This is a genomic window from Lysobacter sp. TAB13 (assembly GCF_052113885.1).
Taxonomy (GTDB): domain Bacteria; phylum Pseudomonadota; class Gammaproteobacteria; order Xanthomonadales; family Xanthomonadaceae; genus Lysobacter; species Lysobacter gummosus.
Genome location: NZ_JBFRDR010000018.1, coordinates 57,309 through 111,573 on the forward strand (window position 1 = coordinate 57,309; position 54,265 = coordinate 111,573).

The 54,265-nt window shown below is 67.3% G+C and carries 49 protein-coding genes and 1 pseudogene (1 of these 50 running past the window's edge); 24 read left to right on the forward strand and 26 right to left on the reverse strand.

Annotation, left to right across the window (positions count from 1 at the left end):
* Positions 1 to 2, reverse strand: partial view of an LPS assembly protein LptD gene (lptD, locus tag AB4Y92_RS19105; RefSeq protein WP_441821094.1) — a 2-nt sliver only. 2,563 nt of this gene lie to the left of the window's left edge; just 2 of its 2,565 coding nucleotides fall inside the window; the start codon is cut by the window's left edge — 2 of its three bases fall inside, at positions 1 to 2; its stop codon lies beyond the left edge, outside the window.
* 162 nt (positions 3 to 164) lie between these two features.
* Here lptD and msrB point away from each other — a divergent pair, with 162 nt between their 5' ends.
* Entirely contained in the window at positions 165 to 623 is a 459-nt protein-coding gene (gene msrB, locus AB4Y92_RS19110) for a peptide-methionine (R)-S-oxide reductase MsrB (RefSeq protein ID WP_441821095.1), read from the forward strand.
* A 56-nt stretch (positions 624 to 679) separates the two neighbouring features.
* Here msrB and AB4Y92_RS19115 read toward each other — a convergent pair whose 3' ends face one another.
* Genes AB4Y92_RS19115 through AB4Y92_RS19125 form a run of 3 tightly spaced genes read right to left on the reverse strand, consistent with a single transcriptional unit; the run spans position 680 to position 2,750 of the window.
* Complete coding sequence (locus AB4Y92_RS19115) at positions 680 to 1,591, reverse strand: histone deacetylase family protein (RefSeq protein WP_441821096.1); 912 nt, start codon at positions 1,589 to 1,591, stop codon at positions 680 to 682.
* A 2-nt stretch (positions 1,592 to 1,593) separates the two neighbouring features.
* Positions 1,594 to 2,148, reverse strand: a complete 555-nt coding sequence (locus AB4Y92_RS19120) for a cob(I)yrinic acid a,c-diamide adenosyltransferase (protein ID WP_441821097.1) — start codon at positions 2,146 to 2,148, stop codon at positions 1,594 to 1,596.
* A gap of 8 nt (positions 2,149 to 2,156) precedes the next feature.
* Positions 2,157 to 2,750, reverse strand: coding sequence for a hypothetical protein (locus tag AB4Y92_RS19125; RefSeq protein WP_441821098.1), 594 nt, complete (start codon positions 2,748 to 2,750; stop codon positions 2,157 to 2,159).
* A gap of 300 nt (positions 2,751 to 3,050) precedes the next feature.
* Between AB4Y92_RS19125 and AB4Y92_RS19130 the strand changes: the two genes are divergently transcribed.
* From AB4Y92_RS19130 to AB4Y92_RS19140, 3 genes are read left to right on the forward strand one after another with little or no spacing between them, the layout of a single operon-like run.
* Positions 3,051 to 4,442 carry an FAD-dependent monooxygenase gene (locus AB4Y92_RS19130; RefSeq protein WP_441821099.1) on the forward strand — a complete coding sequence of 464 codons (1,392 nt, stop codon included), beginning with the start codon at positions 3,051 to 3,053 and terminating at the stop codon, positions 4,440 to 4,442.
* A complete protein-coding gene (locus tag AB4Y92_RS19135) occupies positions 4,439 to 5,638 on the forward strand; it encodes an FAD-dependent oxidoreductase (protein ID WP_441821100.1) in 1,200 nt (399 codons plus the stop codon). The genes AB4Y92_RS19130 and AB4Y92_RS19135 overlap by 4 nt, the downstream gene beginning before the upstream one ends.
* Entirely contained in the window at positions 5,631 to 5,948 is a 318-nt protein-coding gene (locus tag AB4Y92_RS19140; protein ID WP_441821101.1) for a hypothetical protein, read from the forward strand. The genes AB4Y92_RS19135 and AB4Y92_RS19140 overlap by 8 nt, the downstream gene beginning before the upstream one ends.
* Positions 5,949 to 5,958: 10 nt before the next feature.
* On the opposite strand, the gene AB4Y92_RS19145 is transcribed toward AB4Y92_RS19140, so the two are convergent.
* A complete protein-coding gene (locus AB4Y92_RS19145; RefSeq protein ID WP_441821102.1) occupies positions 5,959 to 7,263 on the reverse strand; it encodes an MFS transporter in 1,305 nt (434 codons plus the stop codon).
* A 209-nt stretch (positions 7,264 to 7,472) separates the two neighbouring features.
* Here AB4Y92_RS19145 and AB4Y92_RS19150 point away from each other — a divergent pair, with 209 nt between their 5' ends.
* The gene (locus AB4Y92_RS19150; RefSeq protein WP_441821103.1) at positions 7,473 to 9,338 is read left to right on the forward strand and encodes a DUF1302 domain-containing protein; all 1,866 of its coding nucleotides are present in this window, start codon (positions 7,473 to 7,475) and stop codon (positions 9,336 to 9,338) included.
* A gap of 400 nt (positions 9,339 to 9,738) precedes the next feature.
* Here AB4Y92_RS19150 and AB4Y92_RS19155 read toward each other — a convergent pair whose 3' ends face one another.
* The 4 genes from AB4Y92_RS19155 to AB4Y92_RS19170 form a co-directional block, all read right to left on the reverse strand.
* Complete coding sequence (locus AB4Y92_RS19155; RefSeq protein WP_441821104.1) at positions 9,739 to 10,431, reverse strand: hypothetical protein; 693 nt, start codon at positions 10,429 to 10,431, stop codon at positions 9,739 to 9,741.
* A 236-nt stretch (positions 10,432 to 10,667) separates the two neighbouring features.
* Positions 10,668 to 11,738, reverse strand: a complete 1,071-nt coding sequence (gene rlmM / locus AB4Y92_RS19160) for a 23S rRNA (cytidine(2498)-2'-O)-methyltransferase RlmM (protein WP_441821105.1) — start codon at positions 11,736 to 11,738, stop codon at positions 10,668 to 10,670.
* 129 nt (positions 11,739 to 11,867) lie between these two features.
* Positions 11,868 to 12,422, reverse strand: a complete 555-nt coding sequence (locus AB4Y92_RS19165) for a nucleoside deaminase (protein WP_441821139.1) — start codon at positions 12,420 to 12,422, stop codon at positions 11,868 to 11,870.
* Between the two features lie 17 nt (positions 12,423 to 12,439).
* Positions 12,440 to 14,209 (reverse strand): glutamine--tRNA ligase/YqeY domain fusion protein, encoded by a 1,770-nt coding sequence (locus tag AB4Y92_RS19170; protein WP_441821106.1) that lies wholly within the window; start codon positions 14,207 to 14,209, stop codon positions 12,440 to 12,442.
* 216 nt (positions 14,210 to 14,425) lie between these two features.
* On the opposite strand from AB4Y92_RS19170, the gene AB4Y92_RS19175 reads away from it, so the two are divergent.
* The gene (locus AB4Y92_RS19175; RefSeq protein WP_057943955.1) at positions 14,426 to 14,698 is read left to right on the forward strand and encodes a putative signal transducing protein; all 273 of its coding nucleotides are present in this window, start codon (positions 14,426 to 14,428) and stop codon (positions 14,696 to 14,698) included.
* Between the two features lie 265 nt (positions 14,699 to 14,963).
* Complete coding sequence (locus AB4Y92_RS19180) at positions 14,964 to 15,920, forward strand: DMT family transporter (protein WP_441821107.1); 957 nt, start codon at positions 14,964 to 14,966, stop codon at positions 15,918 to 15,920.
* A 117-nt stretch (positions 15,921 to 16,037) separates the two neighbouring features.
* On the opposite strand, the gene AB4Y92_RS19185 is transcribed toward AB4Y92_RS19180, so the two are convergent.
* Positions 16,038 to 17,678, reverse strand: coding sequence for a peptide-N4-asparagine amidase (locus AB4Y92_RS19185; protein WP_441821108.1), 1,641 nt, complete (start codon positions 17,676 to 17,678; stop codon positions 16,038 to 16,040).
* A 309-nt stretch (positions 17,679 to 17,987) separates the two neighbouring features.
* Positions 17,988 to 18,938, reverse strand: a complete 951-nt coding sequence (locus AB4Y92_RS19190) for a LysR substrate-binding domain-containing protein (protein WP_441821109.1) — start codon at positions 18,936 to 18,938, stop codon at positions 17,988 to 17,990.
* A gap of 154 nt (positions 18,939 to 19,092) precedes the next feature.
* Here AB4Y92_RS19190 and AB4Y92_RS19195 point away from each other — a divergent pair, with 154 nt between their 5' ends.
* Positions 19,093 to 19,632 carry a peroxiredoxin gene (locus AB4Y92_RS19195; RefSeq protein ID WP_057943950.1) on the forward strand — a complete coding sequence of 180 codons (540 nt, stop codon included), beginning with the start codon at positions 19,093 to 19,095 and terminating at the stop codon, positions 19,630 to 19,632.
* 363 nt (positions 19,633 to 19,995) lie between these two features.
* Positions 19,996 to 20,523, forward strand: coding sequence for a carboxymuconolactone decarboxylase family protein (locus tag AB4Y92_RS19200; RefSeq protein ID WP_057943949.1), 528 nt, complete (start codon positions 19,996 to 19,998; stop codon positions 20,521 to 20,523).
* A gap of 866 nt (positions 20,524 to 21,389) precedes the next feature.
* On the opposite strand, the gene AB4Y92_RS19205 is transcribed toward AB4Y92_RS19200, so the two are convergent.
* The 4 genes from AB4Y92_RS19205 to AB4Y92_RS19220 form a co-directional block, all read right to left on the reverse strand.
* Complete coding sequence (locus AB4Y92_RS19205; protein WP_441821110.1) at positions 21,390 to 21,623, reverse strand: hypothetical protein; 234 nt, start codon at positions 21,621 to 21,623, stop codon at positions 21,390 to 21,392.
* Positions 21,624 to 21,701: 78 nt separating this feature from the next.
* Positions 21,702 to 23,309: a PKD domain-containing protein gene (locus tag AB4Y92_RS19210; protein WP_441821111.1), complete on the reverse strand. Its 1,608-nt coding sequence runs from the start codon at positions 23,307 to 23,309 to the stop codon at positions 21,702 to 21,704.
* Between the two features lie 524 nt (positions 23,310 to 23,833).
* Positions 23,834 to 25,708 carry a tetratricopeptide repeat protein gene (locus AB4Y92_RS19215; RefSeq protein ID WP_441821112.1) on the reverse strand — a complete coding sequence of 625 codons (1,875 nt, stop codon included), beginning with the start codon at positions 25,706 to 25,708 and terminating at the stop codon, positions 23,834 to 23,836.
* A 32-nt stretch (positions 25,709 to 25,740) separates the two neighbouring features.
* Positions 25,741 to 26,940, reverse strand: a complete 1,200-nt coding sequence (locus AB4Y92_RS19220; protein WP_441821113.1) for a PqqD family protein — start codon at positions 26,938 to 26,940, stop codon at positions 25,741 to 25,743.
* A 360-nt stretch (positions 26,941 to 27,300) separates the two neighbouring features.
* Here AB4Y92_RS19220 and AB4Y92_RS19225 point away from each other — a divergent pair, with 360 nt between their 5' ends.
* The 4 genes from AB4Y92_RS19225 to AB4Y92_RS19240 all read left to right on the forward strand — a co-directional run bounded on the left by AB4Y92_RS19225 (position 27,301) and on the right by AB4Y92_RS19240 (position 30,501).
* Positions 27,301 to 27,585 (forward strand): hypothetical protein, encoded by a 285-nt coding sequence (locus AB4Y92_RS19225; protein WP_441821114.1) that lies wholly within the window; start codon positions 27,301 to 27,303, stop codon positions 27,583 to 27,585.
* A 211-nt stretch (positions 27,586 to 27,796) separates the two neighbouring features.
* Positions 27,797 to 28,672, forward strand: a complete 876-nt coding sequence (gene prmC / locus AB4Y92_RS19230; RefSeq protein WP_441821115.1) for a peptide chain release factor N(5)-glutamine methyltransferase — start codon at positions 27,797 to 27,799, stop codon at positions 28,670 to 28,672.
* Between the two features lie 160 nt (positions 28,673 to 28,832).
* Positions 28,833 to 29,774: a prolyl aminopeptidase gene (pip, locus tag AB4Y92_RS19235; protein WP_441821116.1), complete on the forward strand. Its 942-nt coding sequence runs from the start codon at positions 28,833 to 28,835 to the stop codon at positions 29,772 to 29,774.
* Between the two features lie 112 nt (positions 29,775 to 29,886).
* Complete coding sequence (locus AB4Y92_RS19240) at positions 29,887 to 30,501, forward strand: hypothetical protein (RefSeq protein ID WP_441821117.1); 615 nt, start codon at positions 29,887 to 29,889, stop codon at positions 30,499 to 30,501.
* A 36-nt stretch (positions 30,502 to 30,537) separates the two neighbouring features.
* Here the strand turns inward: AB4Y92_RS19240 and AB4Y92_RS19245 are convergent, their stop codons facing one another.
* From AB4Y92_RS19245 to AB4Y92_RS19255, 3 genes are all read right to left on the reverse strand, one after another.
* A complete protein-coding gene (locus AB4Y92_RS19245) occupies positions 30,538 to 31,104 on the reverse strand; it encodes an NUDIX hydrolase (protein ID WP_441821118.1) in 567 nt (188 codons plus the stop codon).
* 190 nt (positions 31,105 to 31,294) lie between these two features.
* Positions 31,295 to 32,224 carry a 5'-3' exonuclease gene (locus AB4Y92_RS19250; RefSeq protein WP_057943935.1) on the reverse strand — a complete coding sequence of 310 codons (930 nt, stop codon included), beginning with the start codon at positions 32,222 to 32,224 and terminating at the stop codon, positions 31,295 to 31,297.
* Positions 32,225 to 32,248: 24 nt separating this feature from the next.
* Complete coding sequence (locus AB4Y92_RS19255; RefSeq protein ID WP_441821140.1) at positions 32,249 to 32,827, reverse strand: nitroreductase family protein; 579 nt, start codon at positions 32,825 to 32,827, stop codon at positions 32,249 to 32,251.
* Between the two features lie 129 nt (positions 32,828 to 32,956).
* Between AB4Y92_RS19255 and AB4Y92_RS19260 the strand changes: the two genes are divergently transcribed.
* The 4 genes from AB4Y92_RS19260 to AB4Y92_RS19275 all read left to right on the forward strand — a co-directional run bounded on the left by AB4Y92_RS19260 (position 32,957) and on the right by AB4Y92_RS19275 (position 37,757).
* Positions 32,957 to 35,263 carry a DUF1631 family protein gene (locus AB4Y92_RS19260; RefSeq protein ID WP_441821119.1) on the forward strand — a complete coding sequence of 769 codons (2,307 nt, stop codon included), beginning with the start codon at positions 32,957 to 32,959 and terminating at the stop codon, positions 35,261 to 35,263.
* A gap of 339 nt (positions 35,264 to 35,602) precedes the next feature.
* On the forward strand, positions 35,603 to 36,706 hold the full coding sequence (locus AB4Y92_RS19265; RefSeq protein WP_441821120.1) for an NAD(P) transhydrogenase subunit alpha: 1,104 nt from the start codon (positions 35,603 to 35,605) through the stop codon (positions 36,704 to 36,706).
* A gap of 6 nt (positions 36,707 to 36,712) precedes the next feature.
* The gene (locus AB4Y92_RS19270; RefSeq protein ID WP_441821121.1) at positions 36,713 to 37,384 is read left to right on the forward strand and encodes a hypothetical protein; all 672 of its coding nucleotides are present in this window, start codon (positions 36,713 to 36,715) and stop codon (positions 37,382 to 37,384) included.
* Between the two features lie 106 nt (positions 37,385 to 37,490).
* Positions 37,491 to 37,757 (forward strand): hypothetical protein, encoded by a 267-nt coding sequence (locus AB4Y92_RS19275; protein ID WP_441821122.1) that lies wholly within the window; start codon positions 37,491 to 37,493, stop codon positions 37,755 to 37,757.
* Between the two features lie 569 nt (positions 37,758 to 38,326).
* Here the strand turns inward: AB4Y92_RS19275 and AB4Y92_RS19280 are convergent.
* From AB4Y92_RS19280 to AB4Y92_RS19290, 3 genes are read right to left on the reverse strand one after another with little or no spacing between them, the layout of a single operon-like run.
* Positions 38,327 to 38,851, reverse strand: coding sequence for a DUF3106 domain-containing protein (locus AB4Y92_RS19280; protein ID WP_441821123.1), 525 nt, complete (start codon positions 38,849 to 38,851; stop codon positions 38,327 to 38,329).
* A 6-nt stretch (positions 38,852 to 38,857) separates the two neighbouring features.
* Entirely contained in the window at positions 38,858 to 39,298 is a 441-nt protein-coding gene (locus AB4Y92_RS19285) for a hypothetical protein (protein WP_441821124.1), read from the reverse strand.
* Entirely contained in the window at positions 39,295 to 39,858 is a 564-nt protein-coding gene (locus AB4Y92_RS19290; RefSeq protein ID WP_441821141.1) for an RNA polymerase sigma factor, read from the reverse strand. Before AB4Y92_RS19290 ends, AB4Y92_RS19285 begins: the two co-directional genes overlap by 4 nt.
* A 449-nt stretch (positions 39,859 to 40,307) precedes the next feature.
* On the opposite strand from AB4Y92_RS19290, the gene AB4Y92_RS19295 reads away from it, so the two are divergent.
* Together AB4Y92_RS19295 and AB4Y92_RS19300 are read left to right on the forward strand one after the other, a co-directional pair.
* Positions 40,308 to 40,613 (forward strand): NAD(P) transhydrogenase subunit alpha, encoded by a 306-nt coding sequence (locus tag AB4Y92_RS19295; RefSeq protein ID WP_441821125.1) that lies wholly within the window; start codon positions 40,308 to 40,310, stop codon positions 40,611 to 40,613.
* A 131-nt stretch (positions 40,614 to 40,744) separates the two neighbouring features.
* Positions 40,745 to 42,178, forward strand: a complete 1,434-nt coding sequence (locus tag AB4Y92_RS19300) for an NAD(P)(+) transhydrogenase (Re/Si-specific) subunit beta (RefSeq protein WP_441821142.1) — start codon at positions 40,745 to 40,747, stop codon at positions 42,176 to 42,178.
* A 48-nt stretch (positions 42,179 to 42,226) separates the two neighbouring features.
* Here AB4Y92_RS19300 and AB4Y92_RS19305 read toward each other — a convergent pair whose 3' ends face one another.
* From AB4Y92_RS19305 to AB4Y92_RS19320, 4 genes are all read right to left on the reverse strand, one after another.
* Entirely contained in the window at positions 42,227 to 42,700 is a 474-nt protein-coding gene (locus tag AB4Y92_RS19305; RefSeq protein WP_441821126.1) for a DUF1456 family protein, read from the reverse strand.
* A gap of 271 nt (positions 42,701 to 42,971) precedes the next feature.
* Positions 42,972 to 43,589, reverse strand: a complete 618-nt coding sequence (locus AB4Y92_RS19310) for a cytochrome P460 family protein (RefSeq protein WP_441821127.1) — start codon at positions 43,587 to 43,589, stop codon at positions 42,972 to 42,974.
* Entirely contained in the window at positions 43,579 to 44,079 is a 501-nt protein-coding gene (locus tag AB4Y92_RS19315) for a hypothetical protein (protein ID WP_441821128.1), read from the reverse strand. The genes AB4Y92_RS19310 and AB4Y92_RS19315 overlap by 11 nt, the downstream gene beginning before the upstream one ends.
* 253 nt (positions 44,080 to 44,332) lie before the next feature.
* The gene (locus AB4Y92_RS19320; RefSeq protein ID WP_441821129.1) at positions 44,333 to 45,205 is read right to left on the reverse strand and encodes a helix-turn-helix domain-containing protein; all 873 of its coding nucleotides are present in this window, start codon (positions 45,203 to 45,205) and stop codon (positions 44,333 to 44,335) included.
* Between the two features lie 276 nt (positions 45,206 to 45,481).
* Between AB4Y92_RS19320 and pdxR the strand changes: the two genes are divergently transcribed.
* Positions 45,482 to 46,936, forward strand: coding sequence for a MocR-like pyridoxine biosynthesis transcription factor PdxR (gene pdxR / locus AB4Y92_RS19325; protein WP_441821130.1), 1,455 nt, complete (start codon positions 45,482 to 45,484; stop codon positions 46,934 to 46,936).
* A gap of 14 nt (positions 46,937 to 46,950) precedes the next feature.
* Here the strand turns inward: pdxR and AB4Y92_RS19330 are convergent, their stop codons facing one another.
* Positions 46,951 to 47,391 (reverse strand): hypothetical protein, encoded by a 441-nt coding sequence (locus AB4Y92_RS19330; RefSeq protein ID WP_441821131.1) that lies wholly within the window; start codon positions 47,389 to 47,391, stop codon positions 46,951 to 46,953.
* 101 nt (positions 47,392 to 47,492) lie between these two features.
* Here AB4Y92_RS19330 and sufT point away from each other — a divergent pair, with 101 nt between their 5' ends.
* From sufT to AB4Y92_RS19350, 4 genes and pseudogenes are all read left to right on the forward strand, one after another.
* Entirely contained in the window at positions 47,493 to 48,044 is a 552-nt protein-coding gene (gene sufT, locus AB4Y92_RS19335) for a putative Fe-S cluster assembly protein SufT (protein ID WP_441821132.1), read from the forward strand.
* A gap of 1,015 nt (positions 48,045 to 49,059) precedes the next feature.
* On the forward strand, positions 49,060 to 50,838 hold the full coding sequence (locus tag AB4Y92_RS19340; protein WP_441821133.1) for a S8 family serine peptidase: 1,779 nt from the start codon (positions 49,060 to 49,062) through the stop codon (positions 50,836 to 50,838).
* Between the two features lie 1,033 nt (positions 50,839 to 51,871).
* Entirely contained in the window at positions 51,872 to 53,680 is a 1,809-nt protein-coding gene (locus tag AB4Y92_RS19345; protein ID WP_441821134.1) for a S8 family serine peptidase, read from the forward strand.
* Between the two features lie 390 nt (positions 53,681 to 54,070).
* Positions 54,071 to 54,265 (forward strand): annotated as a pseudogene (locus tag AB4Y92_RS19350) (hypothetical protein); the annotation flags it as partial.

The window sequence follows — 54,265 nt, forward strand, 5'->3', positions numbered from 1 at the left end:
ACGCGAGCATCCGGCAGACGGAAAACGGCCGTTAGATTGCCGTATCCCTTGCAAGCGGGCAACGCGAACGCCATCTATCGGGCTCCGGCGTTCAGTTCCGCGAACGCCCGCCGGCCCGGACCTGAGCGTTCCCGGCGCCGGCCCGCCCGCCTTTTGGAGGAGACATGAGCCAGCATCCCCGCCCCAACTCCGGCACCGATTCCAACCCGGCCGCGCCGGCGGTCGAGAAGAGCGAAGCTGAATGGCGCGAGCAACTGTCGCCAGAGCAATACGCCGTGTGCCGTTGCTCGGCCACCGAGCGCGCCTTCACCGGCCGTTTCTGGAATCACAAGGAAGCCGGCACCTATACCTGCGTGGCCTGCGGCGAGCCGCTGTTCTCCTCGCAGGCCAAGTACGACTCAGGCAGCGGCTGGCCCAGCTACTACCAGCCATTGAGTGCCGACGCGGTGGCCGAACATGCCGACGAAAGTCACGGTATGCGCAGGATCGAGGTCAAATGTGCGCGCTGCGACTCGCACCTGGGGCACGTGTTCCCGGACGGCCCCAAGCCCACCGGGTTGCGTTACTGCATCAATTCGGCGTCGCTGGGATTCCGCGGCGACGACGGCAAAACCCCGGGCTGAGATCGCCCGCGGCCCGATCCGGACCTGGTCCGGGTCGGGCCCGTCCCGCGCGGGACTCAGGCCATCAACGCGCCGACATGCGCCACCGAGCTCTCGCGCAGCGCGGCCAGGTCGTAGCCGCCTTCCAGCATCGACACCACCCGGCCCAGCGCATGGCGCTCGGCGATCGCCACCAGTTCGGCGGTGATCCAGTGGAAATCCTCGCCGTCCAGTTCCACCTGCGCCAGCGGGTCGCGCTTGTGCGCGTCGAAGCCGGCCGAGATCAGCACCAGTTGCGGACGGAAGCCGTCGATGGTCGGCAGCAGCCGTTCGCGCCAGACCCGGCGGAAGCCTTCGCTGCCCGTGCCCGGCGGCAGCGGCGCGTTGACGATGTTGCCGACGCCGCGCTCGTGCACGTAGCCGGTGTCCGGATACAGTGGCATCTGGTGCGAACTGACGTACATCACCCTAGGATCGGTATCGAAGATCGCCTGGGTGCCGTTGCCGTGATGGACGTCGAAATCGATCACCGCCACCCGCGTCAGCCCGTGCTTCTCGCAGGCGTGGGCGGCGGCGACGGCGATGTTGTTGAACAGGCAAAAGCCCATCGCCGCATCGATGGTGGCGTGATGGCCGGGCGGCCGCACCGCGCAGAACACGCGCTTGTCCTCGCCCTTGATCACCGCATCGACCGCGGCCACGCCGGCGCCGGCCGCGCGCAACGCGGCTTCGGCCGAGCCCGGCGCGAGTACGGTGTCCGGATCGAGTTGCATCGGCCCATCGACCACGCTGTCGAGCACCAGCGACAACAGCCCGTCGCCGTGCGCGCGCAGCAACTGGCCGCGGCTGGCCAGCGGCGCTTCGCACCATTGCAGATCCGGATAGGCCTCGCGCAGCGCCTCGGTCACCGCGACCAGACGCAACGGCCGCTCGGCATGACCCGGACCCGGGTCGTGGCGCGTGCAGGCCGGATGCGTGTAGATGCGCACGATCAGCCCTTGCGGCGCTCGTGGTTCCAGGTGACCTCGCCATGGCCGCCGGCGCGGGCCAGCACGCGGGCGATCACGAACAACAGGTCGGACAGGCGGTTGAGGTAACGCACCGCTTCGGGGCGCACGCTTTCCAGGCGCGACAGCGCCACGGTTTCGCGTTCGGCGCGGCGCACCACGGTGCGCGCGATGTGGCAGCGCGCAGCAGCTTCGCCGCCGGCGGGCAGGATGAATTCCTTCAGCGCCGGCAGGTCGTCGTTATGGCCGTCCAGCCACTGCTCCAGGCGATCGATGTCGGCATCGAAGATCGCCGCGTGGCCGGGGATGCACAGCTCCGCGCCGAGGTCGAACATCTGATGCTGGATCGCGACCAGCTGATCGCGAACCAATGCCGGCAGATCGCTCGCCAACACCAGTCCGATGGTCGAGTTGGCCTCGTCCACCGTGCCGTAGGCATCCACGCGCGCCGAGTCCTTGCCGGTGCGACTGCCGTCGCCCAGGCCGGTGCTGCCGTCGTCGCCGGTACGGGTATAGATTTTCGAAAGACGGTTGCCCATCGGGCCGATCAGCGCTGGTTGTGATCGTTCGGCGCCGGCAGCGGCTTGTCGGCCTTGCTGGCGCTCGCGGCGATGGCCTGGACCACGGTGGCGATGCCGACATAGGTCGCGGTGGTGCGCAGGTACGGCAGCAGCCATTCGAAGTAGTTCGCGGCCCAGCCGGCGAAGGACTTGTCCTGCACCGAGTCGGAGATCCAGTAGAAGCTGCCCTGGCTCAGCAACTGGCACAGCGCGACCGAGCCGATCAGCGCGACCGCGGTCAGGCCCAGCGTGCGCCAGCTGCGGCTGTAGTTGCGCGACACCCACAGGCCGCCGGCCCACATCGCGAAGTACGCCGGCACCAGGAACCAGTACGCCGCCGACACGCAGTAGTGCTCCCAGAAATTGATGCCCTGACGGGTGATCACGGCGTAGTCGATCGCCACCGCCAGCGCCATCAGCAGCGGGAACGCCCAGCGGGTCCAGGTGCGCAGGTAGAAGCCGCCGATGAAGAACACCGCCCAGGATGCGTCGGGGATCGGCGTCCAGTGATTGACGCGGGTAGCGACCATCAACACGGCCAGCAGGGCGAGGATCAGACTGTTGCGGGTGTTCGGCTTCATGGGTTCGGTCTCCTGACGCCGGACCGGCGCGTCGATCCGCACATTCTAAGGAACCTGCGACCAAAGTGCCGGTTTGCTTGCGGGGGCGGTCGCGGGCTGGGAGGCGCTGTCTCTCTAAGTGATTGATTCGCTAGGTCTGAGCGGAAAGCATCGGGCCTGAAGGCGCTCCCACAAAAGATTGCGTGGCCGCGAAGTGTGTTGTGGGAGGGCCTTCAGGCCCGACGCTCTTCTGTCAGCCACCCACATCCATCCAACCCGATCCGAACAGACGCTGCACGGACGCCGCCGTATCATGAACGCATGACTTCCGACGCCACGCAGCAGTCTCCGCACGCCGCCGTCCACGCCAGCCACGATGTCCTGATCGTCGGCGGCGGACTGGTCGGCGCCAGTCTCGCCATCGCCCTGGACCGGATCGGCCTGGACGTGGGCCTGATCGAAGCCGCGCCGCCCGGCGCGCTGCCGGCGGTGTTCGACGAGCGCAACCTCAGCTTCGCCGAAGCCACCGTCAACGCGTTGAGCGCGCTGGGCGTGCTGCAGAAACTGCGCGCGCCGACCGGCTCGATCCGCCGCATCCACATCAGCCGCCGCGGCGATTTCGGCCGCGCCGTGCTCGACGCGCAGCGCTACGGCCGCGAAGAGTTCGGCCGCATCGTGGTCGCGCGCGATTTCGGCGAAGCGCTGGAGGCGCGCCTGGCCGAGCTGCCGCGGCTGCAGCGCTATCGGCCGGTAAGGTTCGTGGGGCTGGCCGACGAAACGTGTGAACGCGATGTGGGTTCGGCCGGCGAAACTCAGGCGGGTGATGCGGATGCATCGTCCCGGCGCGGCGTAGACGTCGCGACTGGCGCGGGCTTCGGGTGGCGCGCGATCCGCGTCGCCGACGGCGCCGGCGAACGCGTGCTGCGCGCGCGCCTGTTGATCGCCGCCGACGGCACCCGCAGCGGCGTGCGCGAAGCGCTGGACATCGGCGCGGACGAATACGACTACGGCCAGACCTTGTTCATCGCCCGTCTGCGCTGCGAACGCGCGCCCGACGGCACCGCCTACGAGCGCCTGGGCGATGAAGGCCCGACCGCGCTGCTGCCGCGCGGCGATCGCCATTACGGCCTGATCCACGGCGTCGCCAACGCCGAAGCCGACGCGGTCGCCGCGCTCGACGAGGCCGGCTTCCTGGCGCGCGTGCAAGAAGCCTTCGGCTGGCGCGCCGGCCGCTTCGTCGCCTGCGGCGCGCGCGGCATGCATCCGGCGATCCGGGTGCTGGCGCGCCGCACCACCGCGCGCCGCGCGGTGCTGGTCGGCAATGCCGCGCAGACCATCCACCCGATCGGCGCGCAGGGTTTCAACCTGGGGTTGCGCGACGCGATGACCCTGGCCGAACTGATCGAACACGACTTGAGCGCGAACGCGGCGCAAGCCGATTGCGGCAGCGCCGATCTGCTCGAACGTTACGCGCGCCGCCGCGCCGAAGACCGCGAGCGCACGGTGAATTTCTCCGACTCGCTGGCGCGCATCGCCTCCAACGCCACGCCCTTGCTGCGTCCGCTGCGCAGCCTGGGATTGCTGGCGCTGGACCGGCTGCCGACCGCGCAATCGATGCTGGTCGGCGGCGCGATGGGTTATCGCGGCGACGTCCCGGCGCTGTGCCGCGGCGAAACCGGTGCCGATGCCTGGGGCGCGGGAGGCCGCGCATGAGCCGGCGCGAGATGTTGGACATCGTCGTGGTCGGCGCCGGCGTGGTCGGCGCGGCGGCGGCGCTGGGGTTCGCCCGGGACGGTTTCGAGGTGGCCCTGGTCGAAGCGCGCGAACCCGCGCCGTGGTCGTCGCAACAGCCCGACCTGCGCGTGTACGCATTCGCTCCGGACAACGCCGCGCTGCTGGACAATCTGGGCGTGTGGCCGTCGGTGCGCGATGCGCGCGTGCAGCCCTACCGCACGATGCGGGTGTGGGACGCGGCCGGCGGCGGCGAGCTGCATTTCGATGCCGACGCCTTCGGCCGGCGCGAGCTGGGCTGGATCGTCGAACACGGCCTGCTGGTCGATCGCCTGTGGTCGGCGCTGCCGGCGGCGGGCGTGCAGATGTATTGCCCCGATCAGGTCGAAGCGCTGGAACTCGATGCGCCCGACAGCGTCGGCGTGGTGCTGGCCGGCGGCCGTCGCCTGCGCTCGCGCTTGCTGATCGCCGCCGACGGCGCCGAATCCAGACTGCGCGAACTGGCCGGCATACAGGCGCCGGCGCACGACTACGGCCAACGCGGTCTGGTCGCTTACATCGACAGCGAACTGAGCCACGAGGCGACCTGCTGGCAGCGATTCCTGCCGAGCGGGCCGTTGGCGTTCCTGCCGGCGCAGGGCGAAGAAGGCGCGCGCGACCGCCGCAGTTCGATCGTGTGGACCTTGCCGGCGAACGAGGCCGACCGCCTGCTGGGCCTGGACGAGAACGCATTCGCGAACGCGCTCGAACGCGCCTTCGCCGGGCGCCTGGGCGCGCTGGCCCTGGCGTCCAAGCGCGCCGCGTTTCCGCTGCGCCGTCAGCTGGCCGAGCGCTACGTCTCCGGCCGCGTCGTCGTCGCCGGCGACGCCGCGCACGTGGTGCATCCGCTGGCCGGGCAGGGAGTCAACCTGGGCCTGCGCGATATCGCCGGTTTGCGCGAAACGCTGGCGCAGGCGCGCAAGCGCGGGCTCGATCCGGGTTCGCCCACGCGTCTGGCGCGCTGGGCGCGCGAACGCCGCAGCGAAAACGCTCTGGCCGCGTACGGCTTCGACAGCTTGAACAAACTGTTCTCGAACGACGATTTCGCCGCGACGATGCTGCGCGGGCCGATGCTCGGCCTGGCCGGCAAGTTGCCGCCGTTGACGCATTATTTCTGGCGCCGCGCGGCGGGTGTCTGAGTCGAGCGGACGATGGGCCGCGCGCTGCGGCGCCGCGCTGTGCATGGTGGTGTCGGGCGCGGCCGTCGCCACCCGCCAATGCCCGCCGGAAAGCGGGGAGAAATCTACGCTGTTCTGGGCCGCGGGCTGGAGCGTGTTCGGCCTGTTCCTGCTGCTGGGGCTGGCCATCGCGATCGGCGCGGTGCGCGCCACGCGCACTCAGCGTTGGACCCGGCGCGTGCCGCTGCTGATCCTGGCGGCCGCGGTGATGTTGGGATCGTGGGTGCTCGGCCTGCTCGTGTTCGTCAACGGATTCGTGATGGTGTGTTGATCCGGCCGGATCAGTCTTCGTGGAACCGCTGCCGCGTATTGAGCAGATACACCGACACCAGCACCCCGACCACCGCCACGCCCATCACGTAATACGCCGGCGCCATGCCGCCCAGATGCGAGGCCATGTAGCCGATCAGCGGCGGCGTCAGCGCGCCGAACACGGCGTAGGCGACGTTGTATGAGAACGACAAGCCCGAGAACCGCACCGGCGCCGGGAACGACGCCACCATCACCGCCGGGATCACCCCGACCACGCCGACGAACACGCCCGCCAACGCATACAGCGGCAGGAAGTTGTGCGCGCCGTGGTTGAGGTCGTAATACAGCGCGAAGCTGCTGGCCAACACGCCCAGCGAGCCGATCAGCAGCGCCTTGCCGCGGCCGAGCTTGTCCACCAGCAAGCCGCCGCCGACCGCGCTCAAAGTCAGGAAGAACGCCGCCAGGGAATTGCCCAGGAACGCGCGCGCCGGTTCAATGCCGAACTTCTGCTGCACGATGGTCGGCGTCATCAGGATGATCACCACGATCGCCGCGGTCAGCAGCCACGTCACCAGCATCGACAGCACCACGCCGTCCAGGTGATTGCGCAGCACCTGCTTGAGCGGCAATTCCTGCACCAGTTGGCGGCTGGCGCGCATCGCCGCGAACACCGGCGTCTCGCTGAGCCAGCGGCGCAGATACACCGCCAGGAAACCGAACACGCCGCCGATCACGAACGGCACGCGCCAGACCCCGCCCAGCACTTGTTCGGGCGTGAACCAGGTGTTGATCGCGGTGGAAATCAGCGAACCGATCAGGATGCCGGCGGTGAGTCCCGCCGACAGCGTCGCGCAAGCGAAACCGACGCGGCCGCGTGGCGCATGTTCGGCGACGAAAGTCCATGCGCCCGGCACTTCGCCGCCGATCGCGATGCCCTGCACGATGCGCAGCGCCAGCAGCAACAGCGGCGCGGCGATGCCGATCTGCGCGTACACCGGCAACAGGCCGATGAACAGCGTCGGCAGCGCCATCAGGAACACGCTGAGCGTGAACATGCGCTTGCGTCCGGAGCGGTCGCCGAAGTGGGCCATGATGATGCCGCCGATCGGCCGCACCAGATAACCGGCGGCGAAGATGCCGTAGATCTGCAAGGTGCCGAGCCAGGTCGGCATGTCCGGCGGGAAGAACAGATGGCGCAAAGTCTCGGTCAGGAACACGAAGATGACGAAATCGTAGAACTCCAACGCGCCGCCGAGCGCGGACAGCAGCAAGGTGCGGAAGTCGCTGCGATTCAGCGGGCGAGCGGCGTCGGGAACGATCGTTGTGGCGGTCATGGCGTGCGGCGTGTCGGGCGGACGGGGGAGGCAAGGCACTATGCCGCAACGCCGGGCCGACGCAAGTCACAGGATGTGTGATCCGGCCTAAAGTAGTAGTGCGGGGGCCGCGCGGCCGATGCTAGAAACACAGGGTCTCCGTTCCCCCGCAGAGCTGTATTTTGTTCTCTTCTCCCTTTTCAGGCGCGCTTGCCGCCTTGCGCGCGCACGTGCCGGCCATCGCAGTTCTACCGGCCGCGCTCGCTGTGATCCTGTCGTCGCCGGCCGTGCGCGCGGCCGAATTCGAACTCGCCGACGGCCGTATTCAGGGCCAATGGAACACCCGCGTCGTCGCCGGTACTTCGGTGCGCACCGACAAGCCAAAGCCGCACCTGCTCGGCAAGGGTTTCGCCTCCGACGGCCGCGCCAAGGGCGGCAACGGCGCCGATACCGCCGACGACGGCAATCTGAACTTCGATCGCGGCGATGCGTTTTCGACCTTGTTCAAGATCGTGCAATCGGTCGATCTGAAATACCGCGACGTCGGTGTGAACCTGAGCGCGCGCACCTGGTACGACGCCACGCTCGACAATCGCGAAGTCGCGCAAGGCAACGTGCCGAACGGGTTCGATGCGCACGCGCCGCTCAGCGATGCCGGCTTGTCGCGCTCGAACAAGTTCTCCGGATTCCTGTGGCTCAACGCCTATGTTTACGGGCATCTGAAACTGGACGAAGACAGCGCGCTGGATCTGCGCGTGGGCAAGCAAAGCGTGAAGTGGGGCAACGGCCTGTTCCTGCAGGGTGTCAACCAGGTCAATCCGATCGACTACACGACCTTGCGCCGGCCCGGCACCGATGCCGCCAGCGAAGCGCAGATTCCGGTCGAGATGCTGTGGGCGAAATGGACGCTGGATTCCAAGCTGAGCCTGGAAGGGTTCTGGCAATGGAACTGGCGCGCGTCGGAATACGATCCGTGCGGTACGTTCTTCTCCGGCAGCGATCTGGGCTTCGATCGCGGCTGTGCCGGCATCCAGACCAATGCCTATTACCCGATCAACAGCGCATCGCCCGACGCCGGGCCGTGGCTCAGCGACGGCTTCATGCAATCGATGGGCGCGGTCCTGCCGCGCGATCGCGACCGTTACGGCAGCGATTCGGGGCAATGGGGCCTGGCGCTGCGTTATCGCGACGAACCGCGTGGCCTGGGTTGGGGCGCGTACTACCTGCGGATCAATTCGCGTGCGCCGTATCTGGACGCGATCACGATGGACTCCGCGCTCACCGATCCGACCCTGGCGCCGCGGCTGATCGCCGCCGGCGTGCCGACGATTTACGCGCAACTGTCCGCGCGGCTGTCGACCATCCGCGTGTCGTGGGAATACCCCGACGACATCCGCATCTTCGGCCTGAGTTTCGATGCCCGCGTCAAAGGTTGGAAGCTCGGCGCCGAGCTGTCGCACACGCAGGACCAGCCGGTGCAGCTCAATACCGCGGACATGTTCCGCGCGCTGACCAGCAACGGCGGGCCGATCGGCCAACGCAACGCGGTGTTGCCGCCGAGCGGGCTGTTGCGCGGCTATGACCGCGTCGGCAAGAGCCAATTGCTGCTGAATTTCCATCGCAGTTTCACCGGCGTGCTGGGCGCGCAGCAGGCGTCGGTGTCGGGCGAAGTCGCCTACAGTCATGCCGATTTGCCTGCCTTGGGCCAGGCGCGCTATGGGCGCGGCTTCCATTGGGGGTTCTCGCCGGAAGGCTACGGCGGCGTGTGTCCGCCGGTGCAGAATCCGCGCGGCTGTGTCGACGAAGGGTTCTATACGCGCAATGCCTGGGGTTATCGGCTGCGCGCGCAACTGGACTACGCGCCGGGCGGTGCCTGGACGTTGTCGCCGAGTTTGAGTTTTGGCCACGATGTGCGTGGTTATGCGATCGACAATCAGCTGGTTGAGGATCGTCGGCAGCTGACTTTGGGGTTGCTGGCGAAGTATGGAAAGAACTACTTCGCCAGTGTCAGCTATACCGACTATGCCAGTAGTGCGCGTTACGACGCGCTGGCGGATCATGATTTCGCCAGTGTTGCGGTGGGGGCTACGTTCTGAGTGATGTGGTTTGGTTCGCGACTTGGGATGTGGACGCGACTTGGGATGTGGAATCGACAAGGGATGGCAAACCCATGCACGCATTTGGTCGTCATGCCTCGCGAAACTTTACGCTCGTCATTCCCGCGAAGGCGGGCTCCGCCTCACTTCGGCGAAGCCGAACATCCAGAGACTTCAGCGCCATCTCTCCAGGCCGTCATTCCCGCGAAGGCGGGAATCCAGTGACTTCAAGCGTTCTCGCACGAAAGGCCCTGGATTCCCGCGTTCGCGGGAATGACGGTCCTGGAGGGTGTTGCTAAAGGATCGACGTATCCGGCTTCTGCGATGCGACGTATTTGGTTTCTACGAATTGAAGGAGAGGCCGCCCTCCCGCAGGAACGGCGGCCTCTCGTTCCGACGCTTACCGCCTCCACCCCGCAATCTCGCTAGCACTCAACACCCCATCGGCATTGACATCCACCGCGATGAAATTAGCGCTCAGCGGCGTAAACGCGCGTGCCTCGCTGCGCGTCAAGGTCCCATCGCCATCGATATCGAGCGCGACGAAATCGACATTGCGCCCATCCGACGGCGGAGCCACCACCGTCGCCGGCAGCTGATTGGCTTCCGCGGTCGCCGCGGCCGCGGCCTGCGCCACGCTGGTGGCATCGGTCGCGATCGCGGTCGCGGTGCGCGCTTCGCTCATGGCGGCCTGGGCTTGGATCGCCGCGCCGGTCGGGTTGCTGCCGGAGACCGCGGCGGCCTGCGCCGAACGCGCGGCTTCCGAGGCGCGCACGGCCTGGCGCGCGGCGGTCTGCGCATCGATGGCCGAACTCTTGGCTTGCTCGGCGGTGATTTGCGCCGCTACCGCGCCGCGTGCGCTGATCGCGCCCTGGTCGCGGGTGTTGGCCGCCGCGCGCGCCGCTGTTTGCGCGCTTGCCGCGTCCTGACGCGCGGCTTGCGCCTGCGCCGCGGCGACGTCGGCTTTCTCGATCGCCTCGTGCTTGGATTCGACCTTGGCCGGAACCTGCGCCGATGCGGCGCCGGCGCTCGCTATCGCGGCCAGCAGGGTCAAGGCGAGCAGGGAGTGTCGTTGGTTCGCGTGCTGCTTCATGGCGGAGCCTCGCGCTTGGGAGAGGCCCGACGCTAGCCCTGTGCGGATCAATCGGGTGTCAATCTTCGAAACCCGCGCTGAACGGCGCGGTTCGGCGCGGATGAATTGCGAACTGCAACGTCGCTGCGCTATCGCACGCCGCGGAATGAAAGCGCCGGTGAATTGCGCGTGCGACATGCGCACATCACCTGCGCATCACCGCGATGAACCGCAGCCATCGCGCCCGAACGCGCCGCTTACTTCGGCGTAGCGAACACCGTGATCTCTTCGCGATCGTGATACAGCTGACGCGCGCGCACGATCATCGGCCGATGCGCTTGGTGCTCGAACGCTTCCAGGCAGATGCGCGTTTCTTCCCAGCGCTTTTTCATCGGCAGCTTGAGGTTGAAGATCGCCTGCCGGCACCAGTTCTCGCGGAACCAGGTGGCCATGCGCTCGGCCACGCGCGCGGGCGACTCGACCATATCGCAAACCATCCAGTCGAGCGTGCGCTTGGGCTGCCAGGTGAAGCCGTCGGCGCGCAGATGATCGACGCGGCCGCTGTCGAGCAGCGCCTGCTTCAAGGGGCCGTTATCGACCGAGGTGACCTTCATGCCGTTGCGCATCAGCACCCAAGTCCAGCCGCCGGGCGCGGCGCCCAGGTCGGCGGCCTGCATGTTGTCGCGCACGCGGCGTTCGCGTTCTTCGTCGTCGAGCAGGGTCAGCAGCGCTTCTTCGAGCTTGAGCGCGGAGCGGCTGGGCGCGTCGGGATGCATGCGCAGGCGCGCGATGCCCAACGGCCACGGCGCGCTGTCGTGCGGCTCGGACATCGCCAGCACGGCGTGATCGCCGGCCAGAAACGCCACGTGCAGACGCGGCCGGCGCGCGTCGTCGGTCTTGCTCAGCCATCCGGCCTTGCGCAGCGCCGGGCGCAGCGCGTTGCCGAAGCTGCGCGCCAGACCGGCCAGCGGCTTGCCGTCGTCGGAGTCGGGGTGCTCGACCCACAGCTCGCCGAACATCGACACGTTCAGGCCCGAGCCGCCCAGCGCATCGAGCGCGGCCAGCATCGGGGTGATGCGGTCGGTCGGATTCAAGTTGGGCAGATCGGCCAGACGCACCAGCTTTTGCCGGGCGAAGATCAGCTTCGACCACGGCAGCGCGCGCGACAGCGCGGCGGCGTCCTCGACGATGAATTCGACGTAGCCGCTGTTGCGCTGGGTGCGCGCATAACCGGGGTGGCCAGCGAGCGCGGCGCGTTCGCTCAATTCGGCGGCGAGTTCGGGTTCGAAGCCGGCGCGGCACCAACACAACAGGGCGGAGTCGGTCATCGTGGGACACTCGCGGAAGCAAAGGGTAGGAGCGGTGCGAACCGCGACCGCGCCGATTCGCGAACCGGCGCGGTGGATTGCAGGAGCGTCGCCGCGGCTCGCGCCGCATCTACTCCTTGAAACGTCGGATCAGTACGAAACGCCGCTCTCGCCGTAACGGCGCAGCACGTCGCAGGCGGCGTCGCGATGCAGGTCGCGGCGCACGGCGATGCCGCGGCGTTCCAGTTCGCCGATCCAGTCCGCCGGCAGCGGGCCTTCGTCGAATTCGGTCAGGCGCATCACATCTTCCGAGCGCGCGCCGATCAGCAGATGGTCGATGCCGGCCCAGAAGCTGGCGCCGTAACACATGCAGCACGGCTGCGCCGAGGTGGCCAGGGTCATCGGGCCGATGTCGTTGAGCCGGAACGCGCTCAGCGCCGCTTGCGCGCACATGAAGGCCATCATCTCGGCGTGGGCGACCGAGCAGTTCTGCGGCACCACGCGGTTGACGCCGACGCCGACCACCAGGCCGTTGCTGTCGAACACCGCCGCGCCGAACGGGCCGCCGGTGCCCAGCTCGATGTTGCGCCGGGACAATTCGACCGCCAGTGCGACCTTGTCCTCATCGTTGAGGTAGGCGCGCTGGCGATCGACCGCTTCGTCGATCCATTCCGGCAGCGCCAGCTGCACCGAGCCGGTCAGCAGATAGGGGATTTTCGGACTCATTCCTTGCTCGCCCAGGTATCGCGCAGCGTCACGCTGCGGTTGAACACCGGCTGCTGCGGGTTATGGTCGTAGCGATCGGCGACGAAGTAGCCCACGCGCTCGAACTGCAACGCCTGCTCCGGCGCGGCCTGCGCCGCGGCCGGTTCGACATAACCGGTGACGGTGCGGCGCGAGTTCGGATTCAGGTGATCCTTGTAGGTCTTGCCGTCGCTGTCGTCGTCGGGCGCGGCCACGTCGAACAGGCGGTCGTACAGCCGCACTTCGGCCGCGAGCGCATGGCGCGCGCTGACCCAGTGGATGGTGCCCTTGATCTTGCGATCGGCGCCGGCCATGCCGGGACGCGATTGAGGATCGAGCGTGCCGCGCAGTTCGACGATTTCGCCGGCCTCGTTCTTGATCACTTCATCGCAGCGCAGGATGCCGGCGCCGCGCAGGCGCACTTCGCCGCCCGGGATCAGGCGCTTGAAGCCCTTCGGCGGCACTTCCTCGAAATCCTCGCGCTCGATCCACAACTGGTTCGAGAACGGCACCTGGCGAGAGCCGAAGCTCTCGTCCTTGGGATGATTGGAGAAGTGCAGCGATTCTTCGTGCGAATCGTCCAGATTGGTGATGACCAGCTTGAGCGGATCGATCACCGCCATGCGCCGCGCCGCGGCCGCGTCGAGGTCTTCGCGCAGGCAGCCTTCCAGCACCGAGTAGTCGATCACCGAGTTCTGCTTGCTCACGCCCAGGCGCTCGGCCCACAGGCGGATCGCGGCGGCGGTGTAGCCGCGGCGGCGGATGCCCTGCAGGGTCGGCATGCGCGGGTCGTCCCAGCCATCGACCAGCTTGTCCTGCACCAGCACCATGAGCTTGCGCTTGCTCATCACGGTGTAGTTGAGGTTGGCGCGCGAGAACTCGATCTGACGCGGAATCGCCGCTTCGTTCGGCAAACCCTTGGCCAGCAGCGGCGCCAGCAGTTCGGGCGAATGGGGCAGATCGACCTTGCTCACGCACCAGTCGTACAGCGGGCGGTGGTCTTCGAACTCCAGCGTGCACAGCGAATGGGTGATGCCTTCGCACGAGTCGCTGAGCGAATGGGCGAAGTCGTACATCGGATAGATCGGCCAGGCGTCGCCGGTGTTCTGGTGGGTGACCTTCTTGATCCGGTACAGCGCCGGGTCGCGCAGATTGATGTTGCCCGAGGCCATGTCGATCTTCGCGCGCAGGGTGCGCGCGCCGTCGGCGAACTCGCCCGCGCGCATGCGCCGGTACAGGTCGAGGTTTTCCTCGACGCTGCGGTCGCGGTACGGCGAGTTGCGGCCCGGCTCGTTGAGCGAGCCGCGGTAGGCGCGCACTTCCTCGGCGCTGAGGTCGCAGACGAAGGCGTCGCCCTGGCGGATCAGCTTTTCGCCGGCCAGATAGAACAGCTCGAAGTAATCCGAGGCGTGGCGCAGCTCGGCCCATTCGAAACCGAGCCAGCGCACGTCGTCCTGGATCGCCTCGACGTATTCGGGGTCTTCCTTGGCCGGGTTGGTGTCGTCGAAGCGCAGGTTGCAGCGGCCGCCGAACTCGTTGGCGACGCCGAAATCCAGGCAGATCGCCTTGGCATGGCCGATGTGCAGGTAGCCGTTGGGCTCGGGCGGAAAGCGCGTGCGCACGCCCTGGTGCTTGCCGCTGGCCAGGTCGTCGCGAACGATCTGACGGACGAAATCCTGTCTGACCGCGGCCGGGGCGGCGCTGTCGGCGGGATATTCGGGGGCAAGACGGGAAGGATCGGCGGACATGCAATGCATCTTGAGAAAGAGAGAATCGGGAGTTTAGCCGGTGCCGGGCCGGCTTGCCCGTGCGAGGCGGTCCGCGCCGGCCGGGGGCGAGCTTGCCCGGATGGCTGTTTCGGCGCCGATCGCGCGCGCGGGGCGGCGGCCGGCGCGCCCGGCGCGGCGTGGCGGCGTATGCTGGCCGCAGACTCGCAAGGCCGCGCAGGCCGAAGGACAGCGACGATGAAAGTCGTCTACGAAGCCGCCCATCTGATCGATGCCCACCTGGTCCGGCACGCGCTGGAAGACGCCGGGATTCCGGTGTTTCTGCGTGGCGAGGCGCTGGTCGGCGGGCTCGGCGAGTTGCCGTTGTTCGGCGCGGTGCAGGTGTGCGTGCCGGAAATCGTCTGGCCGCAGGCGCGCGAGGTGGTCCAGCAGCTGTCGCTGGGCGAGCCGCCGCCGGCCGAGCCGGAGCCGCTCGCGGCGATGCCGCCGCCGGGCTGGCTTCCGGCCTGAACGCCGCGTTCCGGGCCTCGCGGCCCGGTTTCGCCGGCGGTTCGGCCGAGGCGCCGAGGCGCCACGGGTCCGCGACCTGAAATTGCGGGCCGGGCCGGGTTCCGACCCGACCCAATCAACCTATCCCCATTGAAGCGCCCGTCGCGGCGCGACCGGCCCGGTGCCGGCCGCCGCGAGGCGGCGCCCCGTCCAGGGCCCGGGCCGTGGACGGATCGACCGGAGTTTTCGCGATGCGATCGATACGACTGTATTTCCGGAGGCGCGCATGAACGCCTCCTCTCAAGCCGCCTCGCGCGGCGCGCTGCTGCAGATGCTGCTGGGCGCCAGCGTCATCAGCAGCTCGGCGGTGTTCGTCAAACTGGTGCAGATCGGCCCGGCCGCCTCGGCGTTCTGGCGCATGGCGCTGGCGGCGGTGATTCTGCTGGTGCTGCTCGGCCAGCCGTGGCGGCGCGGTCGCCTGCGCCATTGGCGGCCCGAGGGCCGGGTGCTCGGGCTGGTCATGCTGGGCGCGGCGTTCCTGGCGCTGGACCTGTGGCTGTGGCACCGCAGCATCCTCTACGTCGGCGTGGGCTTATCGACCTTGCTGGCGAATTTCCAGGTGTTCGTGCTGGCCGGCGTCGGCGCGATCTGGCTGGGCGAACGCGCCGGCTGGAAGCTGTGGCTGGGCCTGAGCATGGCCCTGGTCGGGCTGGCGCTGCTGCTGGCGCCGGGCTGGGAGCACATGGACGCGCGCTTCCGCATCGGCGTGGCGTTCGCGCTGGCCGCGGCCTTGCTGTACGGCGGCTTCCTGCTCGCGTTCCGCGCCGCGCAGTCGCGCCGTGGCCAGACGCCGAACGAGGCCCTGCAGTGGTGGCTGTGCCTGGGATCGGCGGCGATGCTCGGCGCGATCGTGCCGTTCGGCGGCGAAACCCTGCTGCCGGCGAGCGCGCGCGACTGGATGATCCTGACCGCCTACGCCGCGATCGCGCAGGTGCTGGGCTGGCTGGTGATCGGCCGCGCCATGCCGAAGCTGCCCGCGGGCGTGGTCGGCCTGTGTCTGTTGCTGCAGCCGCTGCTGGCTTACGTCTGGGACGTGCTGTTCTTCCATAAGCGATTGGGCGGGATCGAACTGATCGGCATCGCCTTGTCGCTGGCGGGCATCTTCCTTGGCCTTGCACGCGGCGATCAGCCCTTGTTCGGCCCGCGCAAGCAAGCCGGCGAAGCTGAAGACCCGTCCGCATAAGTTTTCTGCTTGCGCTTATGTGGGAGGGGCTTCAGCCCCGACGCCTTTCGATCCGACCAACCGCAGCCTCACCCTTGCCCCGCGCCGAAACGCGGGGCAAGGCGTGCCGCGATGCGATCAGGGCTGTCCGCAGCGATAGCGATCGGTCGCGATGAACCCGTTGCTCTGCGAAATTTCGTGGTCGTAGCAACCCTGCGTGCCGATGCTGCGGTGGCGCTGCGTCGAGTGCCCGGTCGCATGCCGTTCCGGCCGCGGCACGCCGTAGTTCCAGCCGGCTTCGCCTTCGAAGCGGTTGCGCTTGATCTGCGCGAGCGCCGGCTGGCCCGGGGCCGGGGTCTGCAAGGTGTTGGCCTCATCGGAGATCTTCATCTTGGTCACGATGCGCTGCGCCGTGCCCGAAGGCAGCACGCTGATCGAGCCGTCCAGGCCGAAGCGTTGCGATTGCCTCGACACGCTAGGCAGGCCGCGGCCCAGGCGGGTGACGGTCTGGGTGTCGTTCCATTCGCCCTGGATGCCGTCGGGATTTTCGTCCGCGCCCCAGCCGTGCAGATTGGTGTTGCCGACGATGCGTTCGACCGTGGTGTATTCGCGGCCCTTCGAGGTTTCGACGTAACCGCTCGCGCGCAGGCGATGGCCGCCGCGGGTATCGACCTGGAAATTCCCGTCCGGCAATGCGCTGTACTTCGACTCGGCCGCCAGCGGCGTCAACTCGTAGCTGAGCAGGCGCCCGCCGGTGGCGGCGCGGCGCGCGTCGGTCCAGGCCTGCAGGTTCGGCTGCAAGGTCCAGCCGGAGGCGCCGTCGGGCAGGTTGGCGACGCGGAACCGCACTTCGTGCGCGCGGCCGTCGTTGACCGCGCCGATGAAGGGCGACAGGTCGTAGCGGATCGGTTCGATATTGAACGCGCGCGGCGCCGGCAGCACGTACCACAGGAACGGATTCGACCAGCCGCCGGTGTAGATGTGCGGATACGGCATGGCGATACCGGCGACGCGGCCGTCGATCAGCACCTGCACTTCGCGGTACGGGCCGTGCTGGGCGGGGCAGGAGTAGTTCGCTTCCGGCGGCGCGGTGAAGTACCAGAATTCTTCGCAGCCGCCGCCCGAACCGGTGGCGTAGACCTCGCCGATCCAGCGCGTGGCGTTGGCCGGCAGGGTGTAGTCGCCGATCAGATCGCTGCCGTCGCGGCGTTCGTTACTCAACGGCGCCACCGCATCGGCGCTGTCCGGCGCCGGGTGGCGGCGGTCGGCGTTGTAGAACACGACCCGCGCCTGCACGTAGATCACGCCGGTGTAGGTCTGGTTGACCACGTTGCCCAGGTACATGCGCACCTGCTGCGGCGATTTCAGCAAGGCCGCGTAGGCGCTGATGTCTTTTTCGACATGCCAGCCGATGCCGTCGCGCGACGGCTCCGGGGTGCTGGTGGACAGCACGGTCATGCCGCCGATCTGCAGATAGCCCAGGCGATCGAACTGCACGCCTTTCACCTGGCCGTCCATTTCCAGCACCACCTTGCTCCACGGCCCGGGGCAGGCGGCCGGCGGCGCGATCGCGCCCAGGTGCCAGTCGAAATCGGCGAACGCGGTGTTCAGTACTTCGACGGTGCAACTGCGCGTATCCGGGCGGGCCACCGGAGGGTCGGCGGTGCGCGGGTCGTCCCAGTCGCTGCCGAATTCGTCGGCGGCGAACACCGGCGCGGCGCTGAGGCACAGCAGGCCGAGCGCGGCGGCGGACAGGCGCGAGGGTAGGCGTGATCGCATGTGGGTGATCTCGTAAGCGGAGGGAAGGCCATGGCGAGGGCTGCGGAATGCGGCGGCGTCGCGATGGGCGGGGCGGTTCCGAGCTTCCGGCTTCGAGTGCGAGGCGGCAAGGTGCGCGTGTGGCGCGATGCGGGCAATCCTGCGACGGATGCCTCAGTTCGCCGGCGCCGTGTGTTGGCGCAAATCGTCAGATCGGTTTCGAAGTCTTTTGTAGGAGGGGCTTCAGCCCCGATGCTTTTTTGTCAGATCACTGCGTCGTAACGAAAAACATCGGGGCTGAAGCCCCTCCTACAAAAGACTTCGACGGGCTCAGGTGGACTCGCGCAGGCTTTTGTTCTTATCGCCCAGCGTGCGCGTTGGCGGCTGCAGCAGCGAGGCCGGCAACTTGCGCAACTCATCGGCCAGCTGCATCAGGAAATCCGACATCGCCGAGCTGCGCCGCCACAGCATGCCGACCTGACGATGCGGCGATTCGCCGTTGAAGCTCAGCAGGTGGATGTCCGGCGACGGCGGCACCGGCGGTTGCACCGCCAGCATCGGCAACAAGGTGATGCCCACGCCGGCGGCGACCATCTGCCGCAGCGTTTCCAGGCTGGTGGCGCGGAACCCGTCGCGCTCGTCGGCGCCGGACAGGCGGCAGACGTCCAGGGCCTGTTCGCGCAGGCAGTGGCCTTCTTCCAGCAGCAGCAGGTGCTGATCGTCCAGATCGTGCAGGTCCAGCGAGTCGCGCCCGGCCATCGGATGCTGCTGCGGCACCGCCAGCAGGAAGGGTTCGTCGAACAAGGGCTCGACGTGCAGTTGATCGTCGTGGATCGGCAGCGCCAGCAGCCCGGCGTCGAGGCGGCCGTCGCGCAGGCGGGCGAGGATCTGGTCGGTCTTCTCTTCGACCAGCAGCAACTCCAGGCGCGGGAAGCGCTTACGCAAGCCCGGCACCACGTGCGGCAGCAGGTACGGCCCCAGCGTCGGGAACAGGCCCAGGCGCACGGTGCCGGCTTCCGGGTCCTGGCTGCGGCGGGCGATCTCGCTCATCTGCTCGACATCGGCGATGACCTTGCGCGCGCGCTCGGCGATGTCGCGTCCGACCGGCGTCAGCATGACCCGCCGCGGCGCGCGTTCGACCAGCGATACGCCCAGCTCTTCCTCCAGCTTCTTGATCTGGGTGGACAGCGTCGGCTGGCTGACGAAGCTCGCGGCCGCGGCCCGGCCGAAGTGCTTGTGATCGGCCAGGGCGACCAGATATTTAAGATCACGAAGGTTCATACGACGGCTGTCAATTGAGGATGGCTATCGGCATAATAGGAACAATTCATTTCATTAATCAAATGCTGTGATGCAACATACACGGCATAGGTTGTACCCATCGGCTACACCCAACCCCTTTCCACCCATCCCATCCCCTCAAGGAGTCATCCGCATGCTTTCGATCGGCGAAAAGTTCCCCAAGTTCAAGGTCAAGGCCACGGTCGGTATCGACAGTCTCGATAGCGCGTTCGCCGACATCGACAACGACACCTACAAGGGCAAGTGGCTGCTGGTGTTCTTCTACCCGAAGGACTTCACCTTCGTCTGCCCGACCGAGATCAAGGGTTTCGGCGATCTGAACCAGCAGTTCCTGGACCGCGACTGCCAGGTGCTGGCCGCGTCCACCGACAGCGAGTTCGTGCATCTGGCGTGGCGCAAGGATCACAAGGATCTGCGCGACCTGCCGTTCCCCATGCTGGCCGACATCAAGAAGGACCTGACCTCGGCCCTGGGCATCCTGACCGACGACGGTGTCGCTCAGCGCGCCACCTTCCTGGTCGATCCGGACGGCATCATCCGCTTCGTCTACGTCACCGACGGTTCGGTCGGCCGCAACCCGCAGGAAGTGCTGCGCGTGCTGGACGCCCTGCAGACCGACGAGCTGTGCCCGTGCAACTGGAGCCAGGGCGAGAGCACCCTCAAGGTCGCTTGATTCGCGAGCGGTCGTCCGGCAACGGGCGGCCCGACGCGATGATCGGCCCGGAGTGATCCGCGGCGGAGCCGGATTCCGTGACCCGGCTCCCCTCTGGTTCTGCTGCGCTGTCGGCCTGAGCCGCCAGCGCAGGTTTTTTCGGCAACACCCGCATGCGGCCGGTCGTACCGGCCACCCTCCCTCCCGTGCGGGATGTGCCCCGCGGCCGGGGTTCGCCCCGGTCGCACTTACTCACGCAGGCGTGTCAGCGCAGGCGCCTTTCTTATCGTCATCCCAGCCAGCCGTGCGCTTGCGCATGCCCGCCAGGCGTTGACGCGTGTCCGTCGCCCGACGGATGGTTTCCGCAGATTTCAGGAGTTTTCGATGAGCCTTTCCGAACTTCGCAATTCGCTGCCCGATTACGCCAAGGACCTCAAGCTCAACCTCGACAGCGTGCTCAGCGACGCTGGTTCGCCCGGCGTGGACGCCAAGCAGATCCGCGCGATCGCGCTGGCCTGCGCGATCGCCTCGCGCTACAAGCCGTTCGCTGCGGCGGTGGAGGAATTCGCTGCCGAGAAGCTGTCGCCGGAAGAGATCAACGGCGCCAAGGCCGCGGCGGCGGTGATGGCGATGAACAACATCTATTACCGCGCCACGCATCTGATCCAGAACGAAGAGTACGGCCAGCTGCGCGCGGGTTTGCGCATGAACGTGATGGCGAATCCGGGCATCGACAAGATGACCTTCGAGCTGGCGTCGCTGGCGGTGTCGGCGATCAACGGTTGCGGGGCTTGCATGGATTCGCACGAGAAGGTGTTGCGCAAGCATGAGATCAGCGCGCAGGGCGTGCAGAGCGCGCTGAAGATCGGCGCGGTGGTGCATGCGGTGGCGGTGACGTTGGAGCAGATGTGATCGGTTGATTTGGCCGATGGCATGGTTGTACGGGATCGCCGGCGAAAGCCGGCGATTTTCGTTTTAGGGGGCGTTATCTTCCCGTCGCTGTCGCTGTCGCTGTCGCTGTCGCCGTTGCTCTTGCTCTTGCTGTTGCTGTTGTCGCTGCTATTGCTGTTGCCGCGATTTGCTTCGTCTTTGCTTCAGCTCTGGCTTGGCGCAGCTAGTAACTCGCGAGACCAGGGACACCCGGAGGGCGGCGCACATGGACGTGCGCCGGGTCCCACCTTGGGCAGGATGCCCAATGTGGGACCTGCCTGCGCAGGCACCGCACTCGTGGCTCTTGACTCGAAACAGCTAAAGCCCTTTCTTTGGTTACTTTCTTTGTGGCTTTGGACAAAGAAAGTGACCCGCCGCTCCATGGCGGAAGCTTTAAGCGTTTGATCCTGCTTTCGCTTTCGCTTTCGCTCTTGCTCTCGCTTGAGGCTTCTTTTGCCCGTCATTCCCGCGAACGCGGGAATCCAGGGCCTTTCGTGCGAGAACGTTTGAAGTCGCTGGATTCCCGCGTTCGCGGGAATGACGGTAGGAGGGAGTGCGCAGGTCTGGTTGTTTCGATTAGGGGCTACGGGTTCCTTAGAAGCCTTAGAAGCCTTAGAAGCCACAAGCAAGATCAAACGCTAAACGCTTCCGCCATAAAGCGGCGGGTCACTTTCTTTGTCCAAAGCGACAAAGAAAGTAACCAAAGAAAACGCTTTGGCTGTTTCGAGTCAAAAGCCACGAGTGCGATGCCGACGTAGGCAGGTGCCACATTGGGCATCCTGCCCAAGGTGGCACCCGGCGCACGTCCATGTGCGCCGCCCTCCGGGTGTCCCTGGTCTCGCGAGTTACTAGCTGCACCCAGCAACTACAAAAGCAGAGGCGAAGCGAAGCAGAATCTTGGCAACGGCAACGGCAACGGCAACGGCAACGGCAACGGCAACAACAGCAGCAACAACAGCAGCAATAGCAACAACAGCAACAACAGCAACAGCAACAACAGCAACAGCAACAGCAACAACAGCTTTGTGGGTTCCGTCGCGCTTCCGGGCCAAAACAAAAAAAGCCACCGCCATGCGCTGCATGACGGTGGCCCCGATCTCCCCTAACACCCCAACCCCAAAACCGGCGCCCTAGCGCCGATCAGATCCCCCTGACACCATTCACCTCACCTCGAACTCATAAATCCGAGTCGCCGGATCCGTGTTCTGCGTAGGCGTAGTCACATTGAGCTTCACGTACCGCGCCGAAGTCGCCGTGATCGAATGTGTGGAGGAATTGCCGGTGTTGTTGGTGATCGTCACAGGCGTGCTCCAGGTCGTGCCGTTGCTCGAGGTCTGGATGGTGAAAGCCTTGCTGTTCCACGTCGCCGACTCGCCGCCCGCGCCGGCGTGCTTGACGGTGAAGCTGCTGACGGTCTGCGCCGAGCCCAGATCGACCTGCAGCCACGACGGCGAGGTCAACGAACAAAACTTGTCCGTGTTGCCGCCCGAAACGCTGCCATTGACCGCCTTGGCCCCCGATTCGTTGCTGTTACACGCGGCAGAACTGGTGGTCGGTTTGTTGAGCGCCAGGTTGACGTTGCCCGCGCCGACCGACACGGTCGAAGTCTTGGTGTTGGTGGCGCCGCCGTTGTCGGTCACGGTGAGGGTGACGGTGTAGTTGCCGGCGCTGGCGTAGGCGTGGCTGGGATTGGTCGCGGTGGAGGTGCCGCTGTCGCCGAAATTCCAGCTGCGCGAAGCGATGCTGCCGTCGGCGTCGCTGGAGGAATCGCTGAAGTTCGCGGTCAGGCCGCTGATGCTGACGCCGAAGTTCGCCACCGGCGGAGTGTTGCCGCTGACGGCGGCATTGATCGCCGAGGCGTATTGCGCGGTGGTGCCCTGCGCCCAGCACTTCTGGATGTCGTCGTACAACCACAGGAAACCGCCGCTGATGCCGGCGCTGGTCTTCCAGCCGGCCATGCGCGTCTGCACTTGCGAGGGGCTGTCGCCCGAGGTGCAGCCGCTGCCGTGCTTGGTCCAAAGGCCGGGCATGACGGTCATGCCCATCGCGGTGTTCCAGTTCGCCGGATCGTTGCCGGCGCCGCCGTCGTACACCTGCAGGTAGATGCGATCGACCGAACTGCCCAGGTTGTCCTTGACGCCCTTCCAGAACGATTGATTGGTGTACGGCGCGAAGGTGATCTTGTAGCCCAGCCCGACCAGCATCTGGCCGAAGGTGGTGGTGTCGGCGACGTTGTAATGGCTTTCGTCGTCGAAGTTGACCGCATCGGCGCCGGTGGCGGTCTTCAACGCCTGGAAATTGCGATACAGGATGCTGGTGCTGCCGGTGCCGCAGACGATGGTGGTGCCGCAGCCGGCGGCGGTGCCGTTGGCCAGTTTGGCCATGCGTTCGAAGTCGGGCACGCCCCAGGCGCCGATCGAGACTTCCACGCGCTTGACCGAGGTCGGCGCGGTCTTCAGCGAGGCCAGTCGCGCCGGCCAGTCGGCGTCGGCGCCGGCGTAGGCGCCGTTCTTGACCACCGGAATGTCGTTGTAGACCAGGTCGCCGTTGTCCTCGATGTGGATGCTCCACAGGAACACCGTGGTGAAGCCCGAATCGCGCAGGTCGTTGATGACGGTCTGGCCGCCGGAATAGAACGGGCCTCCGCCGAAGATCGCCGATTCGCCACCGATCGCGGCCGGCGCGGCGAGGGCGAGGCTCAGCGCGGCGAGCGCCGGCATCAGGCGGCGCGAGGCCGCGGACGGTTTCTGGTTCGACTTCTTCGACATGGAGCGATCCCCTGCGGTGGGCGTCAAGACGACGCAATGGCGGTAATGCGCATCGGCCTGCCGCGATGAGGTTCGCGGTCCGGCAATGCACGCTCGTCGCCAAGCCCCGGCGACGCGCTGACAGTGCGAGCGCCGATTCCGGCATGTCAATATTTAGATCGATTTAAAACGGGTAAAAACGTTTAAACCCGGCGCGCGGTCAAGGTTTTCCCCGGCCAATCAAGGCGCTGCATGGATTCGCGCGGCGATGGCGAAATTCGAACGCGCGCACGGATTGCGCGGGCCACGCGTTGCGGCGCAGCAAGCCGCTGCGCGATCGGGGCGAGGCGGAGTCGGATTCGCGCGCGGTGCCCGCGTGCGATGCGAGGGGCGGGGCGGATGCGGAGTCGCAATGGCGATCCCGCTTTCGAGCCATGCCGTTATGAGATGCCGCGATAGGGCGCCATTGCTGCCGATGGCGCCGCCCGAACCGCACTTGCGGCCGAGGCGCTCAGGCTCGAAGCCTGAGCGCCCAGGCCGAAACCTCAGGCCGTCTCGCGACAGGCCTCGGCGCGATCGAGATCGAGCCGGTACAACTCGTCCTGGCGCATGGCCTTGTGGATCTCGGCGCGGTTCTCGTAATGACCGGCCTGTCCGCCGTCAATCGCGATCACGTGGTCCATGTCCGACAGCGCCAGATCGTAGCGGCCGCGGCCGAAATGCATCACCGCGCGGTTGACCCGCGCCGGCACCGAATCGGCCGCGAGCGCGATCGCCGCGTCGTAATCGGCCAGGGCGCGCTCGGCATCGTCGAGTTCCTCGTGGATTTCCGCGCGCAGCACGTGGATCTCCGGCTGCGCCGGATTGAGCTCCAGGCTCAGTTCGAAGAACGCCAGCGCCTGTTCCCATTCGCCCAGGCGCGAATGGCAGACGCCGCGATTGAAATGCACCTCCGGGTACGGCGCGCTGTAGCGCGCGGCCGATTCGTACAGCTGCAGCGCTTCTTCAAAACGCTCTTCGCGCTGCAGGATGTTGGCGCTTTCGTTGTAGTACTCGGAGTAGTACGGGTCCATCTCGATCGACTTGCGGTAATGCACCAGCGCGTCTTCGGTGCGGTCGAGCATCACGTAGACCTGCGCGGTGTTGTACTGCAGCACCGAGCGATGCAGGGTGTGGCGATCTTCGCCGAGTTCGCGCGTGAGCAGAGCGTAACCCTCCTGGCACAGCGCCAGCGCGTCCTGCGGCCGGCCCTGGCGCACGCGCAGGAAAGCCAGACCGTTGTCGATGAACACCTTGAGGAACGTCTGGTCGGCATCGGGGATTTCGCCGCGGGCGGCATCGATGTCGGCGGCGGCGAGCAGGATGTAGTGCTCGGCCAGCGCCAGATCGGGCTTTTTCGAATAACGCAGGTAGATCATCGACAGCAGGTAATGCATCTTCGCCCGCAGTTCGCGCCGGGTCAGCCGGGGCTCGGCCAAGTCCAGGATCAGGCGCAGCGCGCGCACTTCGGCATCGGTGGTGACCATGCCCTGGAAAATATTGCCCAGGTAGTTCCAGCGCGCGTCTTCGTCGTCGCCGACCATCTCGTCGAAATGCGGCAGCACGGTGTCGGCGAAGCCGGCCGACTCGTGGTAATAGCCGTAGTGATTGCACAGGCACAGCGCGCGCAGCGCGACCTGCGCGGCCGCCAGCGATTCGCCGCGACTGAGGTGGTACGCCAGCAGGCGCGGCGCGTTGATTTCCCAGTCGAGCGCGCCGCCGCGGGCGAGTTCGGCTTCCAGCGCGGCGCCTTCGGCCTCGCCGGGCGCGCCGGCGCGCGGCGGCACCGGACGTGCGCGCAGCTCATCGCTCGCAGGCGAAGTCTGCAGGCCGGGCGCGCGCCGGCCGAGTTCGGCATGATCGAGCGCGCTGTCGATGATCACCGCGATTTCGCCGCGCCGCGCCGCGCGCCGGGCCAGTTCGGCGAACAAACGCGTCGCCAGATGCTGGGCATGGTCGTACTGGCGCACCAGCACCAGCCACGGCTCGCCCGGCGCGACCGCCTGCTTCCAGTCCAGCACCAGGCCGACCAGGCCATGGACCAGGCGATAGGCGCGATCGAGCGGGAAATTGCGCGTGCGCTCGGCGTCGCGCGCGGTATCGGTCAGGCAGGCGTACTTGAGCGGTATGCGCTCGCGATACAGCGGCAAGGCCATGTGCAGTTCGGCGTTGTGCGCGTCGATCAGATCTTCGCGGCCGTGTTCCAGCAGTTCGAGGTAAGCGCGCTCGGCCAGCTCGCGCGCGCCGGCCCAGGTGCCGTCGCGGGCGAAGTCGGCGTCGATCTCCAGCACTCGCGCCGGGTTCGCGGCGGCGGGGGCGGCGTTGGCCGGATGGAGTCGGAGCAGGCGTTGCAGTCCGGTGTCGCCGACGGCGAGGTTCATTGCAATCTCCTTATGCATTCGGGTCGGTGGAATCAGCGGCGGCGCAGCCACAGGTACATGCCGCCGGCGAAGAGGGCCACCGAGATCGCGGCGAAGCCGGCGGCGTCCATCGCGGTGGCCTGGGTGGCCTGCGGGCTGGCGAAACTGTCGTAGGCCTTGCGCACGTAGCGCGAGAGCGTCGGGATCAGCACGAAGGCGAGGAATATCAGCGCGGAAATCCGCCCGACCACCCACAGCAGCGAGAACGCGCGCAGCACGCCGATGTTGCGTTGGTCGATCGCTTCGGCGGCCTCGCCGAAACGGCCGAAGCTGATCCGGTGCAGGCGGTCGCGCAGATAGATCCGCGCTTGCCGGTCCAGGTCCGGATTGCCGAAGAAATTGCACACGACGTAATACATGTCGGTGCGCAGGAAAATATTGAACTGCCACGAGATCGTGATCAGCAGTTGCAGGATCAGCGCTTGCAGCAGCTGGATCACAAACGCGTTGCCGCCGTGGTCGATCAACCAGCCGATGGCCAGAGTCAGCAAGGCGATATTGAGCACGTCCACCATCATGCCGGCCATCAGCGGCAGATAGCGTTGCGAGCGCGGCAGCGACAGGATGCCGGTCAGGTCGGCTTCGGCGACCAGGTCCCACAGGCGATTGCCGATGCCCAGCCGCGAATGCACGCCGTAGCGCGCCGCAGCCATCATGTGGCCCAGTTCGTGCAGCATGGTGGCGAGGAAGTACAGCACCAGCAGCGTGACCAGGGTCAGGGTCAGGTGTTGTTCGAGATAGAACGCCTGCAGGTTCAGGCGCAGGCGCGGGTCTTGATACGCGCTCAGCGCGGCATAGCCGATCACGCCCAGATAGACCACCAGCGAAAGCGGCGAGAACAGCGCGCGCGCCAGCGCCAGGTTGCCCTTGAACGACAGGCGCTTGTCGCCGGCGGCCGATTCGGCCAGTTGTTCGTCGTAGCGGTGCTGATCCTGCTGGCGGTGGATGAAGCCGATTTCTACGAGTTGCTCGATGAAGTCGTCCACGTCCAGGGTTTCGTCGGACTGCGCGGCCAGCGCGGCCTTGATCCGCTCGGCGCTGTCGCCTTCGCGCAGCATCTGGATGATGCGCAGACCGTCTTCGGGGAACTCGTAGAACTCGTTGAGCTCGGCGTTGCCGATGTAATAGCCATTGCCTTCGGGCTGAACCGACAGCGGAATGACGAAGTACGTCTGCTCCTCTTGCTTTGGCATTGCGGGATGCTCGATGGGACGGTCGTTGCGATGGGCGTAAGCGGGCCGGCGAACGAACGCCGGCCCGCAACCACACCTCGTGGCTGTCGAGAGCTGTCCAGGGGCGCGCACCGCGCATGCAGCCGCGAAACGGCGGCCGACGCGATGCGCCAGGAAGGAGGGGATGTCCGCCCATCCCTGGCGGAGTTCAAGACAGTGCGCCCGCTACGGCGGAAACCGCCGTGGCCGGGCGCCCGGCTCAGGTCAGAAGCGCGGCCAGGGGAACGGCAGGCAGACCCAGATCGGATACGCGGCGACGGAGGTGGTCTTCAGCTTCTGCACTTTGAGGATCGAAATCTTCTTCATGAAAGCATTCCTTGGTTGAGTGAACTCATCATGTGTGAAACAGCGCCGGCGACCGTCGCGATGAACGCGGCGAGCGAAGACGGAGCGCATCGCGGCGGCGGCCGGCGCGAGCGACGGCGTAAACCGCGATGTACCCAAGCCGTGGTTAGCACGCGGTTTTGCGCGCCGCAACCGAGCCTGTGCACGGCTTATTTCATCGCCACCGATTCGGCGAATTCGGTGACGCAACGTCGGTTTTTGTCGCAAATCTGTGATCGCCGCCGGGGTGAATGCGGCTTGCGTGTCCTGTCGGTTTACTGATCTGCGTAATCGCGCGCGGCTATCTGTAAGCACATTCGATATTGCGATGCAGCACACATTAGCGATGAAGATGCAGCGCGAAATGGTGGTTCCACGCACATTGGATGCGGGCTCGCGACGTGGACGCGATTGCGGCCGGCGTGAGAGGCCGCGAATCCCGGGCAGGCAGCTTGCGAGGCCGCTGCCGGCCGGGCTCCGGTAGCATGTCGCGATGATTTCCGACCCAGACTCCCCGCGCGATGCCGCGGTTTCCCCGCTGCCGGTGGCGGCGGTCCTGCGCGAGGCGCGCAGCCGCATCGATCCGGCCGAAGCCGAAATATTGCTCGCCCACGTGCTGGGCCGTTCGCGCAGCTGGTTGTTCGCGCACGACGATTACCGCCTGGATGCGCAGCTGGCGCGAGCTTTCCGCGATCTGCTCGAACGCCGCATCGAAGGCGAGCCGGTCGCGTATCTGATCGGCCACCGCGGCTTCTGGCGTTTCGACCTGCAGGTGACGCCGGCGACCTTGATCCCGCGCCCGGAAACCGAACGTCTGGTCGAACTGGCGCTGGAACGGCTGCCGCAAGAGCGCGTGCTGAGCGTGGCCGACCTGGGCACCGGCAGCGGCGCGATCGCCCTGGCATTGGCGTCGGAGCGGCCGCGGGCGATGGTGATCGCGGTGGATGTCAGCGCCGCGGCGCTGGAAGTCGCGCACGGCAATGCGCGCACGCTGGGCCTGGCCAATGTCGAATTCCGCCAAGGCGATTGGTGGGAGCCGCTGGCGGGCCAGCGTTTCGATCTGATCGCGAGCAACCCGCCGTATATCGAAGAGCGCGACGAACATCTGCGCCAGGGCGATCTGCGTTACGAACCGCTGAGCGCGCTGGCCTCGGGCGCCGACGGGCTCGATGCGATCCGCGCCATCGCCGGCGGCGCGCCCGCGCACCTACGTCCGGGCGGATGGCTGCTGATCGAACACGGTTGGGAGCAGGGCGCGGCGGTGCGCGCGCTGTTGCTCGCCGCCGGGCTGGTCGATGCAGCGACCGAGCGCGATTGGGAAGACCGGGACCGGGTCACCCTGGCGCGCATGCCCGCGGCCGCGCCTTAGCGGCGACGCAGCTGCGGGACCATTGCGCCGATTGCGCAAAGTCGGACCTTCGCCGCGCCAAGCCCTACCTCGCCGCATCAAAGGGTTCGCCCGGCCGCGTGCACAGCAAGCCGCGCCGGCCTTGATTAGACTGCGCGGTATCCCGCACAAGAGGCTTCCGATGCGCACGCTCTATCCCGATATCGAACCCTTCGACACCGGCACGATCAAGGTCGATGACCGCCACACCTTGTACTACGAGCAGTGCGGCAATCCCGACGGCAAGCCGGTGGTGCTGCTGCACGGCGGTCCCGGCGCGGGCTGCAGCCCGAAGATGCGGCGGTTCCACGATCCGGCCAAGTACCGCATCGTGCTGTTCGATCAGCGCGGCAGCGGCCGCTCCACGCCGCACGCGGATCTGGTCGGCAACGGCACTTGGGAACTGGTGGCCGATATCGAAAAGCTGCGCGTCAAGCTGGGCATCGAACGCTGGCAGGTGTTCGGCGGCTCCTGGGGCTCGACCCTGGCGCTGGCCTACGCGCAAACCCATCCGCAGCGCGTCACCGAACTGGTTCTGCGCGGCATCTTCATGCTGCGTCGCTGGGAACTGGAATGGTTCTATCAGGAAGGCGCCTCGCGCCTGTTCCCGGATGCGTGGGAGCACTACCTCAAGGCGATTCCGCCGGTCGAGCGCCACGATCTGATCAGCGCCTTCCATCGCCGCCTCACCAGCGAAGACGAAAAGACCCGTCTGGACGCGGCGCGCGCGTGGAGCGTGTGGGAAGGCGCGACCAGCTTCCTGCACGTTGACCAGGATTTCGTCAGCGGTCACGAAGATCCCCAGTTCGCCCTGGCCTTCGCCCGCATCGAGAACCACTACTTCGTCAACGGCGGCTTCTTCGAAGTCGAAGACCAGTTGCTGCGCGACGCGCACAAGATCGCGGACATCCCCGGGGTGATCGTGCACGGCCGCTACGACGTGGTCTGCCCGGTGCAGAACGCGTGGGAACTCAAGCAGGCGTGGCCGAAGGCGGAACTGACCATCACTCCGGCCTCGGGGCATTCGGCGTTCGAGGACGAGAACGTGGACGCGCTGGTCAAGGCGACCGACCGTTTCGCCTGAACCCGCCGGCAATGCGGCGGCCGGCGGCGCGCTGCGTCGTGGCCGCCGCGTCTTATAGTCCCGGCGTGGCGGCCGCCTTGCAGGCAGCCGGCGAAGGCAAAGGGAGATTGTCATGGGGCGTCGGGGAATCGCGAGCGTCGTATTGCTGGCTGTGCTGGCCGGTTCGGTCTGGATCGCCGCCGCGGTCGAGGCGCCGCGCGATGAGGCGACAGGGCATTGGCCGTCGGCCGAGGCGATGCACCGCCAATACGAGCGCGGTTTCATCGAAGCCTCCGGCTTTGGCCCCAACCGGCTTCCGGCCAAGCCGTTGCGCGATTGGCGCAAGACGCTCAGCGTCGACGGCGTCCGCTATCGCATTACCGCAATAGATCTGATCGGGGTGGCCCGGCATGGACAGCCGGTCGCCTACGTCGGCCTCAAATCTTCCGACACGGATACGCGGTCCGGCGTGCTGGTCGCCGGTGTCGGACTCGATCTCGACGTGCACCACAACCACAGCCGGACGCGTGCGCTCGACGATTTCGAGCGCACGGCATTGGCGCAGTTGATCGCGAAGCGCGGGTTGGAAGTGACCGGCGCGGCAGACGGCGACGACCGGCGCGCGCTTGGTGGTCTGCGTGCGCAGCCGGATTGCTTGCGTTGCCATGGCTCGTATCACGACGGCGATGTGCTCGGCGCCTTGTCCTATCGTTTGACGCGATTGCCGGCGCCGACGGATAAACGCTGAGCCGCGCCACCGCGTCGGCTCGCTGGTGTGGGCGGTTTAAATCGCCGCCGACCCATCGGGATTGCGCTCGATCATCCAAAGCCCCGCCCAAAGCTTCAAATCCAGCTCGAAACCCTCCGCCTGCTTCCGCATCAGCCACACCGGCGCCTGCGCGCGCGGGACTTCGTGGACGATGATGTCCTCCCCGGCGACGCCGCCGCCGCCGCCGACTTTGCTCAGCTCGCTGGCGCGCACGAAGGCGATGCGTTCACTGCTCATGCCGGCCGAGGTCGGGCCGGTCAGCAACACTTCGACGCGGGCCGGGTTCCAGCCGGTTTCTTCGACCAGTTCGCGCTGGGCCGCCGATTCCAGGGTGTCGTGGGCGTGGTCATCGCCGACCAGGCCGGCCGGCATTTCGATGGTGCGCGCGGCCAGCGGCACGCGGTATTGCTCGACGAACAGGATATTGTCGTCGGGGGTGACGGCGACGATGATCACCGCCATGCCCTTGCCGTGGGTGCGCTCGGCGTATTCCCAGTGACCCCGGCGCATCATGCGCAGCCATTGGCCGGTGTAGATGGTTTCGACCGGTTCGTCCTGTGCTGCGTGATCTGCTGACGTCATTGCGTTCCTCGCGGGGTCGCGTCGCGGGCGCGGAGCCCGCTGCGCTTGATGGTGAGTTCGATGTCGGCCGGTCCGCACGCGGCGGGCCGGTCTGGCCGGAGCGATGGTCGCTGCGCTCGCCGTGCAAGCCTATCGCGTCCGGCCGGCGCGGGCGGCAATGCGATCGAGGCCCGGGCCGCAGGCCCCGATGCTACGACGGAACCTGTGACGCGGCGAAGTCGAGCCCGACCGCGTCGAACAGTCGGCGCCGGGTCATCGGGCCGAAGCGCAGGCGGTCGCACAATGCCTGCAGGTTCGCCGCATCGGCCGGGCCGCGCACGAAGTGGCCGCTGCTGTCGCCCAGCGGCGCGTCCACCGCGATCGTGGTCAGCTGCCGGCACAGCAGCGCCTGGGCGCGATGTTCGCGCAGCCGCGCCGCGGCGCTGGCCGCGCCGCGCAGGCGCAGGAACGGTACTTCTTCCACCCGCGCCAGCAACGCGTCCAGAGTGTCGAAGTGGCCGAGCAGGGCGGCGGCGGTCTTGGCGCCGATGCCGGGCACGCCGGGAATGTTGTCGACCGCATCGCCGGTCAGGGCCAGATAGTCCGCGACCTGCCGCGCCAGCACGCCCTGCCGCGCGGGCACGCCGTCGGCGGTCCAGCGCACGCCGCGGGCGAAGTCCCATTGCTCGTCGCTATCGACCAGCAACTGCGACAGGTCCTTGTCTGCCGAGACGATCACGCCGCGATAGCCGTGGCCGCGCATGGCCACGATCGCGCTGCCGATCAGATCGTCGGCCTCGTACTGCACATCGGCCAGCACCGACAGGCCCAGCGCGCTGCACAGCGCCTTGCAATGGCCGAACTGGCGCTTGAGCGCGTCCGGCGCGGGTTCGCGGTTGGCCTTGTAGGCCGGATACAACTCGTTGCGGAAGCACGAGTCCAGCGCTTCGTCGAAGGCGATGGCGATGTGGCGCGGCTTCTCGCGTTCGATCAGCTCCAGCAAGAAGCGGGCGAAGCCGTGCACGGCATTGCTCGGCCAGCCTTCGGCGTCCTGGAAGTCGTCGGGAATCGAATGCCAGGCCCGGAATACGTACAGGCTGGCATCGACCAGATACAGCGGCGTGCGCGGTGCGTCGTTCATGCGCTCATTCAAACACGGCGCCGCTTAAACCGGCGACCAAGCGCTGAGCAGCGCCGCCACATCCGGGCGCTCGCGCTCGGGCGCGACCAGCTTGGGCGTGCCGATATGGATGAATCCGGCGACATGCTCATCCGCCTGCAGCCCCAGCCAGCTTGCGACCTGTTCGTCGTAAGCCGGCCAGCCGGTCAGCCAGACCGCGCCGAAACCGAAGGCCTGCGCGGCCTGCAGCAAGGCGAAGCAGACGCAGCCGGCGGTGAGGGTGCGCTCGAACTCGGGGATTTTCTCGTCCGGGCCGAGCTGGGCGATCACGGCGACGATCAAGGGCGCATGCGAGAAACGGCCGCGGTCTTTTTCCACCGCCGCCGCGCCGGCGTCGGGGAATTTCTCGATGCCGCGCGCGGCCAGGCGTTCGCCCAGGCTGTGGCGCGCGTCGCCCTGGATGGTCAGGAAACGGAACGCCACGCGCTTGCCGTGATCGGGCACGCGCACGGCGGAGGTCAACATACGGTTGAGGGTGGATTCGTCCGGTCCGGGCGCCGAGAGCTGCTTGGCGGGGATCGAACGACGGCTGTCGAGGGCGGTCAGCAAGTCGGGGTGGGGGATGGCCATTTAAGTAAGTTGAACTCTTGTCACAAAAATGAACGGCGACACATAAACGGTCGCATCTAGGCACTATCCTGACGTCGGCAGTCGCAAATGGACATGCCGCATTCACCAGGGGGAACTCCGTACGTGTCCGGTCACTTGCACGGCGTCGTTCAGACCACGCGCACCGACCCGTCGCGCGTGCTCGAAGAAATCAAACGACAGACGCTCGAGCAACTCGGGGGGCTGCCTGGCACCTTGTACGGGCCGATCGAGGAAGCCCTCAAGGCCGATTCGCTCAAGGGCGACGGTCGCAATCACCATTTCGAAGATCAGGCCGCATTGTGGGTGCTGCGCCAGCAACAGGCCAGCCATGTCATGGCGTTTCGCCAGCACGTCGGTCTGGGCTTCGAGGCGTTCCGCTCGCCCGGCGCGGCGGTCGGCGGCCTGGGCGGTTCGCCGCTGCAACTGGTCGGCGAACAGCAACTGGCGTTCGATCTGGACGGCGAGCGCCTGACCGAAGCGCTGGAGCAGCGCTATCTGCGTCCGCTGGAAATGCTCGACGGCCGCCTGAAGATGCTGTCGCAGGCCATCGGCGCGCCCGCCGGCGCCAACCCGTCCGGACCGTATCGTCTGGTGCGCGCGTTCACCGCGCTGTACAGCGATGCCCAGGTCAACGAAAGCCTGCGTCTGCGGTTGTTCCGCCAATACGAATTCGAACTGTCGCGCGTGCTCGGCGACCTGTACGCGCGCATCAACAATCTGCTGGCCACGGCCGGCTACGGCGTCGGCATGGCCGGCGGCGCGGCGCCCAATGCGCCGGTGCGCGCGGCCGAGGAACGCCGCGATCGCAATACGCTCGACGACGTGTTCGACACCGTTCCGCATCGCGAGGCTGCCGCGTCCGTGCCCCACGACTACAACGGCGCACCCGGCGCCGGCTACGGCGGCGATCCGCACGCCGCTCATGCAGGCGCAGGTTACGGCGCGCAGCAACAGGCCTCGCAGGCCGATGTCGCCGCGATGGCCAGCGAACTGGCCGAACTGCGCTCGCAACTGCACGCCTGGCGCGAAGGCCTGATCAAGGCCGGCGGCCTGCCGCCGACGCATCAACAGCCGCAGCGCTCGATGGCGCCGCGGCGCGAGCTGCGGGTGGAGGAAGTGCTCGGCATGGCTTCGCTGCTGCAGCCCGAGCCGCCGGACGCGTATGCGCGCGCGCTGGCCGTGTCCGGCCGCCTGGGCGAAACCATCCGCGATCAGCTCTACGACGGCGCCCGGCGCCTGGGCTTCAATCCGGACCAGACCTGTTTCAGCGCGGAAGAAGACGACGCCATCGATCTGGTCGCGTTGCTGTTCGACTCGCTGTTCCGCAATCACGCCCTGCAGGACCGCGCCCGGCGCGTGTATGCGCGGCTGGTGATGCCGTACGTGAAGATCGCGCTGACCGACAACGCGGTGTTCGTCAAACGCGAACATCCGGCGCGGCGCTTGCTGGACGCGATCACCGAGGCCTGCGAAGGCAACGACGGCGAAACTCCGCAGGATCGCGATCTGCTCGAGCGCGCTTCGGAGATTTCCCAGCGCATCGTCTCGGACTACAACGAAGACCTCGCCGTGTTCGAGCTGGCCCATGCCGAGCTCGACGCCATGCTGGCGCAGCACCGGCGCCGGATCGAATTGCAGGAACAGCGCGCGGCCAAGGCCACCTACGGCCGCGAGCGCCTGGGCGCGGCGCGCAGTCAGGCCGATCAGGCCGTGCGCGAACGCATCGGCGAATCGCGCCTGACCCAGGCGGTGGCGGACTTCATCGCCACGCCGTGGCGCCATCATCTGGTCCAGGTGATGCTGCGCGAAAACGACGACCCCAAGCGCCGCGCCCAGGCGATGGCGCTGGGCGACGCGCTGGTGATGGCCGACAAGCTGGCGGCGGAGAACCGCGGCCGCGAACTGGCCGATCAGTTGCTCGCCTTGCAGCCGATCATCGTCCAGTGCCTGGCCAGTTCCGGGCTGGACGACAGCGCCGCCCAGCACGGCATGGCGGGCCTGGTGCGCGCCTTGTCCACGCCGGACAAGGAACGCAGCGAGCATCCGTTGCCGAGCGCGTCGGACATCGAAGAAGACGTGGCCGAGGAACGCCGCCTGTATCTGGCCAGCGGCGCCGCCCAGGTCGCGCACGATCCGCTGCTGGCCGAACGCATGCGTCAGCTCGAACCGGGCGATTGGTTGCGTCTGACCAACATCCAGGGCGAGACCATCGCGGTGAAGGTCGCCTGGGTCAGTCCGCTGACCTCGCGTTTCCTGCTGGTGAACCGGCGCGGCGTGCGCGCCCTGGTGGCCTCGGCCGAAGAATTGGCGATCCTGGCCGCGTCCGGCCGGCTGCTGGTCGGCGCTGAGCGCACCGCCTTCGATGAGGCGATGCGGCAGGTGCGGCGGCATCTGGATCGGGTGATCTGAGCTTTCGGATTCGCGCACAGGCATGAACACGAATCGGGGCGAAAGCCCCGAAGTCTTTTGTAGGAGGGGCTTCAGCCCCGATGCTTTCCGATCAGCTGTCCTGATCTTGCAGTGACCTGACCGAACAGCATCGGGGCTGAAGCCCCTCCCACAAAAGCGCCCCTCCCGCAACATAAAGACTTCGGGTCTTACAGGCGGCGCCCTGGAACCGGCCCGCCCCCGCCGCGCTGTGACCCCAATCCGTTTCCGCGACATCCCCCGGTGCTTCGTCATCGATCCGAGATCGCACGCGCACCGATCATTCCGCTAGGATGCATCGAACGAGGCACGGAGCGGAGCATGTCGGGCATCACCATTGGCGTTGCGAGCGAAACCGCATCCGGCGAAAAGCGCGTAGCGCTGACGCCGGAGACCTGCAAGAAACTGGTCGCCCGCGGTGCGCGCGTGCGCATCGAGCGCGGCGCCGGCCGCGCGGCGAGTTTCACCGACGACGCCTACGTCCAGGCCGGCGCCGAACTCGCCAACGACGCCGCTGCCGCCACCGGCGAGGCCGATGTGGTGCTGTGCGTGCAAGCGCCGGACCCGGCGCGGCTGGCGCAACTGCGCGAAGGCGCGGCGCTGGTCGGGCTGCTGCAGCCGCAGGCCGACGCCGCGCGCGGCGAGGCCATCGTCGCGCGCAAGCTCAACGCCTTCCCGCTCGAACGCCTGCCGCGCACCACCCGCGCGCAGGCGATGGACGTGCTCAGCTCGCAGGCCGGCATGGCCGGCTACAAGGCGGTGCTGATCGCCGCGCAACTGGCGCCGCGCTTCTTCCCGATGCTGACCACCGCGGCCGGCACTATTCGTCCGTCCAAGGTGCTGATCGTCGGCGCCGGCGTAGCCGGATTGCAGGCCATCGCCACCGCCAAGCGTCTGGGCGCGGCGGTGGAAGGCTTCGACGTGCGCCCGGAAACGCGCGAGCAGATCGAATCGCTGGGCGGCAAGTTCCTCGACCTGGGCGTCAGCGCCGCGGGCGAGGGCGGCTACGCGCGCCAGCTCACCGATGAGGAACGCGCCGAACAACAGCGCCGCCTCGGCGAGCATCTGAAGAACATCGACGTGATCGTGTGCACCGCCGCGGTGCCGGGACGTCCGGCGCCGAAGATCGTCAGCGCGGCGATGATCGCCGGGATGAAGCCGGGCAGCGTGCTGGTCGATCTGGCCGCCGAGACCGGCGGCAATTGCGAACTCACCCAACCCGGCCAGACCATCGACGTGAACGGCGTGACCGTCGCCGGCCCGTTGAATCTGGCCAGCAGCGGCGCGGTCCACGCCAGCGAGATGTATGCGCGCAACGTGCTCAACTTCGTCAGTCTGTTCGTCAACGACGGCGCGGTGAACTTCGACTGGGGCGACGAACTGCTGGCCAAGACGATCTGGCCGGAGCGCGCCGCGACGGCCTGAGCGCGCATGACCTGGTTCGCCGACGAAATCCTGCTGCCGGCCACCGCGCAAGCGCTCGCGCGGGTGTCCGGCGATCCGCTGCTGGCGCCGTATGCGTACTGGGTGCGCGATCTGGACGGGCACGCCTGGTTCGCCGACGAGCATCGCCATGAGCTGCCCGAGGGCGGCCTGATCGCGATCCGTCCGGTGCGCGACACGCGCAGCGACGATGAAGACGATTCCTGGTACGGCGTGCCGTCGCTGGACTGGTCGCGCCTGCAGCCGCGCGAGAATCAAGGCCCGGAGCCGGACCGGATCGGCCGGCGCCTGGCGGCTTACCTGCTCGAATGCACCACCGGCGAGCCGCCGTCGGCCGATAACGTGGCCGACGACGTCGATTCGCTGCCGCCGCCGTCGCTGCGCCGTTATCTGGGCGAATTGTCGGCGCAGCTGTCGCTGCCGGTGCTGTACCACTCGGCGTTCTTCTGGGGCGGCGCGGTCGAGTACGAATACAGTCTGTGCTATCGCCCGCATGAGGCGCTGTTCCTGACCAAGCCGCCCGAGCCCGGCGACGAAGCCATCCGCCACGCTTTGCACGATGGTCTGGCCGGGGTCGGGGTGAATCTGCCGAGCCCGTATTTCGCCCTGCATGCGCGCGAATTTCCCTGGGCCCGGCATCGCCTCGACGGCAAGGGCTGAAGCGCCGCCGCATCGGTGCGGCTTACGCGGCGCTCATGCGCGGCACGCATGGAATTAACGCAACAGGCCGCAGGCTCGCGTCCAGGTCAGCGACGGCGAGGCGGCGATGGACGAAGACCTGCAATCGATGAGCGCGGAAGAGTTGCGCGAGCAAGTGCGGCGCCTGCGCGCCGGCATTCGCGCGCATCGCGACAGCAGCGGGCACGAGTTGTGCTGGCATCACCCGCAGCTTTGGAATCTGTTGCCCGAGCGCATTGAGCCGCAGATCGCGGTGCCGCAATGGCCGGCGTTTCTGCGCGGCTGCGTGCGCTATCGCGAGTCGCTGGACCGGCAATGGCCGGATGCGCCGCGGGTCGAGGATGAGTTGAAGTAGGGCGGAGTCGTGCGCTGAAGTAGCGCGGGTCGGTGCGCTGTGTCGTGCGATGAGTCCGCGCGTGCTTGAAGTCCCGGCGAAAGCGGAGATCCGCAGGCTTCATGGTCCTGCCCCGATGAAGCCCTGGATCCCCGCCTTCGCGGGGATGACGGTGGAACTTGGAGCGGCTTGGCGCTGCGGTTGGCGACGGCGCTGGCTTTGTTCTGCGTTCTGCGCTCTGCGTTCTTCGTTATGCGCTCTGCGTTCCGTGTTCCGGTGTTCTGCTGCGTTGGGCGTAGGTTTCCCGCATTCGCCTTTGCTCGTCATTCCCGCGAACGCGGGAATCCAGGGCTCTTCGTGCGAGAACGCTTGAAGTCACTGGATGTTCGGCTACGCCGAAGTGAAGCGGAGCCCGCGTTCGCGGGAATGACGGTCTGGGAGGATGACGCTGAAGTCTCTGGATTCCCGCGTTCGCGGGAATGACGTCCTGGAGGGATGACGCTGAAGTCTTTGGATGTTCGGCTCCGCCGAAGTAAAGCGGAGCCCGCGTCCGTGCAAATGACGACCTGGAACGATAACGCTGAAGTCCATCAATCCCGAGGCGGCATCGGCCCGCGATCCGGCCGGTCCGGCCGATCCGATCGATCCGGCTTCGGCGGCGGCGGATTGGCCTGCACCCAGGCGCGGCGTTGTTCCGGCGTCATCGTGCGCCACTTCTCCATCAGCGCGCGGCGGGCGTTGTCGTCCAGGCCGCGCATGTGGCCGAACAGCGCGCGCATCTGGCCGCGCTCTTCCGGATTCAGATGCTCCCAGCGCTTCATCCCGCGGCGCGCGTCCTGGCGTTCTTCCGGCGTCATCTGCTGCCAGCGGCGTGCGTGTTCGAGCATGCGCGGACGTTCTTCGGGCGAGCTGTTCCAGCGGTCGCGCATCGGTGCGATCAGTTGCTCGCGCTGGGCCTGGCTGAGCTGGTCCCAGGACGGCAGATTGACCGCGGTCTTGGCGGCCGGGCCCGGCGGCGGCGGCGCCGCCCAGGCCGGGGCGAGAACGGCGGGCAGCGCGAACGCGCCCAGGGCGAGTGCCAATCCGGCGCGGCGTAGCGTGGCGAAGCGGCGCATGGCGGTTTACTCCGTGTGAGTCCGGGGCAGGGCGTCGGTGTTGGACGCCAGCCACAGGTAAAGATCGGGATTTTCGTCGAGCGCGGCGACCGCGGTGTCCGGGTCGTAGCCGGTGTCGGCCGGAGCGGCGGCGCTGGACGCGACGACGACGGCCGGGCCGGTCGCCGCCGGCGCGCTGCCGGGCGGCGGGCCGCTGCCGGCGAACTGCAGGCCCAGTGCGAGCGCGACCGCGGCCACGCCGGAGCTGGCCAGGGTCCAGCCGAGGAGGCCGCCGCGCCGATGCGGCTGGGCGGCGGCCTCGCTGCGGATCGTGCGCAGGCGGGCGCGGATCTGCGGGCTGACGCGTTCGACGGCGTGCGCGTGCAACTCGCGCATGGCGGCGTCGAAGCGCGCGTCCGCATCCGCAGGCGGGCTTGCGCGGTGCTGAGAGTGTTGGTGGGTGTTCATCGCCATTCCTCCAATTGCCGCTGCAGGGCTTCGCGCGCGCGCGACAGATGGGTTTTCACCGCGCCTTCGCTGCAACCCATCGCCCGCGCAGTCGTGGCGACGTCGAGTTCTTCCAAAATCCGCAAGGAAAACGCCTCGCGTTGCCGGCGCGGCAGTTTGCCCAGCGCGTCGGCGAGTTTGCCGTAGGCCTCGCGGCCGTCGTGGGTGCGCTGCGGGTCGGGGCCGTCGTCGGCCCAGTCCATCGGCGCATCGTCGTCGTCGCGCGGGGCCGGCATCAGCCAACGCAGACGAAAAGTGCGGCGGCGCTGGATATCGACGATCCGGCTGCGCAGGATGCTCCAGAACAGCGGCGTCCACTCCGAGGCGGGGCGCTCGCGGTAGCCGAGCATCTTCATCATCGCGTCCTGCACCGCGTCCAGCGCGTCTTCGCGATGGCGTAGGCCCAGTTCGGCGAAGCGGAACGCGCGCGTGCCCAGGCCGGCGAGGAATTCCTCGATCGTCGCCGGCAGGCGCGCAGTCGGCGCGGCCGCTTCGGGCTCGAATCCGCTGGAGGCTTCCAGCGCCGCAGCGTCGTCGTTCCAGGCCGAGTCCGGGGCCGATCCGTCCGGCGGCGCGCGATCGCGCGGCCTGCTCTGGGATGGGGCGCCCTGCGACGGCGGCCCGGCGGTGCCCGGTTCGGCCGGCCCGCCTTCGCGCACGCGCCCGTTCCGCCGCTGGTCGTAGCGGTGATCGAGCGGGTCGCTCGGCGGCAGCGGGTCGTTTTCGACGCTCACGGCCTCCAGCATACGGGCGCCTGGCGGTAGCAGCACCTGGGGCCCCTCAACGGCGGCCGGCCGGGCGGGCGGGGCGCTTATGACGGTTCGTCGCGTTCGGCATCGGCATTTACCTGCACCGGAATGTGCGGCGCTTACACAAACCGGAAACGTCCCCGCCCCGGATCGGTTGACAGCGGTGGCGCCGTATTCACGGACGGTTATGATGCGGATGACACCGCATGGGGAAAGATCGGATGAGCGACGGGTTCGTGGCGCTGTACATCTTCATGCTGGCGGGTATCGCCGGCCATGTGATCATCTCGCGGGTGCCGGTAATCCTGCACACACCGCTGATGTCGGGTTCCAACTTCATCCACGGGATCGTGCTGATCGGCGCGATCATGGTGCTCGGCCACGCCGACACCACCTTGGAGAAAGCCATCGGCTTCATCGCCGTGCTGCTCGGCGCGGGCAACGCCGCCGGCGGCTACGTGGTGACCGAACGCATGCTGGAGATGTTCAAGTCCAGCAAGAAGCCGGCCGGCAAGGCAGGCGGTTGAATGGTCGCCTCATTCGATACGCCGCGGCCGCCGCGGCCGTTCTCGCCGGTCTGGGGCTGCTCGCCGCTCCTGCTTTCTTCGGTTATCTGCTGCCGCTCGGGCAGCTGTCGTTCTATGGAGCGCGCGCGCTGATGGATGTCTTATCGATTCTGGTCAAGTGCAGCTATCTGGTCGCGGCGACTTTGTTTCTGCTGGGTCTGCAACGCATGGCCTCGCCGGTCACCGCGCGCAGCGGCATCCGCTGGGCCGGCGCGGGCATGGTCATCGCCACGGTGGCGACCTTCTTCCTGCCGGGCCTGCACAATCTGGCGCTGATCGTGCTCGCCGTCGGCATCGGCACGATCCTGGCGTGGGTCTCGGGCAAGAAAGTCGCCATCACCGACATGCCGCAGATGGTCGCGCTGTACAACGGCATGGGCGGCGGCTCGGCGGCGGCGATCGGCGCGGTCGAACTGCTGCGCCTGTCCGGGCAGATGCCGGCCGATCCGCTGCAGGCGCAGATCGAACGCGGCGTGATCGCGATGCAGACCCCGACCGTGGGCCTGGTGCTGGCGGTGATCGGCGCGGCGATCGGCGCGATTTCGCTGTCGGGTTCGGTGATCGCCTGGGCCAAGCTCGACGGCCGCCTGGACCGGCGCGTGGTGTTCCCGGGCCAGCAGATCTTCAACGCGATCGTGGCGCTGGCGGTGCTGGTGCTCGGCATCGCGGCGTTCATGACCCTCAACGTGCCGGTGATCATCGCCTTCTTCGTCGCCGCGCTCGCGCTGGGCGTGTTGATGACCCTGCCGATCGGCGGCGCCGACATGCCGGTGGTGATCTCGCTGTACAACGCCTTCACCGGTCTGGCGGTGGCGTTCGAAGGCTATGTGCTCGGCAACGAAGCCTTGATCATCGCCGGCACCATGGTCGGCGCGGCCGGCATGCTGCTCACGCGCTTGATGGCCAAGGCGATGAACCGGCCGATCAGCGGCGTGCTGTTCTCCAACTTCGGCGGCGGCGGGCAGGCGCAGGAAATCAGCGGCACGCAAAAGCCCATCGAAGCCGGCGACGTGGCGGCGATGATGGCCTTCGCCGAACGCGTGGTGATCGTGCCCGGCTACGGCCTGGCGGTGGCGCAGGCGCAGCACAAGATCTGGGAGCTGGCGCAGAAGCTGATGGATCGCGGGGTCAAGGTGAAGTTCGCGATCCATCCGGTCGCCGGCCGCATGCCCGGGCACATGAACGTGCTGCTGGCCGAGGCCGGCGTGCCTTACGACCTGATCGCCGACATGGACGACATCAATCCCGAATTCGCCAACACCGACGTGTCGCTGGTGATCGGCGCCAACGACGTGGTCAACCCGGTGGCCAAGACCGATCCGTCCTCGCCGATCTACGGCATGCCGATCCTGGACGTGGTCAATTCGAAGAACACCATCGTGATCAAGCGCGGCAAGGGCACCGGTTTCGCCGGCATCGAGAACGCGCTGTTCTACGCCGACAACACCCGCATGCTCTACGGCGACGGCGCCGAGATGGCCAGCGCGCTGGTGTCGGAATTGAAGGGGCTCGACGGCGGGCATTGAGCCGCCGTCGCGGTCCGGCGGGCGCGGAGTTCGCGCCCGCGGCGGCCGTCAGTTGCCGCCGCGAATGCGCAGCGTCAGACCCTTGAGGAAATTGCGCAGCATCTGATCGCCGCACAGGCGGAAATTCTTGTGGTCGGGCTGGCGGAACAGCGCGCTCAACTCCGGCTTGGACACCGGGAAACCGGCGTCGGCGAAGGCCTGATGCATGTCCACGTCCTTCAGCTCGAAGGCCACGCGCAGTTTCTTCAGCACCAGGTTGTTGCTGACGCGCTTTTCCAGCGGGCGCGGCGGCAGGCTTTCGTCGCGGCCGCGGTAGTGGAACACCAGTCCGTCGAGAAAACGCGCCAGCACCGCGTCGTCGCAGGGCGCGTAGCCTTCGTCTTCGTCTTTCTTGAGGAAGGCCTGCACGCCGGCTTTTTCGAGCGGGAAGCCGGCATCGGCCAGATGGACGATCTCCACGACTTTGTTGTCGCTCAGATCGAGCATGTAGCGGATGCTGCGCAATACATCGTTGTTGATCATGGTCTGTCCTGCCGAGCCGGGCCCGTGGCGCCGGTGATGCCTGCGGGCCCCGTGCGCGATGCGCGGGGCCGATTCGTTCTGCGGTGCCGTCGTCGATGCGGCGCCCGGCGGAGGCGTCGGGCGTGAGTCGGGGCGGTCGGTGAACGCGGATTCTCGCATTTCAGGCGAGGTCCGGGCGGGTCGGCCTCGACGGGCCGGGTCGGGCAGGCGCTCGGGCCGCGGCCCGAACGGGCGCCCGGACTGCGCGCAGTCCGGGCGAAACGCGGGAATCTCAGGAGCCGGTCGCGGCCGTTTCGTCCTGATTGGCCCATTCGCTGAAGACATCGCCATGCTGGCGGCGGCTCGCATGGCAGGCGGCGCAACCGTCGCGTTCGGCGGTTTTCAGCCGGTCGCTGCGCTGGCCGGCGGCGAATTCGGCGTAGCCCCAGCCGGCGGTGGCGGCGAAACGGCGGCTGTCCTTGACCATCACGTCGATATGCCGGCGCGGGCCCTGGTCGATGATGCCGTCGCCGTGGTCGCGGGTTTCGAACAGGTCGTAGACCAGCACCGCGCCGTCGGGGTAGTCGCCGCTGCGGAATCCCTGCAGCGCGGCGGCGTTGCCGTAGACGTGATGCAGGCCGCCGAAGCGCGGGAAGGCGGCGTGGGCGGAGGTGATCAGGCCGCTCTTGATGTGGGTCCACATCGCGTAGCCGGTGGGGTAGGCGATAGCGGGCGCGTCCCTGCCGGCGTCGGCGCTGTGCGCCGCCGGCGGCGCGGCGGCGGCCTGGGCAATGCAGCCGACCGCGACGGCCAGGGCGACCGCGGCGACCAGCACCGCGTCGCCGAGATCGAAGCCGTAGCCGCGCGAGGCTTGCCCGTTCGAGGCGCGATGGCGTCGGTCAGCGCGCATTCGAAGCCCCCTTCATCGCGCGATTGACCGCCCAGGCGATCGGCCAGGCGACGAAGGCCACGTGCACGGCGATGCTCAGCACGATCCACACCACATCGTCCGGCAAGCCCTTGCCGCCGGCGCGCGAGAGCGGCACGACGATGAAGTTCATCGCCACGAACAGCCACAGCCCGTACAAGGTCGAGGCCAGCCACGGGTGCTGGCGCATCCACTTCAGCCGGGTCGCGGCGAAGGCGTACACCGCCGCCATCACCAGGGCGATGAAGTAGTGCAGGAACAAGCCCAGCGCCGCGGTCGAGGCGCCGCCGGCCAGCGCCGCTTCGCGGCCGACCAGGCCGGAGGCGACGCTGTGCAGGATGCGTTGCGCCGGCACGTGCACGGTCACGCCCCAGTAGGTGATCGCGTAACAGATGTCGAGCGTGCCGGCGATCAGACCGCCGATCGCGGTCCACAACGGCAACGAGCGGGTGGAGCGTGCGGCGTAGTTCATGACGGGTCTCGTGAATGAGAGAAGGGACGGATGCGTCGGTGCTGCGGGAGCGGTGCGAAGACGGAACGGCGCGGGACGCTGCGACTGCGATGAAGCCTTGCTGCCGCAGGCCGGGAGCGGGCGGTATCGGTGCGGAAGGCGAATGCCCGCGATTTCGCCGCATCGCGGCGGCGCGGGCCTCTCCCATTGGTCACCCCGACCAATGCCGCACGGATGTAACGGCTATCCGGCGGGGCGACCGGGAACGCGCGACTCAGGCCGCGCGCACCTCCGGCCGTTCCATCCGCCGCGCCTGGGTCGCGGTCAGTCCGAACGAGTTCTTGAACGCGCGGCAGAACGCGCTCTGGCTCTCGAATCCCAGCGCTTCGGTGATCTCGCACACCGGCATGCGGGTCTCGCGGACCATGCGCCAGGCGCGGTCCGAGCGCAGGCGCGCGGCGAATTCGGTCGGGGTTTCGTCGAACACTTCGCGATAGATGCGGATCAGATGGCAGGGCGAGTAGTTGGCGCTGCGCGCCAGGCGGTTGAGGTCGAGGCGGATTTCCGGGTGACGGCGGATCAGGTGTTGCACCCGCAGCAGCCGCAGCAAGGTCTGCTGGCGCCGGCGCTGGGTGCGGCCGCTGCAGCGCGGCAGCCGCGCCTGCAGTTCGCGTTGCTGTTCCAGCAGCAGCGAACACAGCGTGCGCACCAGCGCGGCGCCGTTGGCGGCCAGCTCGGCCGGCTGCGAGACCAGCCGCGCCAGGCGCACCATCAGCCGCTGCACGTCGCGCGGCGCCGCGCCTTCCCACGGGAACAGGTCGTTGTTCTGTTCGTCCGGGCCGTTGAGCACATGCGGGCGCCAGGCCTGCTCCGGGCCGCTCAGGCACAGCCACCAGCACGGCAGGCGCGCGCTGGTGCGCAGGCGGCCGTCGCGCCAGATCTGCAGGTGGCCGGGCGCCAGCTCCCAGGTGCTGTCGCTCGATTCCAGCCGCAGCGGTCCGCGCAGCGGCAGCCACAGCGACATCCAGCCGGCCGGCAGGTCCAACTGGACCGCGCGGCCGGAGGCGCGGATCAGGTGCAGGCCCGGGCGGGCGGCGGAAAGATCCAGGTGTTCGGCGAAATGAATCCGGTGGTGATGCAGGCTCATGCGGCCCTCGTCGGGGGGTAGCGGCTGGGGGGGAACCACATCGGTTGGCCCCTAAGCTAGCCATCCGGAGCTGTCATCAGGAGGGCCAATTACCCTGGCCTCGAAGGAGCCAATCGGATTCGGCGTGGATCGGCGTCTCAATCCGGCATTGCGCCGGTCCCGCGCCGTCGATGTGCCGGGAACGACCGACTCGCAGGCGCCGTCTCGCAACTCGGCGATTGGCTTGGCACACTCGGCGCGACACCGGGCCCGAGGGGGCCAATCCGGAGCCACGCCATGTATCTGCCGTTGGACGGCCGGGGGCCCTTGCACGGCCAATTGGTCCGCTCGCTCAAAGACGCCGTGCTGGGGGGCCGCTTGCCGGCCGGAGTGCGGTTTCCGCCGACCCGGCTGCTGGCGCAGCAACTGGGCCTGTCGCGCAATACCGTGCTGGCGGCCTACGAGCAGTTGCGCGCGGAAGGCTTCATGCAGGCGCGGGTGGGCTCGGGCAGTTTCGTCGCCCTGCCGGGCTCGCCGGTGCAGATGCGCACCGAGCCGCCGCAGCGGATCGCCGCGCAAAGCGCCTACTCGCGGCGGCTGCGGCGCTATCACGACCACGCCAACATCCCCGGGCGGCGCGCGCCGGGCACCTTGCACAGCTTCCAGTACGGCGTGCCCTTCACCAATCCGCTGCTGACCTCGGCCTGGGCGCGCGCGCTGTCGCACGCGGCCGCCTACACGCCGCCCAACTACCCGACCGCGCAGGGCCTGCCGGTGCTGCGCGCGGCGGTGTGCGAGTACCTGTCGCTGCGCCGCGGCGTGCAGGCCGCGCCGGAGGACGTGATCATCGTCGCCGGCACCCAGCAGGCGATCAGCCTGACCGCGCGGGTGGTGCTCGACGAAGGCGACGAGGTGGTGATCGAAGAGCCGCAGTACTTCGCCGTGCGCGAAGCGCTGCAGATCCACGGCGCCAAGCTGGTGCCGGTGGCGGTGGACGGCGACGGCCTGCGCACCGATCTGCTGCCCGAGCGGCCGCCGCGGCTGATCTGCGTGACGCCCTCGCACCAGTTCCCGACCGGCGCGCTGATGTCGCTGCCGCGCCGGCGCGCGCTGCTGGACTACGCCAACCGCCACGATTGCTGGATCTTCGAAGACGACTACGACGGCGAATTCCGCTACGACGCGCAGCCGCACGCGGCGCTGTGCGGGCTCGACGACAGCCGCAGGGTGATCTACACCGGCACTTTCTCGAAAGTGCTGTTTCCGTCGCTGCGGCTGGGTTACATCGTGGCGCCGCCGGGATTGCGCGACGATTTCGTCAGCGCCAAGTGGGTGGACGATTTCGGCTCGCCCGGCATCGAGCAGGCCGCGCTGGCGCATTTCCTCGCCGACGGCGGCTTCGAACGCCATCTGCGCCGCACCGCCAAGACCTTGAAGCAGCGCCGCGACGCGCTGCTGGGCGCGCTACGGCGCCTGGCCGGCGACGGCGTGCAGATCGACGACTCGCATGCCGGTATGCACCTGGTGGTGTGGCTGTGCGGACGCAGCGCGGCCGAGGGCGAGGCCTTCATCGCCTATGCGCAAGGCCGCGGCCTGGGGCTGTATTCGATCGCGCCGTACTACGTCCACCCGCTGGAGCGGGCCGGGCTGCTGTTCGGCTACGGCGCCTTGTCGGTGGCCGAGATCGAGGAGGCGGCGAAGTTGTTCGCCAGCTGCCTGCAGGAGATGGCGTTCGAGGACGCGGCGGTCTGAGGCCAGCCGCGGCTTCAGCGCGAAGCCAGCGCCGCCACCACCAGCGCGATCGCCAGCCACACCAGTTCCAGGCCGCTGTTGGCCAGCTGGAACAGGTTCCAGAAGAAATTCGGCCCCAGCTTGGCCGCCGAGGCCACCGGGTCCAGCCCCATCAGCACGCCGATCTGGCCCGCGGCGATGCCCCAGTTGGCGGTCACGATGATCAGTGCGGTCGCGACCAAGGCCGCCAGCGCCCGCCTGGGGCCCGGGCGCCAGCCGGCCAGGCGCAGCATCCAGGCGATGTCGAGGGCGCCGATGACCGCCATCCAGTGGTACTGGCGGTCGAAGGCCAGCGACAGCAGCACCCAGAACGCGGCGAAGCCGAACGTGCCCAGCGCCAGCATCAGCCAAGAAAACAGGCTCAAACGGCCGCGGGCGGGCGTGGCGGCGGAGCGTTCGGGCGGGGCGACGGTCATGGGCGGAACACTGTGGACGGGGCAAGCCCTACAGCATAGCCGGCCGCGACCGGTAGAATGTCGCGACTTGTGCTGCGGCACGGCATCCCCATCTTTCCGCCATGTATTCCCGCAGCAGCGAACCCGTCCGTTTCGAGCGCGATTGCGCCGCCGTCCTCGTGCCGCAAGGCGAGCAGGTCAACCTGCCCGCGGGCAGCGTGGGCTATATCACCCAGGCGCTGGGCGGCAGCTACACCGTGTTCGTCGAAGGCAATCTGTTCCGCATCTCCGGCCTGGACGCCGACGCGATCGGCAAAGAACCGCCCGAGCCGCTGGAACTGCCCGCCGGCGCCGACGACGAGGCGGTCGAGCAACTGGTGTGGAAGCAACTGCGCACCTGCTTCGATCCGGAAATCCCGATCAACGTGGTCGAGCTGGGCCTGGTCTACGAGGCCGTGGTCAAGCATCGCGACGACGGCCAGCGCCTGGTCGAGGTGCGCATGACCCTGACCGCGCCGGCCTGCGGCATGGGCGACATCCTGGTCGATGACGTGCGCAGCAAGCTCGAGATGATTCCGACCGTGGCCGAAGCCGACGTCGAGCTGGTGTTCGATCCGCCGTGGAACCGCAACATGATGTCCGAGGCGGCGCGGCTCGAAACCGGGATGCTCTGAGGGGCTGTTCGAGGTCTCTGGGCTCGTTATTCCTGCGAATGTGGGCTGCTCTTCACTTCGGTGGAGCCGGGCGTCCAGAACTTCAGCGTCGTCCCCCAGAACGTCATTCCCGCGAACGCGAGCTCCGCTTTACTTCGGCGGAGCCGAACATCCCGAGAATTCAGCGCAATCTTCCCAATCCGTCATTCCCGCGAAGGCGGGAATCCAGGGACTTCAGCGCCATCTTTCCAGTCCGTCATTCCCGCGAAGGCGGGAATCCAGGGACTTCAGCGTCACCTTCCCACTCCGTCATTCCCGCGAACGCGGGAATCCAGAGACTTCAGCGCCATCCTTCCAGTCCGTCATTCCCGCGAAGGCGGGAATTCAGAGACTTCAGCGCCATCTTTCCAGTCCGTATCTTTCCAGTCCGTCATTCCCGCGAAGGCCGGAATCCAGAGACTTCAGCGTCATCCCTCCAGTCCGTCATTCCCGCGAACGCGGGAATCCAGTGCCTTTCGTGCGAGAACGTTTGAAGTCACTGGATTCCCGCTTTCGCGGGAATGACGAGCAAAAAACATCCGAAACACGGCATGGGACAGAACAGGCCCTGACTCGAAAGCCGGCCATGAGCATGCCGTCCGGCACCGTGTTGTTGCTTTGCAACTTCGCCAGAAAAGCCAATTTCCTACTAAAAACGTAGGAAAACAAAACCGCATCCACCCACACACTCAGTCATCCGATGCGACGCACTTTTAGTGCGCCGCAACAAACAGCGCATGCCCGATGCCGGCCCGGACCGCATCGTCCAAAGAAATCTAAATATGCGACACCTCTCACATATAACCCCCTGTATGAACAGCGTTGAGTGCTTGTTGGCACTGCAACTGGGGCCGTAGCGTGTTAACGCGGGCCGGGACAGCATCGAGTCCGTACACAAACAGCGTGGACGCTGTGGTGTGCAGACAGGGACGTGGCCACCCAGACCACCACGCGTAAACGCCGTAACGCGGCACTTTAGTTTTTGGGGGTTTCATCCATGTCCGACCGCTCCATGCGCGCACTGCGCAAGCATGCGCTTGCCGCTGCCACCGTGACCGCCCTGTCCTGCGTAGCCGTATCGGCCTACGCAGCGGATCGCATCAACCTCGCCGCGCTGGCCAACGCCGGCCAGCAGGATGAATTCATCGTCAAGTACCGCGACGGCAGCGCCGCTCGCAGCAACGAAGCCACCCTGCAAAGCTCGCTCAGCGCCGCCTCCACCGGGTTCTCCGGCAACGGCCGCGCGCTGGGTCTCAAGCACGTGCGCCGCACCTCGATCGGCGCCGACGTCGTGCGCGCCGCGCGCAAGCTCGATCGCGCCGAAGCCGAATCGCTGATGCGCCAGATCGCCGCCGACCCGAACGTCGAGTTCGTCGAGCCCAACGCGCGCATGACCGCGTTCTTCACCCCGGACGACACCCGCTTCGGCGAGCAATGGGGCTACACCACCGCCTCGGGCATCAACGCCACCCAGGCCTGGGACGTCAGCACCGGCACCGGCGTGGTCGTGGCGGTGATCGACACCGGCATCACCTCGCACAGCGATCTCAACGCCAACATCATCGGCGGCTACGACTTCATCAGCGACTCCACCGCCGCGCGCGACAGCAACGGCCGCGATTCCAACCCCGCCGACCAGGGCGACTGGTTCGTCGGCTCCGATTGCGGCGTGAGCTACGACAGCAACTCCAGCTGGCACGGCACTCACGTCGCCGGCACCATCGCCGCGGTGACCAACAACGCCAAGGGCGTGTCGGGCGTGGCCTACAACGCCAAGGTGCTTCCGGTGCGCGTGCTCGGCCGTTGCGGCGGCACCCTGGCCGACATCGCCGACGCCATCACCTGGGCTTCGGGCGGCACCGTGTCGGGCATCCCGGCCAATCCGAATCCGGCCGAAGTCATCAACATGAGCCTGGGCGGCAGCGGCGCCTGCGGTTCGACCTACCAGACCGCGATCGACGGCGCGGTGTCGCGCGGCGTGACCGTGGTCGTCGCCGCCGGCAACGGCAACATCAACGCCTCCGGCGCGCGTCCGGCCAACTGCACCGGCGTGATCACCGTCGGCGCGGTCGACAGCACCGGTGCGCGTTCGGTGTGGAGCAGCTCGCAGAAGTCGAACTACGGCGCCGTGGTCGATGTGGCCGCCCCGGGTTCGAACATCCTGTCCACGCTCAACGCCGGCACCACCACGCCGGGCGCGGAGAGCTACGCCTCCTACGGCGGCACCTCGATGGCGACGCCGCACGTGGCCGGCGTGGTCGCGCTGCTCCAGGCCAAGGCGACGACGCCGAAGACCCCGGCCGAGATCGAGACCATCCTGAAGAACACCGCGCGCGCGTTCCCGGCCACGCCCGACCAGCCGATCGGCGTGGGCATCGTCAACGCCAAGGCGGCGCTGGATTCGCTCAGCGGCACGCCGAACCCGGGCACGCAGACCTACACCAACGGTACCGACTACAACATCCCGGACAACAACACCACGGGCGTGTCGAGCACCATCACCGTGTCGGGCCGCACCGGCAATGCGCCTAGCAACGCTTCGGTTTCGGTCAACATCATCCATCCGTACAAGGGCGACCTGAAGGTTGATCTGATCGCGCCGGACGGCTCGGTCTACAACATCCACAACCGCACCGGCAGCAGCGGCGACAACGTCACCGGCACCTTCACCGTCAATCTGTCGAGCGAAGCGCTCAACGGCGCGTGGAAGCTGCGCGCGGTCGATGCCGCGGCGCAGGACGTGGGCCGTATCGACACCTGGAGCATCACGTTCTGAATCCGGCCGGCGGCCGTTCGCGGCCGCTTTGGATTCCACAAGACCCCGGCTTCGGCCGGGGTTTTGTTTTTTTGGCGGTGCGATGTGGCGATGCGTGGATGTGGCGAAGGCGAGGCTGCCAAATCGTTATGCGATGTCGAGAACGGACACTCGCGTTTATGGCGTATTGAGTGTGCTTTCAGACACGTCTGATGGTGTGGCGGCGAGGTGTTGGGTAACTTTGTTCGCAAGGACGGCGGCTTACGGCATGTTCAAAGCCTGAGAAAAACTCTGATTCGTCATTCCCGCGAACGCGGGAATCCAGTGACTTCAAACGTTCTCGCGCGAAAGGCCCTGGATTCCCGCGTTCGCGGGAATGACGAGCAAAAAAGCAGAGGCGGAGCAACCGGAGCAACCGGAGCAGTGGCGCAGGCTCTTAGCTCTTCGTCCCGATACAACTCATGGTGGGGAGGCGCACCCGGGCTTCCGGCGGGGGTCGGAAGTCCGGGACTGCGTTGACCTCGACTTACTGCAGCGCGTCGATCCGCGTAGCGCTACGGAAACGACAGACCGAACAGACTCCTGCGTGGTGTTGGAGGGCGGACCCGGGCTTCGGTTACAGCCGAAGTTCGGGTATCCGTTTTCGCTGCAACGATTCACCGCACACGACTGCCGATGCGCACGACATGTGCCATCGATAGCATTAGCCACCACTCGATCGGTGGAAGTCACCACCAACATCCACCATCAGCTACTCACGACCGCGATCATCCAACGAATAATTCGCACAAGGGGTAGGGTGATTTCGCGTTTTTTCGTTGCCACCTCCCGCACAAAATCAGTGTGTAGATGTGTGACGGCAAGCGGCTTGCAAGCGCATTAATTTCCCCCAGACGCCTTGCCGCGGATTTTTCCGAACCGTTAGCTTGGAACCCGGCTTCGCGGCGTCGTCCGCGTCCATCGCAGCGTTCTCCGGGCTGCAGGCAATACCGGGATTCGCCGGAAGAACGTTCCACTTCGCCGCATGCCGGCGCTTACTTGGGGTTTCCACCACATGACTTCCCGCTCGAACCGCAATCATCGCTTGCACCTGCTCACCGCGGCCACGGCGCTTGCGCTGGGTTCCGTCGTCGCCGCGCCGGCCATCGCCGGCCAGGCGCATCTGGCCGGTCTGAAGGCCGATGGCACCTACAGCCGCTTCATCGTCAAGTACAAGAACGGCAGCGCGCCGGCCAGCAGCGATGTGCAAGTGTCGTCGTCGCTGAGCAGCGTCGCTTCGCGCACCGCGCTGCCTGCCGCGTCCAAGGGCAAGAAGCTGGGCCTGCGCTCGGTGCGCCGGATGATGCTGCCGGGCGCGCAGGTCGTGGCCAGCGACGTCGCCCTCAACCGCGACGAAGCCGAAGCGGTGATGCGCCAGATCGCCTCCGATTCCAACGTCGAGTTCGTCCAGGTCGATGGCATCCGCCATGCCCTGTCGGTGCCCAACGACACCCGCTTCGGCGACCAGTGGCATTACGCCGACAGCGCCGTGGGCATCCGCGCGCCGACCGCGTGGAACACCAGCACCGGCACCGGTGTGGTGGTTGCGGTGATCGACAGCGGCATCCTGTCGCACACCGATCTCAACGCCAACATCCTGCCCGGTTACGACATGGTCAGCTCGACCACCGGCTTCAGCAACGCCGAATGCCAGCAGGCCGGCGCCAGCCCGGGCTGCGGCAAGTCCGACGACGGCGACGGCCGCGATTCGAACCCGAACGATGCCTCCAACGTCGTCCACGGCACCCACGTCGCCGGCACCATCGCGGCGGTGACCAACAACGGCAGCGGCGTGGCCGGCGTTGCGTACAACGCCAAGGTCGTGCCGGTGCGCGTGCTCGGCAACCAGGGCTTCGGCAGCGACTCCGACATCGCCGACGCCATCGTCTGGGCGTCCGGCGGTACCGTCGCCGGCGTGCCGGCCAACGCCAATCCGGCCGAGGTCATCAACATGTCGCTGGGCGGCGACGCGCCGTGCAGCGACACGCCGGCCTACCAGGCCGCGATCGACACCGCGATCGCCAACGGCTCGGTCGTGGTCGCGGCCGCCGGCAACAGCAACATCGACGTCGCCGGCGCGACGCCGGCCAGCTGTAACGGCGTGATCTCGGTCGCCGCCAGCAACAAGAGCGGCGCGCGTTCGTACTACTCCAGCTGGGGCGCGAGCATCGACATCACCGCGCCGGGCGGCGCGCAGTCGTTCGAGGGCGATCCCAACGGCATCCTGTCCACCGTCGCCAACAACGGCTACGGCTACATGCAGGGCACCTCGATGGCCTCGCCGCACGTGGCCGGCGTGGTCGCGCTGATGCAGGCCGCCGCGCCGACGCCGAAGACCTCCGCGCAGATCCAGGCGCTGCTGGCCAGCACCGCGCGTCCGATCCCGGCGAGCAAATGCAGCGGCGGTTGCGGCCCGGGCCTGATCGACGCCGCCGCCGCGGTCGCCGCGGCCGCCGGCACCACGCCGCCGACCGGCACGCAGACCTACACCAACGGCACCGACGTCAACATTCCGGACAATAACGCCACCGGCGTGTCGAGCAGCATCACCGTGTCGGGCCGCACCGGCAACGCGCCGAGCAACGCCTCGGTTTCGGTCAACATCGTGCATCCGTACAAGGGCGACCTGATCGTCGATCTGATCGCGCCGGACGGTTCGGTCTACAACATCCACAATCGCACCGGCAGCAGCGCCGACAACGTCAGCGGCACCTTCCAGATCAATCTGTCGAGCGAAGCGCTCAACGGCACCTGGAAGCTGCGCGCCGCCGATCGCGCCGCGCAGGACATCGGCAAGATCGATACCTGGAGCATCACGTTCTGATGATCGGACACGCGCGGCCGGAGCGATCCGGCCGCGCGCACGCCGCCAGTGCGGCGGCAAGGGAATGCAGAGAAACCCCGGCTTCGGTCGGGGTTTCTTTTTTGTGTCGTAGTGGATGAGTAAAAGCACATCCAGCTACGGGCTGACGCGGAGCCTGATCAGGGATATCGGCATCGTCATTGTGTTGCGCGCGCACAAGTTCGCCGCGCTAGACAAGGCGTGTACAAACAGGAGTCCAAACGTTGAGTTGCGGCTTGGCTGTCGGTGGGTACTATGCAAGTCATGGCTTGTCACCCACTCATGTTTTCGGCATTGGCGCTGGCGGCATTGTCCGCATGTGCGCATTCGACTACTCCACCCGTCTCGATGCCGGGCAAGGAAATTGCTGCCATGAAAGCGAACAGCCCCGATACGGCGGGTAGTCCACGTCCTCACACGTTGGAAGAATTCCCGGAATTGACGCCGGAGGAAGTGGGGCGGCGGTTCTTGAAGTTGATCGACGGTCTGAAGTCGTTTGATGAACTGTCAGTCGAGCGCTTGCAAGAGGTGATGCGATTGCGCCTGACCCCATCGCCAGAGACTCAT

Bases quoted from the DNA above. Each gene is read 5' to 3' on its own strand.
- msrB (WP_441821095.1), top strand. From the start codon at position 165: ATGAGCCAGCATCCCCGCCCCAACTCCGGCACCGATTCCAACCCGGCC.
- AB4Y92_RS19120 (WP_441821097.1), bottom strand. From the start codon at position 2,148: ATGGGCAACCGTCTTTCGAAAATCTATACCCGTACCGGCGACGACGGC.
- AB4Y92_RS19125 (WP_441821098.1), bottom strand. From the start codon at position 2,750: ATGAAGCCGAACACCCGCAACAGTCTGATCCTCGCCCTGCTGGCCGTG.
- AB4Y92_RS19130 (WP_441821099.1), top strand. From the start codon at position 3,051: ATGACTTCCGACGCCACGCAGCAGTCTCCGCACGCCGCCGTCCACGCC.
- AB4Y92_RS19135 (WP_441821100.1), top strand. From the start codon at position 4,439: ATGAGCCGGCGCGAGATGTTGGACATCGTCGTGGTCGGCGCCGGCGTG.
- AB4Y92_RS19145 (WP_441821102.1), bottom strand. From the start codon at position 7,263: ATGACCGCCACAACGATCGTTCCCGACGCCGCTCGCCCGCTGAATCGC.
- AB4Y92_RS19155 (WP_441821104.1), bottom strand. From the start codon at position 10,431: ATGAAGCAGCACGCGAACCAACGACACTCCCTGCTCGCCTTGACCCTG.
- rlmM (WP_441821105.1), bottom strand. From the start codon at position 11,738: ATGACCGACTCCGCCCTGTTGTGTTGGTGCCGCGCCGGCTTCGAACCC.
- AB4Y92_RS19170 (WP_441821106.1), bottom strand. From the start codon at position 14,209: ATGTCCGCCGATCCTTCCCGTCTTGCCCCCGAATATCCCGCCGACAGC.
- AB4Y92_RS19175 (WP_057943955.1), top strand. From the start codon at position 14,426: ATGAAAGTCGTCTACGAAGCCGCCCATCTGATCGATGCCCACCTGGTC.
- AB4Y92_RS19180 (WP_441821107.1), top strand. From the start codon at position 14,964: ATGAACGCCTCCTCTCAAGCCGCCTCGCGCGGCGCGCTGCTGCAGATG.
- AB4Y92_RS19185 (WP_441821108.1), bottom strand. From the start codon at position 17,678: ATGCGATCACGCCTACCCTCGCGCCTGTCCGCCGCCGCGCTCGGCCTG.
- AB4Y92_RS19190 (WP_441821109.1), bottom strand. From the start codon at position 18,938: ATGAACCTTCGTGATCTTAAATATCTGGTCGCCCTGGCCGATCACAAG.
- AB4Y92_RS19195 (WP_057943950.1), top strand. From the start codon at position 19,093: ATGCTTTCGATCGGCGAAAAGTTCCCCAAGTTCAAGGTCAAGGCCACG.
- AB4Y92_RS19200 (WP_057943949.1), top strand. From the start codon at position 19,996: ATGAGCCTTTCCGAACTTCGCAATTCGCTGCCCGATTACGCCAAGGAC.
- AB4Y92_RS19205 (WP_441821110.1), bottom strand. From the start codon at position 21,623: ATGCAGCGCATGGCGGTGGCTTTTTTTGTTTTGGCCCGGAAGCGCGAC.
- AB4Y92_RS19210 (WP_441821111.1), bottom strand. From the start codon at position 23,309: ATGTCGAAGAAGTCGAACCAGAAACCGTCCGCGGCCTCGCGCCGCCTG.
- AB4Y92_RS19215 (WP_441821112.1), bottom strand. From the start codon at position 25,708: ATGAACCTCGCCGTCGGCGACACCGGACTGCAACGCCTGCTCCGACTC.
- AB4Y92_RS19220 (WP_441821113.1), bottom strand. From the start codon at position 26,940: ATGCCAAAGCAAGAGGAGCAGACGTACTTCGTCATTCCGCTGTCGGTT.
- prmC (WP_441821115.1), top strand. From the start codon at position 27,797: ATGATTTCCGACCCAGACTCCCCGCGCGATGCCGCGGTTTCCCCGCTG.
- pip (WP_441821116.1), top strand. From the start codon at position 28,833: ATGCGCACGCTCTATCCCGATATCGAACCCTTCGACACCGGCACGATC.
- AB4Y92_RS19240 (WP_441821117.1), top strand. From the start codon at position 29,887: ATGGGGCGTCGGGGAATCGCGAGCGTCGTATTGCTGGCTGTGCTGGCC.
- AB4Y92_RS19245 (WP_441821118.1), bottom strand. From the start codon at position 31,104: ATGACGTCAGCAGATCACGCAGCACAGGACGAACCGGTCGAAACCATC.
- AB4Y92_RS19250 (WP_057943935.1), bottom strand. From the start codon at position 32,224: ATGAACGACGCACCGCGCACGCCGCTGTATCTGGTCGATGCCAGCCTG.
- AB4Y92_RS19265 (WP_441821120.1), top strand. From the start codon at position 35,603: ATGTCGGGCATCACCATTGGCGTTGCGAGCGAAACCGCATCCGGCGAA.
- AB4Y92_RS19270 (WP_441821121.1), top strand. From the start codon at position 36,713: ATGACCTGGTTCGCCGACGAAATCCTGCTGCCGGCCACCGCGCAAGCG.
- AB4Y92_RS19275 (WP_441821122.1), top strand. From the start codon at position 37,491: ATGGACGAAGACCTGCAATCGATGAGCGCGGAAGAGTTGCGCGAGCAA.
- AB4Y92_RS19280 (WP_441821123.1), bottom strand. From the start codon at position 38,851: ATGCGCCGCTTCGCCACGCTACGCCGCGCCGGATTGGCACTCGCCCTG.
- AB4Y92_RS19285 (WP_441821124.1), bottom strand. From the start codon at position 39,298: ATGAACACCCACCAACACTCTCAGCACCGCGCAAGCCCGCCTGCGGAT.
- AB4Y92_RS19295 (WP_441821125.1), top strand. From the start codon at position 40,308: ATGAGCGACGGGTTCGTGGCGCTGTACATCTTCATGCTGGCGGGTATC.
- AB4Y92_RS19300 (WP_441821142.1), top strand. From the start codon at position 40,745: ATGGATGTCTTATCGATTCTGGTCAAGTGCAGCTATCTGGTCGCGGCG.
- AB4Y92_RS19305 (WP_441821126.1), bottom strand. From the start codon at position 42,700: ATGATCAACAACGATGTATTGCGCAGCATCCGCTACATGCTCGATCTG.
- AB4Y92_RS19310 (WP_441821127.1), bottom strand. From the start codon at position 43,589: ATGCGCGCTGACCGACGCCATCGCGCCTCGAACGGGCAAGCCTCGCGC.
- AB4Y92_RS19315 (WP_441821128.1), bottom strand. From the start codon at position 44,079: ATGAACTACGCCGCACGCTCCACCCGCTCGTTGCCGTTGTGGACCGCG.
- AB4Y92_RS19320 (WP_441821129.1), bottom strand. From the start codon at position 45,205: ATGAGCCTGCATCACCACCGGATTCATTTCGCCGAACACCTGGATCTT.
- pdxR (WP_441821130.1), top strand. From the start codon at position 45,482: ATGTATCTGCCGTTGGACGGCCGGGGGCCCTTGCACGGCCAATTGGTC.
- AB4Y92_RS19330 (WP_441821131.1), bottom strand. From the start codon at position 47,391: ATGACCGTCGCCCCGCCCGAACGCTCCGCCGCCACGCCCGCCCGCGGC.
- sufT (WP_441821132.1), top strand. From the start codon at position 47,493: ATGTATTCCCGCAGCAGCGAACCCGTCCGTTTCGAGCGCGATTGCGCC.
- AB4Y92_RS19340 (WP_441821133.1), top strand. From the start codon at position 49,060: ATGTCCGACCGCTCCATGCGCGCACTGCGCAAGCATGCGCTTGCCGCT.
- AB4Y92_RS19345 (WP_441821134.1), top strand. From the start codon at position 51,872: ATGACTTCCCGCTCGAACCGCAATCATCGCTTGCACCTGCTCACCGCG.